Consider the following 55,327-nt stretch of genomic DNA (forward strand, 5'->3'; position numbering starts at 1 on the left):
CGGTGAACGGGCCGTCGTTCGTCAGCGACACCCGCATCCGCGCGCCGAACCGGCCCGTCGCCACCGTCGCCCCCAGCGCGCGCAGCTGCGCGACCACCTCGTCCACCAGCGGCTCCGCGACATCGCCGGGCGCGGCGGCGTTCCAGGTGGGGCGGCGGCCCTTACGGGCGTCGCCGTACAGCGTGAACTGGCTGATCACGAGCAGCGGGGCGTCGATGTCGCTGCACGACTTCTCGTCGTGCAGCATCCGGATCGACCAGAGCTTGCGGGCCAGCTGGGCCGCCTTCTCCTTGGTGTCCTCATGGGTCACCCCGACCAGGACGCAGAGCCCCTCGCCCTCGATCGCGCCCACCGTCTCGCCGTCCACGACGACGCTCGCGCCGTCCACTCTCTGCACCACCGCACGCATGCCGACCATCATGCCGGGTGCTGTGGGCGCGGCCGACGGGGGCCCGTTATTGTTCCTTAACACCCTATCTGGGGCCGTTCGGGGGCACTCAGTCACATAGTTGCCACTTGGGGTGGCACGATGCTGTCACACGCCGGTCGAGGGAACGGTCACACGCACATGAGCACACCGAGTACCGGGCGGCTGGGGATGCCCCGGACGCCCGCGCAGCGCGGCGACAGCCCGCCGGTTCCACCGGTACCACCAGCCCCGTCGGTCCCGGCCCCGTCGGTCCCGGTTGCGTCGGTCCCGTCTGCTGCCGCGCTGCCCGTGCAGCCCCCCGAGCCCCGGTTGGCCCTGCTGACCCTGCCCGAGCTGCGCGCCCTGCGCCGGGACGCCCAGCGCGACGAGGCCGACCTCAGCTATGTGCGGCGGCTGCTGCAGGGCCGGATCGACATCCTGCGCGCGGAACTGGCCCGGCGCGGCCGGACCGCCCTGCCGGCCCCGGCGGACGGCTCGGTGGTGGACCGGCTCCCGGAGATCCTCAAGGACACCCCGGCCCAGCACCGCTCCTCGGCCCGTCACGTCACGCTCGGCACCCCGCACAACGAGGAGTACCGGCGACTGGCCGCCGAGATGCTCGCCGAGGTCGAGCTGTCGGACCTCCAGGCGCGCACCGATCTCGAACTCGCCACCGCCATGGGCCGGCTCGTCGGCTACGAGCAGGAGGTCTCTGGGCGCCGTCAGCGCCTGCAGCGCACGACCGACGAGTGCAGCGGGGAGATCGCGCGCCGGTACCGGGTGGGCGAGGCGCAGGTGGACGACCTGCTGACGTGACGTGGCGGGGAAAATGACGCGACACCCGGCGTGCCGCGTCCTACCGTGACCCCATGATCGATGTCCGAGCTGTCGACGCCGTCCACGAGGCAGAGTTCGCGGACTGGCAGCGCGCGATGAGCACGGGGTTCCTGCTCGCTCCGGTCCTGTCCGCGAACCAACTGGCGGACCGGCGGCGGTACTTCGATCAGGACCGGCTGCTCGGTGCCTTCGACGGCGACCGCTGTGTGGCGACCTTCCGCTCCTTCGCTCAGGAAGTGACCGCGGTGGGCGGCGCACTCGTCCCCTCGAACGCGATCTCCAACGTCACCGTCAGCCCCACCCACCGCCGGCAGGGCCTGCTGACCCGGATGATGAGCCGTGACCTGACGGCGGCCCATGAGCGCGGTGACGTCCTCGCCACCCTGATCGCGGCGGAGTACCCGATCTACGGCCGCTACGGCTTCGGCCCGGCGGCCTCGATGACCGAGTGGACCGTCGACGTCCTGCGCGCCGGACTCGACCCCCACTGGTCGGGACCGGCGGACGGCGGCCGGATCGACCTGGTGGACGGCGCGGACGTCCGCAAGCTCGGCCCCGAACTGTTCGAACGGTACCGCCGCAGCCTGCCCGGCGCGGTCAGCCGCGACACGCTGTGGTGGCAGTTGAACACCGGCGTCCTGGACCTGGGGTACCGGCCGTGGACCGAGCCCTACCACGCCGTGTACCGCTCGGCCGCCGGTCAGGTCGAGGGCCTGGTGACGTACGACGCCGACGGCGCCTGGAGCGGCAAGCATCCGGACAGCACCGCCGTCGTCAGGAGCCTGATCGCCACGACGGTGGCGGCCCAGCGCGCCCTGTGGCACTTCCTGTGCTCGATCGACCGGGTCACGAAGGTCAGGAGCGGCCGACGCGGCCCGGACGACCTGCTTCCCCTGCTCCTGCCCGACCCGCGCGCCGCCCGGATCACCGGGCACGGCGACTGGCTCTGGGTGCGGATCCTGGACGTCGTACGGGCCCTGGAGGCACGGACGTACGGGGGCGAGGGGGTGCTGGTCCTGGAGGTCGTCGACGGGGCCGGGACGGCCGGTGGGCGGTACCGGCTGGAGGTGTCGCCCGAGGGGGCGTCCTGCGTGCCCACACGCGCCCAGAGCGCCGACCTGACGCTCGGTGCGGCCGAGCTGGCCACGGTGTGGCTCGGTGACGAGTCACTGCAGCGGCTCGCGGCCCTCGGAAGGGTCCAGGAAGAACGAGAGGGCGCCGCCCGGAAGGCCGACGCCCTGTTGCGCCCGTCCGGGCGGCCGTACTGCCCGGACATGTTCTGACGTTCCGACGCTCCTCTCCTGCGGCGGCGGTTGCCTGTTCGACCGGTGGTCCGGTTCATCCGTAGCGAGCTGTTCAGTTGTGGCTGTGCTGCGCGTGTTCAGTTGTGGCTGTGCGGGCTTGTTCAGTTGTGGCTGTGCGTTCCGGTGATCGTCCCCTGCCCGGGCTCCCGGCTCCCCTCCGGAAGGAAGCCCGATCGGCCAACCACTGGGAAGTTCGACCAGGTTCCGCAAGTTGGCTACCAACTTCACAGTGCTTATCTCCTCTTGGAAGCGGCTCATAACCATCTTTCCCTGAACTGCCCCAAGATGGCGGGAAGTTGTACTGTAGAGCTGTGGAACCGGAACACGCTTCCGTCAGTGGACCGAAGAGGTCCCATCGGCCACGTAGGTCACATCGCGAGGTGGCCGACGAACTGCGTGCCCGGATCCGGTCCGGTGAGCTGCCCCCGGGCCAGCGCATGCCGACGCAGGCCGAGCTGGCCGACGAGTTCGGTGTCGAACGGGGGGCCGTACGGCAGGCGCTGCGCATTCTGCAGTCGGAGCGGCTGCTCACCAACATTTCCAAGGGGGCCCCGGCCACGGTCGCCGCGGTTCCGGTGCCGCTGGGGCCCGCGGCCGGTCCCGCCGTGCCGCCGCAGCCGACCATGGTGACCCTCGCGCCGCGCATCGCGACCGCCTTCGCGGCCCGGCACGTCCAGATCGACGCGCTCTGTCTGACCTCGGTCTCACTCACGATGGCGATCGGCGAGCCGCTCCGGCAGATCCACGCGGGACAGCTGGAACCGGCCAAGATCGACGTCCGGGTGCTGCTGCCGTCCCGGAACATCGACCTCGCCTTCCCGGCGCCCGTGGACCCCGCCGACGGCGATCTGCTGCACCGGCGCTGGCTGGCCCAGCGCAACGCCCAGGGCCTGGTGCTGCGGCAGAACCTGCTGGCGCTGCGCACCACGCACGGTATCGACGTGGACGTCTCCTTCCGCGCGCTGCCCTTCACCCCGCCGGTCAAGCTGTACCTGCTCAACGCGGCCGAGGCGCTGTTCGCCTACTACACGCTCGGGCGGCGCGAGCGGGAGATCGAGCAGGAACACGTGCAGACGTACGACGCGGACGGCACGCGGTCGATGCTGTTCTCCTTCGCGCCCGGCGCGGGCCGGCGGGACGCCGCGTTCGTGGAGCAGTCCCATCTGTGGTTCGACGCGCTGTGGGACACGATCAGTTCTGAGCTGGTGCTGACGGCGTAGCGGGTGCCGGCGTCAGAGCGCCGGGCCCGCGAGGAGCACCGCGAGCAGCACGGCCCCGGCGGAGCTGACCGCCGGGCTCTTGGCCTTGCTGCCGACGGAGAGCAGCAGCAGGCCGACGATGCCGGCAGCGCCGTACTTCCACTGGACGAGTTGTTCGAAGCCGACGACGAGGGCGGCGGAGAGGAGCGCGAGGGCTGGCACGGTGGATCCCCCTTCCGGTCTGCCAACTGAAACAAGTTGGCAACCAACTATGCTGTAGTTGTCCCCACTTGGCAGCTATGGCCAAACAACTTCGGAACAACTCCCGCTACGTGGAGCTAGGTTGTAGCGTCTGGTCGTGACCCAGGAAAGCGTGGCGATGAACGTGTCGGAGAACCCCGCAGTGAACGGCGGCAGAAGGCTCACCTCCCAGGAGATCGCCGACACCCTGCGCGAGCGCATCCTTACCGGCGACCTCAAGGCGGGCGACCGGCTGCCCACCCAGGCCGAGCTGGCCGAGGAGTTCGGAGTGGAACGCGGCGCCGTACGCCAGGCCCTGCGGGTGCTTCAGGCGGACGGCCTGCTCAGCGGCGTCAGCAAGGGCAGCCCGCCGCGCGTCGCCGGACCGCAACCCGTCCGGGACCAGCCCCAGCCGACCATGGTGGCCCTCGCCCCCCGGCTGACCGCGGCGTTCTCCGCGCCGCACGTGCGCATCGACGCCGTCTGCCTGACCGCGCAGAGCCTGCTGCCCGCCCTCGGCGAACCGCTGCGCCTGATCCACGAGGGCCGCATCCGCCCCGAGCGGCTCGACGCCCGCATCCTGCTGCCCTCCCGGGACATCAACCTCGCCTTCCCGGTGCCGGTCGACCGGCAGGGCGACGACGACACCGTGCACGAGCGCTGGCTGGGCATGCGCAACGCCCAGGGGCAGGTGCTCCAGTACAACCTGCGGGCCCTGCGCACCACCCACGACATCGACGTGAAGGTCTCCTTCCGCGCGCTGCCCTTCACCCCGCCGGTCAAGCTGTACCTGCTCAACGGCGAGGAGGCGCTGTACGCGTACTACAGGATCATGCGGCGCGAGGAGCCCACCGACAACGGGACGCTGGAGATGTACGACACCCTGGGCTCCGAGTCACTGCTGTTCTGCTTCGAGAAGCGGGCCGGCCGGCGGGACGCGGCGTTCGTGGAGGAATCGCAGAGGTGGTTCGACGCCCTCTGGGAAACCATCACCACGGACCTGACACTCTCCTAGTGACCTCTGAGACGACGACACGGACTGAACCGCTGCTGAAACTGATCTCTTCCGCTCGGGTCGTGCTGTGGGACTTCGACGGGCCGATCTGCCGCCTGTTCGCGGGGCACAAGGCGGAACGGGTGGCGAGCGGGCTGGTGGACTGGCTGGCCGGACGCGGCCTGCACGGCCTGCTGACCGATACCGAGCGGGACTCACTGGACCCGCACGTGGTGCTGCGCGCGGTGGACCGCCGGCACCCCGGCAGTGACCTGGTCACGGAACTGGAGGAACGTCTCACCCAGGAGGAGCTGCGGGCCGCGGTGTCCGCGATGCCCACCGCCTACGCCGACCCCCTGATACGCACCTGGACCGCCGTCGGCTCCCGCCTGGCCATCACCACCAACAACTCCCCGCGGGTGGTCCGCGCCTACCTCGACGACCGCGGCCTCACCGCCTGCTTCACCCCCCACATCTACGGCCGCACCCCGGACCTGCACCTCCTCAAACCCGACCCGCACTGCCTCAACCGCGCCCTGAGCGCGATGGGCGCCGCCCCTTCGGCCGCCCTGATGATCGGCGACTCCGCCTCGGACCTCGCCGCCGCACAGCGCGCCGGCGTCCCGTTCCTCGGCTACGCGCGTAACGAAGCGAAGGCAGAGCTCTTGCGGGAGGCCGGAGCCGGGCTCGTGCTCGAGTCGCTGGAGCCGGTGCTGCGGGCACTGCGGGCACTGTGGGCACCGTGGGCACCGCAGGGCTGACCCTCGCCGGGCCCACGCCGTGCGCGACGTCTGCCGCTCCCGGACTCCTCTCCGGCCGTTCCCCCCGATGTCCGCGCCCTGACCGCTTGCGGCCCCACGCGGTCAGGGACGCCAGCAGACCCGCCCCCCATAACGCCAGTTGAGTCAGATCGTCGATCTGCAGGTCGACCCCGCACACATGGATCGTCACGGCTACCACCCCCCTCGGACATGCCTGGTGAAGTTGACTGCTTGTAGGTCCATGCCCGGTCAACTAGATCCATTAACAGGCAAGTTGACCTGACTGCTTGACTGACCGGCATGCGTTTGCGGTGCTCGGGAGCGAGGTACGTACGGCATGTGACCGACAAGCGGACGGACGAGGCCGGCGGGACGGAGTTCCGTCGGGTCGCGGAGGAGTTGCGGGCACGGATCACCGACGGGGGCTATCCGCTCGGCACCTTCCTGCCGTCGCAGACCACCCTGGCAGGGGAGTTCGGAGTCTCCCGGGACACCGTGCAGCGGGTGCTGCGCGAGCTGCGCGGCGAGGGATGGATCGAGTCCCGGCAAGGGCGGGCCTCACGGGTCGTCAAGGGGCAGCGCATCCACTCCTCCGCCCCCCGGGCCACCCGGTCACGGCATGCGATGACCCTGGGTCCTCTCATCGGTGAGGCGTTCGAGCAGAGCGACGTGTCCCTGGACGTCTACACGCTGACCTCCGAGAGCCTTGACTTCCACATCCACACCCAGGCGGAGCGCATCCGCAACGGAGCCATCACGCCCCGGCGCATCGCCCTGCGCGTGGTACTCCCCTCCGCGACCGAATCCCCGCCGTACCCGAGAGCCAAGGACCCCAGGGACGACGCCCGGCTTCTGGAGCGGCTGCGGGGCATCACCGAGCGGCACACCGCCTCGCTCCGCAAGGTCCTCGGGGAACTGCGTGCCGAGAAGCTGGTGCCGTCCGTGGAGTTCGAGTTCCGCCACGCCCCGCTCACCCCGGCCTTCAAGCTCTACGTCATCAACCGTGCCGAGGTGCTGCACGGCCCGTACATACCGGTCAATCGCCCGATGATGCTGGACACCGGCGAGGAGGTCGCGGGGCTGGATGTCCTGGGGCTCGGCGCCACCCTCACCCACCACGTCCGCGACAGCCGGCCGGACTCCCCGGGTTCGACCTTCGTGGCGAGCATGACGGAGTGGTTCGAGGCGGTGTGGGAACTGGTGACCGAAGAGGGTCGCGCCGCGCGCGGATGAGAGCCGCGCCGTGCGATAGCATCCGCCCAACCGACTGAGCGACCGCTCGGATCCGTGCGCAGGGGATGGCGAACCAGCCGGTCCCGGCCGACCGCCATACGAGTGGCCGACCACCCGTCGGGCGACTCCACCAGGGCCCTTTCCCCTTCGCTTCCCTTCCGTTCCCTTCGCTTCCTTTCGCTTCCTTTCGCTTCCCTTCCCTTCCCCTTCCACTTTTCGGCACGAGAACCCGGAGCGGCCAGTGGACGCACCACCCGTCCCCCGTGGCACGGCCGGGGGACGCGCCGGTCGGGCAGCCGGGCGTCAGGGCGTGCTCCGGGCGTTCGTGGAGCATGCCACCAGGACCGGGCAGGCGAGCCGGGGTTTCCACAACCAGAACTACGTCCTGCCGCTGACCGAGCCGGTGGCCCAGCTCCTCGGCCGCGATCCCGGAACCGTCGTGACCGTGCGGGTGCGGCGCCGAGGCGCACTGCCTGTGGTGATCCGTACCTGGCAGAACGAGGCCGAGATCCTGCGCGCCGTCAGGGGGGTCCTGCGCAACGTGCCCGAGTGTCTGGCCGAGGGGGACGGCTTCGCCGTCCACAGCTATGTGGAAGGCGTGCCGCTCTCCAGCGTCTGCGGCAACGGCAGACCGGTGGACGGCCTGCTGACCAGGGCGCTGGCCGGCCTGCTCGCCGAGAGCGCCCAGGTGCGCAGCAGCGCCGCGCTGCCGCCCCTGCCCGCCCTGTGGCCCCGGAACTTCACCGACAGCCAGGGCTTCCTCCAGGCCCTGGCCCGCATGGCGGACGTACAGATCCGGCAGCCCAACTGGGCCTGCTTCGGCGGACTGTTCACCGCTCTCGGTGTGCCGGAGGACGCCCTCGTCCGACTGGCCGAACGCGTCCCCACGATGTCCCGCCGGCCCTACAGCCTGCTCCACGCCGACCTGCACCGCGACAACCTGATCATGTCGTACGGCGGGGACCCGCCCCTGATCTGCGTCGACTGGGAGCTGGCCAGCTACGGCGACCCGCTGCACGACCTGGCCACCCACCTGGTCCGGATGCACTACCCGGACCACCAGTGGGACGAGGTCGTCGAGGCGTGGGTGTGCGCCATGCGCGAGGTCCGGCCGGAGGCCGTCAACGGCGTGGCGCGGGACCTGCGCCACTACGTCGCCTTCGAGCGGGCCCAGTCCGTGTATCCCGATGTGATGCGGGCGGCGCGGTCCCTGGAGGAGTCCTTCGACCGCACGAGCCTGGACGAGGCGACCGCCTGGGTGTGCCGCGCCCTGGAGGCGGGGGCGGAGCCGTTGCGGCTGGCGCAGGTGCCGGGCGAGCGGGAGATCGGGCGGATCCTCCTGCGCTGGGCGTCCGCACGTCCGGGCGGGCCGGTGTGGCACGGCGGCGCGGGGCGGCGCGGCCCGGCCGGCCGGGCGATCGACTGGAAGCCGGACCGGCGTGTGCGGGAACACCCCGACTTCCCGCACACCGCCGTCCATGACGCCTTGGTCCTCGAGGGCGCGGCACCGGCCGACCGGGTGTTCAAGGGCACCGCGCACCTCAACTCGGTGCTGTGGGTGCCCGGTACGCCCTTCCCGGTGGTGGTCCGCCGCAAGGTCGCGGGCGTCCGGCGCGAGCGCAGCTTCCTCAGCGAGCACGCCGTCCTCGGGGCGATCGAGCGGTCCGGAGTGCCGGTGGCCGCGCCCCGTGTGCTGGCGCTGGGCGAGAGCCACGCCAGGGACCTCGGCCACACCTACTCCGGCGACCGCTTCGCCATTCACACCTACGAGGGCCCGCGCGACCCCGGCAGCAAGCCCGACCACCCCGTCAACGGCCTCCTCCCGCACGAGGCGGACGGCCTGGTCGACCAGTTGGCCGCGCTCACCGAGGTCGACTACATCCAGATCGACCCGGTCGCGGACCGGCTCGGCTTCTACGGCTGGCTCAGCGAGCAGCTGGTGGCCCTGGTGGCCGCGCTGCCGAAGGAGTCCCAGCAGCTGGCCCGTTTCCTCGGCCTGCCGGACACCGTCCGGCTGCGTGAGATCCTCGCCCGGCACCGGGTCGCCCACCGCACCCCCGCCCTGCTGCACGGCGACCTCAACCCCTGGAACCTGGTACGCCGGGACGACGGCCGGGCGCTGACCCTGATCGACTGGGAGATGGCCCTGGTCGGCGACCCGCTCTACGACCTGGTCCGGCACATGCACCTCACCCCGACCCGGCCGGAGATCCGGGACCGCATGTTCCGCCGCTGGGAGAGCCGACTGCCCGCGGAGTACACCCGGGAGTGGGCGCGGGACTGGCGGGTGTACCGCAGCATCGAGATCGTGCGGTCGGCGTACATCGACCTCGACCGCCTGGTCACCGGGGTGAGCCTGGACGCACCCAACGTGCGCCGGGCACTGGACTCGTACGCCATGACCCTCGCGGCGGCCACCGGCTCCCTGGGCCTGACGGCGCCGCGCCGGGCCAACCCCTACCTGGCCCGCGCGCTGGCCTGGCTGATCCGTTCGGGCGGCGCTGTGTAGGCCGCCCCGCGGACGTGCATGCCGGTGGCGTTGAAGTCGACGCTCCCGCCCAGCCCGGTCCGGGAGAGCGGCACCGCGACATCGCCGGCCACGGGTCCATGATCTGCCGGCCCTGCCGGTCCGTTCCCGGGGCGACGTCGTGCGCTGTCCTGTCCCAGATAACTATGGGCGGGTGGGGCTCTGACCTGTGGTGCTTACGGTTGAGTGGGACGAACGAGTGTCAGCGCGCTGCGAGGTTTGCGAGCAGCTTGGCGGCGGGCTCCGGGTGGACGAGCCAGTGCAGGTGACTCCCCCCGAGTGTCTGGACGTCGAAGGGGTTGTCGGGTGTGAGCGCGTCGGCTTCGCGAATCATGCGGTCCTGCACGGCGAGCGGAAGGCTGGCATCGTCGGCCAGGCGCACATACGTCTTGGGAATCCGGCCCCAGGTCGTGGCCTGTGCCCGGTCGGCGGACGTACCGACGTCGAGGTTTTCATCGGGCTGGAAGGTGTTCAGGAAGGTCCGGAACTCGTCATCGGTGAGGTCGGCGGCGAGCGCCCGCTTGAACGCGGCGAGCGCTGCCGGGTCGGCGGTGCGGAAGTTGGTCCGGAGCAGACCGAGTTCGACGGGGTTCCCGACGAGTGCGGCAGCGAAGGCTCCCGCGTCGACGCCCGCCATCTCCGGCTGGGCGTAGTAGTCGCTCACGTCCAGATCGACGGGGCACCAGGCGGAGACGTAAGCGATCCGGTCGATCAGCTCGGGCCGGGCGTTGGCGACGGCGGTGGTCGTGATGCCGCCCCGGCTGTGGGCGACGAGAATGGTGGGCCCGTTCTGCTTGGCCCGTTCGAGGACTTCGATCACGCGGGCGGCGTTGTCGGCGAGCGTGACGCCCTTGATGCCCCCTGGTTCTGCGGCGAGTGCGTCGAGATCCTGAGGAGCCTGGTAGGCCGAGGGGAGGGTCGCCTCGAATCCGTGCCCCGGAAGGTCGACCGCGGCCGAGCGGTGCCCGAGTAAGGCGAGCTCGGCCTGCAGCGGTGCGAACGAGAACGAATTCGCGAAGGCCCCATGGACAAGAACGAATGTCGGCAGATTCTGCATGCCTCAGCCTCCAACAGAACGATCTTCGGGGCAAGATCGAGAGGTCGGCGATGGCCTGCGTGACAAGGAGGAGGTCGTCCTGATGGCCGCCTGTCTCCATGCGGCAGACGCAGACAGGCCGATCAGCGTGATGTGCTCGGGGAGTCCGGCTGCGATCAGCCAGGGTGCCGCTCTGTCCGGTCCTTCTGTCGGCCCTTTGACCCGGACCAGGCCGTGGAGGGGCTCGGCGCGATGGGTGAGCTGGTAGTGGCGGTGAGCGAGGCCGGACCAGAGCCGACCAGTGGCGTCCGCTCGCACGGCCGTGCCGGACACGCCCGACACACTTTTGCAAGCGGGTGCTTGCAATTGTTAGCGGAGTTGTAGCAAGGTGGAGTCATGGCATCGCTCAACGTCGGCAATCTCGGTGACTACCTGCGCGAACAGCGGCGCAATGCCCAACTGTCGCTCAGGCAGCTCGCCGACGCCGCCGGGGTGTCCAATCCCTACCTGAGCCAGATCGAGCGCGGGTTGCGCAAGCCCAGCGCGGAGGTGCTGCAGCAGGTCGCCAAGGCCCTGCGCATCTCCGCCGAGACGCTGTACGTCCGCGCAGGCATCCTCGACTCCGAACGGGACCGGGACGAGGTGGAGACCCGGGCGGTCATCCTCGCCGATCCCACGCTCAACGAGCGGCAGAAGCAGGTGCTGCTGCAGATCTACGAGTCCTTCCGGAAAGAGAACGGATTCGGGACCGGCGAGCCCGCGGCGGACGAGGACGGCGGCGGCGAGGGCGGCGAGGACAGTGATGCCGGTCCGCGGCGGACGACCGGATAGAGCCGGACCAGGGCTCCGGTCGCCGCACCGCGGACCACACCAACCTCAGCCGAACGCGAATCCGGGAGGACCATCACCATGGCCATCAGCGACGATCTGCGCAAGACCCTTAGCGACCCGACCCCGCTCTACTTCGCCGCCGGCACCGCCGACCTCGCCTTCCAGCAGGCCAAGAAGGTGCCCGTCCTGGTCGAGCAGCTGCGCACCGAGGCCCCGGCCCGGATCGAGGCCGTGCGCAACGCCGATCCGAAGGCCGTGCAGCAGAAGGCCGCCGCTCGCGCCAAGGAGGCGCAGGAGACCCTGCACACCAAGGTGAACCAGTTCATCGGCACGCTCGACGTCGACCTGAAGAAGCTCGGTGAGACCGCCCAGGACCTCGCGCTGCGCGGTGTCGGCGTGGCCGCCGAGTACGCCGTCAAGGCCCGCGAGACCTACGAGAAGGTCGCCGAGCACGGCGAGCAGGCCGTCCGGAACTGGCGCGGCGAGGCCGCCGAGGGGATCGAGGACCTCGCGGTCGCCGTCGAGGGCAAGCCCGAGCCGGCCGGGGCCAAGGAGGAGCCCGCCGAGGACAAGAAGCCGGTGGCGAAGAAGGCCCCGGCCCCGCGCAAGGCCACCACCGCGAAGAAGGTGATTCCGCCGGAGCAGTGACCGGCGAGCCGCCACGGGCCGGGCACCTCTGGGGTGTCCGGCCCGTTCTATGGGTACCGTGGCCGTATTGACGAGCCGACTCGGGTGGTGGTCGTTGTGCTGATGCAGGGGTTCCAGGGGTTCATGTGGCTGCTCTACCTCGCCATGCTGGCGATGGCGGTGGTCGCCTTCGTGATGGCCGCACTGTTCCGTGAGGATGCGTACCGCGCGGCCGACAAGCAGAACAAGGGCTTCTGGTTGATCATCCTCGGCATCGCGGTCGCGGTGAACCTCCTGGTGCCGATGCTCTTCCTGCAGATCGCGGGGCTCGTCGCGTCGATCGTCTTCTTCGTGGACGCACGCCCGGCCCTCCAGCAGGTGTCGGGCCGCCGCCGGGGCCGTGGCTCCAGCAGCGACGGCCCGTACGGCCCCTACAACGGCAGGCGCTGAACCGGCGCAGCGCTACGGCAGGCGGTCCAGCAGGACCACCGCCACGTCGTCCGTCAGCTCGCCGCCGTTGAGGCGGCGCACCTCGCGCACGGCTGCCCGCAGCAGCTCTTCGCCGTGCAGCCCCTCGGCCAGCTGGCGGCGGATCATCTCCACCATGCCTTCCTGGCCCAGGCGCTCCCCGCCCGAGCCGACCCGGCCCTCGATCAGGCCGTCGGTGTAGAGCATCAGGCTCCACTCGCCGCCCAGCTCCACCTCCATCCGGGGCCAGCGGGCGCCGGGCAGCAGGCCGAGGGCGGGGCCGTTCCTGTCGTACGGCAGCAGCCGGGCGGGGTGGCCGGGGCGGGCGACCAGCGGGGCCGGGTGGCCGGCCAGACACAGGCCCGCGCGGCGGCCGTCCGGGGCGATGTCCACCGTGCACAGCGTCGCGAAGATCTCCTCGTCCCCGCGCTCGTGCTCCAGCACCTGCTGGAGGGTGCCCAGCAGCTCGTCCCCGCACAACCCGGCCAGGGTCAGCGCCCGCCACGCGATGCGCAGCTCCACGCCGAGCGCGGCCTCGTCCGGGCCGTGGCCGCACACGTCCCCGATCATCACGTGCACGGTCCCGTCGGGGGTGCGCACGCAGTCGTAGAAGTCACCGCCGAGCAGGGCGCGCGAGCGTCCGGGGCGGTAGCGGGCGGCGAAGCGCAGCGAGGAGCCGTCCAGCAGGGGCGTGGGCAGCAGGCCCCGCTCCAGCCGGCGGTTCTCCTGCGCGCGCAGCCGGCCCTCGGCGAGCTTCCGCTCGGCCGTGTCGGAACGTTTCCGCTCGACCGCGTACAGGATGGCCCGGCTCAGCAGCCGGCCGTCCAGCTCGTCCCGGAAGAGATAGTCCTGGGCGCCGACGCGCACGGCCTCGGTGCCGCGCTCGGCGTCGCCGGAGGCGGTCAGCGCGAGCACGGCGTGCCGGGGCGCGAGCTCGAGCACGTGCTTGAGCACGGCCAGCTCGTCGTCCTCGGTGCTGCCTCCGGGCGCCGGAAGGGCGAGGTCCAGCAGGATGCAGTGGACGTCGTCGGTGAGCAGCCGCTCGGCCTCGGTGAGGTTGCGGGCGGTGCGCACGCGGACGGGCTTGCCACAGGAGTCCAGCAGTTCCGGCACGATCGGCGAGCCGGCCGGATCGTCCTCGATCAGCAGCAGGGTGAGCGTGGCGCCGTTCGCGCCGGTGGGCGTGGCGGTGCGGTGAGCCTCGTCCTTGAGGGGGCCGCCGGTTGCGGAGGCGGTCTGCGCCTGACCACTCTCCACGGCCGGGATCGCTCTCTGCCGCGGTACGGGTACGGGCATTGTCCTGTAATTCCTTCCCTCCCCCCGAGGGCACGGCGGGGCGAGGGACCTCGACCCACCGACCGGTGACCATAGCGGTAGTGCCCACCCGGACGGAATGGTGTGAGTCCCGCCGCTCGCTCGCGGGACGCTGTCATATGCCGCTTTTCGTACCGGAGTTGCGCGGGCTGTGGGGACCGCGGGGATGACGAAGCTCACGTACCGTCCGGGTTTGTGCGGGCGCCGGGCGTGCGATGCGTCACATGGTGCAGGTTTTGAGGAGAAACGACGCACGTCACCTGCGGTGCGGGTGGCGGGGCACGGCCAGTGGAGACGTGGACCACATGACCTGGCTCACGCGTCCGGTCGTACGACACCCAGGATCGGCATCGAGCCGGCGCCTGCGACCGTCACCGTCCGCCCCGGCCGCGGGGCGTGGATGATCGCGCCGTCGCCGACGTACATCGCGACATGACTGGCGTCGTCGAAGTAGATGATGAGGTCACCGGGCCGCATGTCCTTGATGCCGACGTGCTTGAGCTGTTTCCACTGCTCCTGGGAGGTGCGCGGGATGGGGTGGCCGGCCTTCGCCCAGGCCTGGGAGGTCAGGCCCGAGCAGTCGTACGACTTGGGGCCCTCGGCACCCCAGACGTACGGCTTGCCGAGCTGGGCGGTGGCGAACTCGACCGCTTTCCTGCCCGGCGTGGACGCCTTGCTCTTGATGTCCTTGAGGATGCCGGTGTCCAGCCAGGCGGTCTGCGCCTTGAGGGCGGCCTGCGCCTCCAGCTTGGCGAGCCGCTCCCTCTGCTTCTTCTCCAGCCTGGACTCGAGCTTCTCGGCGGCGGCGATCTGCTGTCTGATCTTCTTCTTGGCGGCGGCCTTCGCCTTGCGGCCGGCCTCCAGTTTCCGCCACTGCGCGGAGGCGTCGGCCGCGTACTGCCGCAAGTCCTTCTGCGTGCGGGTCATTTCGCTGATCAGGTTCCTGGTGGCCCGCTGGCCGTTGAGCACCGATCCGGCCCCGTCCAGGACCTGACCGGGATCGTCGCTGAGCAGGAACTGGGCCGTGGGCGGGAGGCCGCCGCTTCGGTACTGGGCGCGGGCCGCCGCGCCCGCCTGGTCCTTGAGCCGGTCCAGCTTCTGCTGTCCCTCGACGATCTTCTTGGCCAGCTCGACGATCTGGGCGGACTGCTTCTCCGCCTTCTCCTCGGCCGCGTTGTAGGCGTCGGTGGCCACGGCCGCATCGTGGTACAGCGTGTCGAGCTTCTCGCGGACCTGCTCAAGCTCCTTGTCGGCCGGGCGAGTCGGGGCGGCCGGGGAGGGGCTCGCGCTCGTTGTGGGTGTGGGTGCCGCCACGTTGGCGAAGGCTGTGCCGGGTGCCGCCAGCGCGGTCACCGTCACCGCACAGACCACGGTCATGGCGGCCGTGAGCAGGCCCCGTCTGCCTGTCCCCATAGCTGTCCCCCAGCTGATTTACCGTCAGTAACTTATGGTCGTCTGAGGGATCGTGCCACGGCCGCGCGCAAAACGACAGGGGCCATCCGTGGTGTGTGCGGTGATCTCCTCGTGGATGTGATGAACGGCTCCGGGAGATCGTGACACCTTCGGGCGGTCGTTCCGCATCCGGCGCGCTGTCCGTCACGGTGAACCGTAACCGCCTGGAAGAGGGGGACATGACGGGCTGAAAGGTCCTTCAAAGGTTCTTCGTCGTCCGCGCCCCACGGTCGCCGGCCGGCCGGCCACGCGGCCCGCTCGGGGGGAGGGGGAGGGGCGGGAGCCCCGATGAGGAGGAACCGGACACCGCTGACCGCTGCGGTGTCGGTGATGGCGTTCGTCCTGGCGGGCTGCGGTGGCGACGGCGACTCCACCTGCCGACGGTCGGCGGGGGCGGCGCGCTGCAAGAGAGGCGCGTGCGTGCGGGAGGAGGGGGTCGGCCTGCCCGGCCCCGACTCCGGAGGACAGGTGGACGTGTCCGGCCAGGGCCTGCGCGGCCTTGTCCCCTGCAAGGCCCGGCGTCCCGGCGCGGCAGTACGGCGCCGGCCGGGCGAGCCGGTTCCCGGCCGGGTCCGCGTCAGCCGGCGCGCGGCGCCAACGCCCCCCATGCCACGGTCACTTCGCCCTGCCGCCAGCGCGCCGCCGAGTCCGTCACCGGCCAGTCGGCCGTGAGGTCCCGCACCGCGCGGATCCAGCGCTGACGGGCGCCGTAGGAGGCGTAGGGCGCGGCGGCGGCCCAGGCGCGGTCGAAGTCGCGCAGGAAGGCGTGCACGGGCTCGCCCGGCACGTTCCGGTGGATGAGCGCCTTCGGCAGCCGCTCGGCGAGGTCGGAGGGCCGCTCCAGCGAGCCCAGCCGGGTCGCGAACGTGACCGTCCGCGGCCCCTCCGGCCCGAGCGCCACCCACACGTGCCGCCGCCCGATCTCGTCGCAGGTCCCCTCGACGAGCAGCCCCCCGCGCGAGGCGCCGTCCGCCGGGGCGAGCCGCGCGCACAGGCGTTCCCAGACCGCGGCGACCTGGTCCTCGTCGTACTGCCGCAGCACGTTGGCGGCCCGCACGAGCACCGGGCGTCCAGGGACGGGGATCTCGAACCCGCCGTGCCGGAAGGCGAGCCCCTCGCGCTCGTACGGCTTGGCCGCCGCGACCCGCTCCGGCTCGATCTCGACGCCGACCACGCGCGCGCGGGGGGCGGCGGTGCGCAGCCGGCCGAGCAGCTCGACGGCGGTCCAGGGTGCGGCACCGTAGCCCAGGTCGATCGCCACCGGGTCCTGGGCGCGCCGCAGTTCCGCGCCGTGGGTGGCCGCTATCCAACGGTCCATACGGCGCAGCCGGTTGGGGTTGGTGGTCCCGCGCGTCACCGTCCCCACGATCGGGGTCCCCCCGCTCGAGCGAAGGCGAGGGTGGGGGAGGGACGTCGTGCGGGCTGCCATACGTACGAGGGTATGGGTGCCGGGGTACCCCAAGCGACCTCGAACGCATGAGCGAGCAAGAGGGGGTGGGAGGGGTAATGATTCAGTAAAGAGCCCCACCGTGGACCCGCCCGGGAATGGTGTCCGCACCCGCCACTGTTGCACCCCCTTGGAGGGCGAGCCGGGGTCCTCCGGCAGGCATGCCGCAGCGAGGAGGAACGCCACGTGAGCAAGTACGCCAGCAGACTCGGGCGTCGCTCCCCGGCCCCGTCCCCGCTGCTCAGGCTGCACCGCAGGCCCCGCCGGGTCGCCATGCTCTCCGTGCACACCTCACCGCTCCACCAGCCCGGCACCGGCGACGCGGGCGGCATGAACGTCTACATCGTGGAACTGGCCCAGCGCCTCGCGGCCATCAACATCGAGGTCGAGATCTTCACCCGGGCCACCGCCGGCGGCCTGCCGCCCAGCGTCGAACTGACCCCCGGTGTCCTCGTCCGGCACGTCGACGCGGGCCCCTACGAGGGCTTGGCCAAGGAGGACCTGCCCGCGCAGCTGTGCGCCTTCACGCACGGCGTGATGCAGGCCTGGGCCGGTCACCGTCCCGGCTACTACGACCTCGTCCACTCCCACTACTGGCTCTCCGGCCACGTCGGCTGGCTCGCCGCCCAGCGCTGGGGCGTGCCCCTGGTGCACGCCATGCACACCATGGCCAAGGTCAAGAACGCCAACCTGGCCCACGGCGACGCCCCCGAGCCCGCCGCCCGGGTCATCGGCGAGACCCAGATCGTCGCCGCCGCCGACCGGCTCATCGCCAACACCGCCGAGGAGGCCGACGAACTCGTCCGGCACTACGCGGCCGACCGGGCCAAGGTCGCCGTCGTCCATCCCGGCGTCAACCTGGACCGCTTCCGCCCCGCCGACGGCCGCGCGGCGGCCCGCGCCCGCCTCGGTCTCCCGCAGGACGCCCTGGTGCCGCTCTTCGCGGGCCGTATACAGCCCCTGAAAGCACCGGACGTCCTGCTGCGGGCGGTGGCCGTCCTGCTGGACGAGCGCCCGGAGCTGCGTTCCCGGATCGTCGTACCGGTCGTCGGCGGGCCCAGCGGCAGCGGCCTCGCCAAGCCCGAGGGCCTGCAGAAGCTCGCCGCCCGGCTCGGCGTGGCCGACGTCGTACGTTTCCGCCCGCCGGTCGGCCAGGAACAGCTGGCGGACTGGTTCCGGGCGGCCTCCGTCCTCGTCATGCCCTCCTACAGCGAGTCCTTCGGCCTGGTCGCGATAGAGGCCCAGGCGGCCGGCACCCCCGTGCTCGCGGCCTCGGTCGGCGGACTCCCGGTGGCTGTGCGCGACGGCGTCACCGGCTTCCTCGTCCAGGGCCACGACCCCACCGCCTACGCCCGCGTTCTGAGCCGTTTCGCCGACGAGCCGGTCCTCTCGACGACCATGGGCGAGGCCGCCGCCGGGCACGCGCGCTCCTTCGGCTGGGACGCCGCGGCGACCGCCACCGCCGACGTGTACACGGCCGCGGCGCAGTCCCACCGCCGTCGCGTACGCTCCCACCATGGGTGATGTGGCAAAGGCCGGGCAGGTCCTCGAAGGTGCCCTCAAGGACGCCGAACTGGAGTGGGAGAGCCCCGAGCCCGGGAACTACGTGGTCAAGCTCCCCGGCACCCGCAAGCTCTCCACGACGGTCTCGTTCCTCGTCGGCCGCCACTCCCTCTCCGTCAACGCCTTCGTCATCCGCCATCCCGACGAGAACGAGTCGGGGGTCCACCGCTGGCTGCTGGAGCGCAACCTCAAGCTGTACGGCGTCAGTTACGCCGTCGACCACCTCGGCGACATCTACGTCACCGCCCGCCTTCCCCTGGCCTGCGTCACCCCCGAGGACATCGACCGCCTCCTCGGCCAGATCCTCGACGCGGCGGACGGTGCCTTCAACACCCTTCTGGAACTGGGCTTCGCCTCCTCCATCCGCAAGGAGTACGCCTGGCGGATCTCCCGCGGCGAGTCGACACGGAACCTGGAGGCGTTCATGCACCTGATCGAACGCCCGGCGGGCTGACACGCTGACCCCGGGGGTGTTGCAGCGGCCCGCCCGCCGTACGCGAGTCGCGATCCACACCGAACCGGGAGGCCCTCACCCGTTTCACGACCCCTCAGCCGAGACCTGGCTCACCCGTCCACAACCTCCCGGGACAGAACACCTAGGCGCTGCGCGTCTGCGCGCCCGTCTCGGCCGCCGGTGTCACCGGGCGGGCGTCTCTGCGCGTTTCCGGTTCCGGAAGACGTCGCATGAGCACCGCGTACCCGAACGCCGCCACCGTCCCCACGACCGCACACACCCCCCACAGCCACTGCGCCCCGAACCGGTCGATGACCGTGCCGGACATCAGCGGAGCGATCAGGGCGGCGACGGACCAGGACAGTGTGTACATGCCTTGGTAGCGCCCGCGCCCGTGCACCGGGGACAGACGGACGACGAGGCCGGTCTGGGTCGGGGCGTGCACGATCTCCGCGAGGGTCCACACGCACACCGTGAGCGCGAAGACACCGACCGACCCGGCGAAGGCGGTGAGCCCGAAGCCGTAGCCCGCGAGGAGCGAGGAGACGACCAGCAGGGCGCGCGGATCGCGGTGCTCGATGAAGCGGGTGACGGGGATCTGCAGGGCGACGATCAGGATGCCGTTGACAGCGATGGCGAAGCCGTAGTCGGCCGGTGAGAACCCGGCGCGGCCCATCGCCACCGGCAGCCCGACCGCGCCCTGCTGGAAGACGAGCGCGACGAGGAAGGACAGCCCGACGACGGCCATGTACCGCCGGTCGCGCAGCACGGTGCCGAGACCGGTGCCGTCCTCCGCCTGCTTGGCGCCGGCCGTGGGCCGGGACTCGGGCAGCTTGAGGAAGACGACGACCGCGCAGGCCAGGGTCATCCCGGCCTCGATCAGGAACCCGGCGAGATAGCTGAACTGGGCGATGAACCCGGCGGCGGCGGAGGAGACGGCGAAGCCGAGGTTGATGGCCCAGTAGTTGAGGGAGAAGGCCCGCACCCGGTCCTCCGGCCGCACGATGTCGGCCATCATCGCCTGCACGGCCGGCCGGGAGGCGTTGGAGGCCATGCCGACGAGGAAGGCGACACCGGCGATGGCGACGGGATCGGTCATGAACCCGAGCAGCGCGACGGCCCCGGCGGTGGCGGTCTGGGCGATGAGCAGCGTCGGCCGCCGCCCGAGCCGGTCGGCCATCACCCCGCCACCCAGGGAGGAGACGACCCCGCCGAGCCCGTGGAGCGAGGCGACGAGACCGGCGTACGAGGCCGAGTACCCGCGGCCGAGGGTGAGATAGAGCGCCATGAAGGTGGCGACGAAGGCACCGAGCCGGTTGACGAGCGTGCTGGTCCACAGCCACCAGAACTCGCGGGGAAGCCCGGAGACACTCTCCCGGGCAGCACGTCTCAGACTGGCTACGGACACGAAGGGACCCCCCGGACGTACGACGCGGTAAGCGGCTCAAGCTGCAAACGCAACTTACAACCGAGGGGAGAGGCGTGGCCACCCGATTAACACAGGCCGCCTGCTGTCCGGCTGCTGGGCAGGGCGTTCTGGGGGCTGAATGTGTGGATTACGCTCTGGGGCATGGCCGACGCACCGTACAAGCTGATCCTCCTCCGCCACGGCGAGAGCGAGTGGAACGCGAAGAACCTGTTCACCGGCTGGGTGGACGTCAACCTGAACGAGAAGGGCGAGAAGGAGGCAGTCCGCGGCGGTGAGCTTCTGAAGGACGCCGACCTCCTGCCCGACGTGCTCCACACGTCCCTCCAGAAGCGCGCGATCCGCACGGCGCAGCTGGCCCTGGAGGCCGCGGACCGCCACTGGATCCCCGTCCACCGCAGCTGGCGCCTGAACGAGCGCCACTACGGCGCCCTGCAGGGCAAGGACAAGGCGGCGACGCTGGCCGAGTTCGGCGAGGAGCAGTTCATGCTCTGGCGCCGCTCCTACGACACCCCGCCGCCCCCGCTCTCGGACGACTCCGAGTTCTCCCAGGCGAACGACCCCCGCTACGCCTCCATCCCGCCGGAGCTGCGCCCCGACACGGAGTGCCTCAAGGACGTCGTCGTCCGCATGCTCCCGTACTGGTACGACGGCATCGTCCCCGACCTCCTGGCCGGCCGCACGGTCCTGGTCGCCGCCCACGGCAACAGCCTGCGCGCCCTGGTCAAGCACCTGGACGGCATCTCGGACGCCGACATCGCGGGCCTGAACATCCCGACGGGCATCCCCCTGTACTACGAGCTCGACGCCGACTTCAAGCCGGTCACCCCCGGCGGCAAGTACCTCGACCCCGAGGCGGCAGCGGCAGCCATCGAGGCGGTCAAGAACCAGGGCAAGAAGAAGTAATCGCCCATTGATTAAGCCCCCTGCCCGCGGGTTCTCCGCTGGGAGGGGGCTTTTCTCTCGCCCTGGGCCGTCTCCGGGCCGTCAGCCGGTTGATCGGGCCGTGCTCAGTGCTTCAGGAAGTCCGGCTCCGGCTCTTCTCTCGCCTCTGCCCGGGCTCCCACATCGCGGAGGGCCGAGACGGCTGCCGCCGCGTCTTCCCGGGGCACGCTTGGCGAGAACGACGGCGGGACCCTGCGTCGCCAGAACCCTGCTACGCCACAGGCTCAGCCCCGTCAGCCGACGCACGACCTGGGCGACGTCCATCACGCGCACACCAGGGTCCGTGAGCACCACGTGATGAGGCACGTCGTCGCACACCAGCAAGAAGTACTCGTCTGCCATTGCTCGCCCCGCCCTTCATCGGTTCGGAGCGTACGAGGTACTCGGCGAGGGCCTTGATGTTCTCTCCCACGTCCAGGAGCACCGAGGCGTAGAAGTGTCTCGGCGGGAGGCCGGCGGTGCTGTTCGGGCATGCAGCGGACGGAGAGCTTTGGCTGGGAAGACGAGGGCGACGCCTGGTGATGAGGCGGTGGGGGTCTGAGCATGCCCCCTGCCTGCGTCTCTCCGCCGACAGGGGCATGTTGCTGTCCGGGGCCGCTAGGACCGTTCGGGGCGGGGGCTGCGGCCGGCCCCGCCGACGGATTCGTGAGTGCCGCCTCTTTGAGTGGCCGCGTGGTGGTTCAGCACCTTCATGATCTCCGAGGCCAGTACATTCGCCAGTGCAGGAGCGAGAGAATCCGCCAGCGCAGTGGCGAGGGTCTGCGCGAACAGCATCCTTTCCAGTTCCGAGGAACGGGAGGGCGGCTGGGACAGGGACGCTACGGCCGCTTCCATCAGGGCTCCCGCCAGTGGGTCCTTTCCCTGCCTGGCACCGGTGCCGGTATGCGGGAATCCGGCATCGCGCACCATTTCCTCGAAGATCTCGTCGATGAAGGCCTCCAAGGGATCCCGTTCCGATTGTCCGCCGGACTCAGCTGCCATTGTGTTTCCTCAGTCTTAGATTGCCCTACGGGACCTGCCCTCCGACGCTGACGACCGCAGGAATCGGAGGGCAGGGGTGACGCCATTTCCCACTAGCGGCGCATGAGCGCTGCCAGGAGGAGGGGATGCTGGATCAGCGAGTCGCCGCGCTCTTCACGGCGGCGGCGCATGAGCGCAGCCAGGAGCAGCGGGTGCTCGATGCCCGACTCCTCACCCTGCTCCTCACGGCGGCGGCGCATCAGCGCTGCCAGGAGGAGGGGGTGCTGGATGATCGATTCTTCGCCCTCTTCACGACGGCGCATCAGCGCTGCCAGGAGCAGCGGGTGTTCGATGATCGACTCCTCGCCCCGCTCCTCGCGGCGGCGGCGCATGAGTGCCGCCAGGAGCAGCGGGTTTTCGATGATCGGCTCCTCGCCGCGCTCTTCGCGGCGGCGGCGCATGAGTGCCGCCAGGAGGAGGGGGTGCTCGATGCCCGTCTCCTCGCCCCGCTCCTCGCGGCGCGCCAGCATCGTTGCCAGCAGGAGCGGACCGATGGCGGATTCCTCGCCGAACTCTTCCTGGCCTACGCCGGCCTTTTCTCGAGTGGGAGTCTCCGTCGCTGCCGTCATGATTCCCTCTTTCTTTCACGCACGACTCGGCGGAGTGCTCGGCCTGACAAGCTTTGCGCTCCGCCCTTCAACGTCATGGTTGATGCGTGCGACGCCGACCGCATTTCGATCATGTGCCGAATGGCCGGAGGCTCTCCACGAACTCGCGCACATCGAAAGCGCGGGTTATGGAGCCCGCCGCCGCCCCCGCGAGACGGCTCGGGGGCCGTCCGTCGGCGGTCAGTCCGAGTGCCCCGTGAGGCGCGCGGTGGGCCGCGTCTGGTCCACCGGGGTGATGGTCTGGCCGGGCGGATTCCGTCGGAGCTGTCGTACGAGGGGCAGTCGTGATCGTTTCGCCCTCGTCCGCGCAGGCACCAGGGACGACGGCGAGGCCGGCCGCGCAGGGCGGCGGTGAATGCAGGGCGGCGGTGAATGAGGGGGCCCGCTAGAGGCAGCCGCCCGATGACGGCATCGCCTCACCCGGCGTACCTGCGTGCTCAAGCATCACATCGATCTTCGCCGCGACCCTCCGGTCAGGCATGCAGAGGTACCTGGTGCACCTCGTCCGCGCGGTGGCCGGCGCGTTCGTGGATGCGCTGGACGGCCTCGGCGGAGGGGGCCTCGGAGAGGCAGTAGACGGTGCCGGACTCCGGGTCCGCCCAGGTGTGCTCGAAGTGCACACCCTCCTCGCGCTCAATGGCGAGGTCGGCCTGGTGGGCCTGTGTGAGCTGGTCGGACGTGATGCCGTTCATCCCGCGGTGGACGTCCATGAACTTGGGCATGGCCTCCCCGCCTCCTTCTTCGTTCCCTCCCCTGTCCTTCTCTGTGCTCCCCTGTCCTTCCCTGTCCTCCCCTGTCCTTCCATGCTGCGCCCGCCCTCCCCGGCGGGCATCCGGTACGACGAAGGGGCGGTGGGTGTCATACCCACCGCCCCTCGGTGTCGTTCAGTCGCGCGGCATCGTTCAGCCGCACTGGCAGGGGGCGCCCGACTGGCACCCGCAGCCGCATCCCGAGCTGCAGCCGCACGCGCCGACCAAGGGAAGGCTCCTGATCTCGGCGGGCTGCTCGGTCTCGCGTTCCTGCGTGGGATCGGGCGTGGTGCTCGGGGATTCGGCCATGGTCCCTCCTCGACGCTGGGGCATGAGTGCCCTCGCCCATTTCATGCCCGCCACGCTGGGCGCATCAACGGCGCACTGAGGCGGACCGGCCCCGCGGGACTACGCCCCCTCGCCCCCCGTCACCGGCTGGATGTCCTGCTGCAGCTCGTCCGCGTGCTCGCCGGTGACCAGGTAGACGACTCGCTTGGCGACGGCCACGGCGTGGTCCGCGTACCGCTCGTAGTAGCGGCCGAGCAGCGTGACGTCCACCGCGGTCTCGATGCCGTGCTTCCACCGGTCGTCGATCAGGTGCTGGAAGAGGGTGCGGTGCAGAAGGTCCATCTCGTCGTCGTCCTGCTCCAGCTGGAGCGCGAGGTCGACGTCCTTCGTGATGATCACCTCGGCCGCCTTCGCCATCAGGCGCTGCGCGAGCTGGCCCATCTCCAGGATCGTGGCGTGCAGGTCCTGCGGAACCGCGCGCGCCGGGAAGCGCAGCCGGGCCAGCTTCGCCACGTGCTGGGCGAGGTCGCCGGACCGCTCCAGGTCGGCGGACATGCGCAGCGACGTGACGACGATACGGAGGTCCGTCGCCACCGGCTGCTGACGAGCGAGCAGGGCTATCGCCCTCGCCTCCAGGTCGTGCTGGAGTTCGTCGACCTTCTGGTCGGCCTCGATCACGCTCTCGGCCAGCTTCAGGTCGGCGTCGAGCATGGCGGTCGTGGCGCGCCCGATCGCCGACCCGACCAGCCGGGCCATCTCCACCAGACCGTCGCCGATCGAGTCAAGTTCCTCGTGGTACGCGTCCCGCATCAGGGTTCCCTCTCCTACGTGTGCCTTCGGGGTTCCGGGGGCCGTGACAGCACGTGCCCGTGCGAAACCAACGGTGCGAACCCCACGCTCCCACGTTCTGCCCCGAACGCGTCCGTTTCTTCCACCCCAAATGAACCAATACTGGCTCCAAGGTGAACTCTGGGCGACGAGTGTTCGAGGGCCCACCTCCACGACTGTGGTCATGTCGTACGGCATGCCTAACCTGGAGGCATGGACGTGAACGCGGCGGTCGCCGCAGCGGCAGCGATCGCCGGAGTGCTCACCGGTGTCATCGCCATGCTGGCGTTCCGCTGGAGCGAACGCGACCAGAAGCGACCGACCAGGACCTCCTTGCACACTGATCCCGTACTCCCGCCCGGCGTGGACACCGTACTGTCCGTGCTCCGCTCCTCGGCCGTCGTCCTCGACGAGGCCGACGCCGTCGTCAAGGCCAGTTCCGCCGCCTACGCCCTCGGGCTGGTCCGCGGCGGCAAGCTCGCCGTGGAGCCGATGCTCCAGATGGCCCGGGACACCAGACGGGACGGGGAGATACGCCAGGTGGAGCTGGATCTGCCCCGGCGCGGAACCGGACGGGGCGAGGCCCTCGCCGTCTCCGCCCGCGTGGCTCCGCTCGGCTCCCGCCTGGTCCTGCTGCTGGTCGAGGACCTCACCGAAGCCCGCCGGATCGAGGCCGTACGGCGTGACTTCGTGGCCAACGTGAGCCACGAACTGAAGACCCCTGTCGGCGCGCTCTCCCTGCTCTCCGAGGCTGTCATGGACGCCTCCGACGACCCCGAGGCCGTACAGCGCTTCGCGGGCCGTATGCAGATCGAGGCGACCCGGTTGACCAACCTGGTCCAGGAACTCATCGACCTGTCGAGGGTGCAGAACGACGACCCCCTCGAGGACGCCGAGCCGGTCCGCGTGGACGAGCTGGTCGCCGAGGCCGTCGACCGCTGCCGCCACCAGGCCGGCGCGAAGCAGATCACCATGGCCGCCGGCGGCACCGCCGACCTGCATGTCTGGGGGAACCGGGGGCAGCTCGCCGCCGCCCTCGGCAACCTGGTCGAGAACGCGGTCAACTACTCGCCCGCCCGCACCCGTGTCGGCATCGCCGCCCGTCGGGTGTCCGCTCCCGGCGGCGACCTGATCGAGATCGCCGTGACCGACCAGGGCATCGGCATCTCCGACAAGGACAAGGAGCGCATCTTCGAGCGCTTCTACCGCGTCGACCCGGCCCGTTCCCGGGCCACCGGAGGCACCGGTCTGGGCCTCGCGATCGTCAAGCACGTGGCCGCCTCGCACGGCGGGGAGGTCACGGTGTGGAGCGCAGAGGGCCAGGGCTCCACCTTCACTCTCAGGCTGCCGGAGGCGGGTGCGGCCCGTGACCGCGCTCAGCAGCACCCCGACCTCGGTGACGAGGCCGACGGCTCCTCCGACTCATCCCCGTACGAACCGCTTCCTGCCCCGGAGGTCCTTCCGTGACCCGAGTGCTCGTCGTCGAGGACGAGGAGTCCTTCTCCGACGCCCTGTCGTACATGCTCCGTAAGGAGGGCTTCGAGGTCGCCGTGGCGGCGACCGGCCCCGACGGGCTCGACGAGTTCGAGCGCAACGGCGCCGACCTCGTCCTCCTCGACCTGATGCTGCCGGGTCTGCCCGGTACGGAGGTGTGCCGCCAGCTGCGGGGCCGCTCCAACGTCCCCGTGATCATGGTGACCGCCAAGGACAGCGAGATCGACAAGGTCGTGGGCCTCGAGATAGGGGCCGACGACTACGTCACCAAGCCCTTCTCCTCGCGGGAGCTGGTCGCCCGCATCCGCGCGGTGCTGCGCCGCCGCGGCGAGCCCGAGGAGGTCACCCCGGCCGCGCTGGAGGCGGGCCCGGTCCGCATGGACGTCGACCGCCACGTGGTCACCGTCGGCGGCTCCAAGGTCGACCTCCCGCTGAAGGAGTTCGACCTTCTGGAGATGCTGCTGCGCAACGCCGGCCGTGTCCTGACCCGCATGCAGCTCATCGACCGCGTCTGGGGTGCCGACTACGTGGGCGACACCAAGACCCTCGACGTCCACGTCAAGCGCCTCCGCGCCAAGATCGAGCCGGACCCGGGCGCGCCGCGGTACCTGGTGACGGTTCGCGGGCTGGGTTACAAGTTCGAGCCGTAGGCCGTGAGCTGCCGGCCGCCGGCCCGCCGTGGCGGTGAGCCGCGTTATGAGCCGTGAGCCGTGAGCCGTACGACTCTGATGTGCGCCTGCGACGAAGGGCGGTACCCCAACGGGGTACCGCCCTTCGTGCGTGGGAGTCCGCGGTCGCTCAGTGACCCGCCGCCGACTGGGACGCCGAGTCGCTCGGGGCCGCGCCGGTGGTCGCCGTCTCGCTCGCGGTGGCCGAGGGGCTGGCCTTGCCCGGCTTGCCGGCGCTGGACGCGGTCGCGCCCGGGGCCGGGGAGGCCGAGGCGGTGGCCGGGGCGGACGGGATGTTGTTCGGGCCCCACTTGCTGAAGTAGCTGGTGGCGGGCACGACGAAGGCGCTCAGGCTTACCGCGCCGGACTTGCTGAGGGTGAAGGTGACCTTCTGGACGTTGCCGTCCTGGACCGCTTCGCGCCCGCTGGCCAGCACCGCGGAGGCGTTGCCCTGGCCGCCGATGAGCAGGGAGCCGTGCGCCGGAACGGTCAGGCTCTGGCCCTTGGCGTCCTTCAGCTCGGCGCTGGTGGAACCGACGGTGATCGACTGGAGGGTCTCGTCGGTGGTGCCGGTGTTGAAGATCGTCGCGGAGACCACGGCCGGGCCGGTCGACTTCAGGTCCGGCTGGGTGATGACCAGGGCGTTCTGGATCTTGATCTTCCCGACGCTGACCGCCGCGTTGTCCGGCTTGATCTGCAGGGTCTGCGAGTTGTTGCCGGCGCCGCAGGCGGCGAGCGAGGCGATCGAGAAGACGATGGCGGAGGCGGCGAGGGCGCCGCGTCGAAGGCTGCTGCTCACGGCGGCGGCAACTCCTTGAACGCAGGGGCGGCTCCTTATAAAGCCGCTCTAAGTGTCTGTCAGCGGGCTTAGGTTACCGAGCCGTTCCCGCGGGGCCGCACCCGACCCTCCCCCAAGCGCCCTGCTTGCCTCCGGCTGGGGTACCCCAGCCGTCACAACTGACCCGTCAGTCACTTTGGCACGGCAGTCATGCGGCTTTCACATAGCGCACGGACAACACTGCTGTCGGCGTCCCCGCAACACGTCTCGCAAATTTCAGGTGAAGGAATACGCGATCACCTCGGATATTGATCGCCGGCCGTCCTTGGGGGCGTCTGTGATCAATTCCGGATTCGTCTCGTACCCGACCCACGTCACCGAACGGAGTAGCGGAAGTCGCACGCTTGGAAGCGGACAAAACGGGATGTTCGCCCACTTGGAGACGGCGTCGCGAGTGTGTAACGTACGCGTTTCACCCCGCCCGAAGAGCCCCTCCGACCTGCGAATTCCCGCCTCCGCAGGGTCCCCGCAGCACGTCCGTGTCGCTGTTGTCAAGCCCGGAGATATGCCCTGACCTGCGAAAACGCCATTCAGAAGACGCCGTATCCGTGTTACCCTGGATAGCCACGGAAGGGGTACCTGTCACATGACGTTCAAGGTTGGCGACACCGTGGTCTATCCCCATCACGGGGCCGCGCTGATCGAGGCCATCGAAACTCGCCAGATCAAAGGCGTGGACAAGACCTACTTGGTGCTGAAGGTCGCCCAGGGTGACCTGACGGTGCGTGTGCCAGCGGACAATGCGGAGTTCGTCGGCGTGCGTGATGTGGTCGGTCAGGACGGGCTGGACCGGGTCTTCGAGGTGCTGCGCGCGCCGTACGCCGAGGAGCCCACGAACTGGTCTCGTCGTTACAAGGCAAACCTGGAGAAGCTCGCTTCCGGCGATGTCATCAAGGTCGCCGAAGTCGTGCGCGACCTCTGGCGTCGCGAGCGCGAGCGCGGTCTCTCCGCGGGCGAGAAGCGCATGCTCGCCAAGGCCCGCCAGATCCTGGTGAGCGAGCTGGCTCTCGCGGAGAACACGAACGAGGACAAGGCCGAGGCCCTGCTCGACGAGGTGCTCGCCTCCTGACGCGTCGTCGCTGACGCGCGCCCAGCAAAGTGAAATGCCGCGGTGCCCGATGACACGGACGTGTCGCCGGGCGCTGCGGCATCTTCATCCCCGCATCCCCATATCCCCCCGGAGATCCCTCGCCGTCGAGACGGACGACCACTCCCGGCCGGCCACCCAGGCGGGCGGTCACCTGCCGTACAACCTCGAGGGAACGAATCCCCCCGATACTTGACGTGCCGGGCCCGGGCGGATGGCTCGACCAGGGTCACGGAAGGGTCCGGTCAAGGCGTCGCGCCCGCGCTCCTCCAGGCCATACCCACCTAGGTCGAGCACACAAACCTGACAGGAACCGATGTCTGACGTTTCGCGCCCCACGCTCGCGCCGGCTCGTACGGCAGCGGGCGTCGCCGCCGTGATTCCCGCCGCCGGCCGGGGAGTGCGCCTCGGTCCGGGCGCCCCCAAAGCGCTGCGTCCGCTGAGCGGCACGCCCATGCTCATCCACGCGGTCCGTGCGCTGGCCGCGTCCCGCCATGTCTCCCTGGTGATCGTCGTGGCCCCGCCCGACGGCGCCGCCGAGGTCAAGTCCCTGCTCGACCTGCACGCCCTGCCCGAGCGCACCGACTTCCTGGTCGTGCCCGGCGGGGACAGCCGCCAGGAGTCGGTCAGGCTCGGCCTGGACGCCCTTCCGCCCGAGTACGGCATCGTCCTCGTCCACGACGCGGCCCGCCCGCTCGTCCCCGTGGACACCGTCGACGCCGTCATCGAGGCCGTACGCGACGGCGCCCCCGCCGTCGTGCCCGCGCTGCCGCTCGCCGACACCGTCAAGGAGGTCGAGCCGGCGACCGAGCCCGGAGCGCCCGAGCCGGTCGTCGCCACGCCCGAGCGGGCCCGGCTGCGCGCGGTGCAGACGCCGCAGGGCTTCGACCGGGAGACCCTGGTCCGCGCCCACGCCACCGTCACCGAGGCCGTCACCGACGACGCCGGCATGGTCGAGCAGCTCGGCCTGACCGTCGTGGCCGTACCCGGACACGAGGAGGCCTTCAAGGTCACCCGGCCCCTCGACCTGGTCCTGGCCGAGGCGGTCCTCGCGCGCAGGAGGCTGAACGATGGCTTCTGAGCAGCGCCCGGTACTGCCCCAGGTCGGCATCGGCACCGATATCCACGCCTTCGAGGAGGGCCGCGAGCTGTGGTGCGCCGGCCTGAAGTGGGAAGGCGAGGGGCCGGGCCTGGCCGGGCACTCCGACGCGGACGTCGTCGCCCACGCGGCCTGCAACGCGCTGTTCTCCGCGGCCGGGCTCGGCGACCTCGGGCAGCACTTCGGCACCGGGCGCCCCGAGTGGTCGGGCGCCTCCGGCGTCACGCTGCTCACCGAGGCCGCCCGGATCGTCCGCGACGCGGGCTTCACCATCGGCAACATCGCCGTCCAGGTCATCGGCCCCCGCCCGAAGATCGGCAAGCGGCGCGACGAGGCCCAGAAGATCCTCTCCGAGGCAGCCGGCGCCCCCGTCTCCGTCTCCGGCGCAACGACGGACGGCCTGGGCTTCCCCGGCCGCGAGGAGGGCCTGATGGCGGTGGCGACGGCGCTCGTGGTGCGCGCGGACTGACGCGCCGGACGAGGCACGCAGGCGGTTCCGGTAGAGGCGGTTTTGCTGCAGGCGGTTCCGGACGCGGGCGGGTCACCGGGTCTGGGGCGTGCCGGTGGTGTCGGCCCCGGCTGCTCGCCCGGGTCGGCGCGTCGCCGACGCTGTCGGGCGACGGGGCCTGCAGGGACGGCGGCCGGCACGCACCCACCACCGGCACGCCTCACCCCGGCGGCGTGGCGGCGCCTGCCGACCGAGCACCGTCATATGCGCCGGCCGGCAGGCGGCACGGCACCCACCTCACTTCCAGCGGCCGGGCCGCGCCCGCACCCCGAAGGACCCGCTCCGCCGCAGTCGGCAGGCGCCGTGCACCGGCGGTCCGGCAAGCCCGGCACCCTGGCGCGCAGCCCCCGCCCCGGCTCCCCGCAGCCCCTGCTGGCCCCGGTTCGTCCGGGAGCCCCGGGTGATCGCCGTGCGGGTTGACCGTGGGCGTGCGAGGGTACCCGGAGAGTCACCATCGACGAGGTCTTCCGGAGGTACCCATGGCTGCCGCCCTGTCCGACCGGCTCAAGTCGTTGCTCGACGGTCCCGTCTTCATCGTGGTCGGCACGGTCCAGCCCGACGGCAGCCCGCAGCTGTCTCCGGTGTGGGTGAAGAGGGACGGGGACCAGATCCTGTTCTCCACGACCGTCGACCGGCGCAAGAAGAAGAACATCGACCGTGACCCCCGGGTGAGCGTCGTCGTCCAGGACCCTGAGATGCCCTACGTCTACGGCGAGATCCGGGGCACCGCGGAGTTCAGCACGGAGGGCGCCAGGGAACTGATCGACGAGTTGTCGATGAAGTACACCGGCAAGAACTACGCGGAGTTCAATCCGGACTCCGTCAACGACGCCGCCCGGGTCGTCGTCAGGATCACCCCCCAGAAGGTCGTGGGCATGTTCTGAGCCAAGCGGCACGAGGCACCGCCCGGCGCCCACTACCCTGGAGTGGTGACTATTCGCCTGTACGACACCAGCGCCCGGCAGATCCGTGACTTCGCCCCGCTCAAGCCGGGCTGTGTCTCGATCTACCTGTGTGGTGCCACGGTGCAGGCGCCCCCGCACATCGGGCACGTCCGTTCGTACCTGAACTTCGACATCATGCGCCGCTGGTTCCAGTACCGCGGTTACGAGGTCACGTTCGTCCGCAACGTCACCGACATCGACGACAAGATCATCGCCAAGGCGGCCGAGCAGGGCCGCCCCTGGTGGGCGATCGGGTACGAGAACGAGCGCGCCTTCAACGACGGCTACCACGCCCTCGGCTGCCTGCCGCCGACGTACGAGCCCCGCGCCACCGGCCATGTCACCGAGATGGTCGAGATGATGCAGGGTCTGATCGAGCGCGGGCACGCCTACGCGGCCGACGGCAACGTCTACTTCGACGTGCGGTCCTTCCCGCAGTACCTGGAGCTGTCCCGGCAGGAGCTGGACAACCTGCTCCAGCCGTCCGGCGAGGGTGAGACCGGCAAGCGGGACCCGCGCGACTTCGCCATGTGGAAGGCCGCCAAGCCGGGCGAGCCGACCTGGCCGACCCCGTGGGGACCGGGGCGCCCCGGCTGGCACCTGGAGTGCTCGGCGATGGCGCACAAGTACCTGGGCTCCGCCTTCGACATCCACGGCGGCGGCATCGACCTGATCTTCCCCCACCACGAGAACGAGATCGCCCAGGCCAAGGCCTACGGCGACGAGTTCGCCCGGTACTGGCTGCACAACGCCTGGGTCACCATCGCCGGCGACAAGATGTCCAAGTCGCTCGGCAACAGCGTCCTGGTCTCGGAGATGACCAAGCAGTGGCGGCCCATCGTCCTGCGCTACTACCTCGGCACCCCGCACTACCGCTCGATGATCGAGTACAGCGAGGAGTCCCTGCGTGAGGCCGAGGCCGCGTTCGCGCGGATCGAGGGCTTCATGCAGCGCGTCACCGAGCTGGCCGGGAAGGCCGTGGATCCGGCCGCCGAGGTCCCGGCCGCCTTCGCCGAGGCGATGGACGACGACTTCGGCGTCCCGCAGGCCCTCGCCGTCGTGCACACCACCGTCCGCCAGGGCAACAGCGCACTGGCCGCCGACGACAAGGACGCCGCGGTCGCCCGGTTCGCCGAGGTGCGCGCCATGCTCGGCATCCTCGGTCTCGACCCGTTCGACGCCCACTGGGCGGGGGCGGCCGACCAGGGCGAGGATCTGCACGGGGTGGTCGACAGCCTGGTACGGCTCGTCCTGGACCAGCGCGAGTCCGCCCGAGGCCGCAAGGACTGGGCCACCGCGGACGCCATCCGCGACCAGCTCAACCAGTCCGGCCTGGTCATCGAGGACGGCCCGCAGGGCCCGCGCTGGACCCTCGGCGCGCGCTAGCACCCCGCATGATCGACTGTGCCGCCCGGCCTTCCGGGCGGCACACTGCATACGACGCACAGACGTACGTGCGAAATCTCGCACGATCTCTCACGGAGACGGATAACTCATGGCCGCGAACAACCGCCGCATGTCCGGCAAGAAGGGCGCGCAGGTCGGCAGCGGCGGCAAGCGGCGCCGGGGCCTGGAGGGCAAGGGGCCGACCCCGCCCGCCGAGATGCGCAAGGGCCACGCCAAGCAGCGCGCCGCCGCGGCCAAGGCCCGCCGCACGCAGGGCCGCCCGCAGCAGCGCCGGGGCGCCGGCAGGTCGGCGTCCGAGCTGGTCGTCGGCCGCAACCCGGTCATCGAGGCGCTGCGCGAGGGCGTGCCGGCCTCGACCCTCTACGTGCAGCAGTTCATCGACAACGACGAGCGCGTCCGCGAGGCCCTCCAGCTCGCCACCGAACGCGGTGGCATCAACCTGATGGAGGCCCCGCGTCCCGAGCTGGACCGCATGACGAACGGCCTCAACCACCAGGGCCTCGTCCTCCAGGTCCCGCCGTACGAGTACGCGCACCCCGAGGACCTCGCCGACGCCGCCTACGACGAGGGCGCCGAGCCGCTGATCGTCGCGCTCGACGGCGTCACCGACCCGCGCAACCTCGGCGCGGTCGTCCGCTCGGTCTCCGCCTTCGGCGGCCACGGCGTCGTCGTCCCCGAGCGCCGTTCGGCCGGCATGACCGCCGGTGCCTGGAAGACGTCCGCCGGTACGGCCGCCCGTACCCCGGTCGCCCGCGCCACCAACCTGACCCGGGCGCTGGAGGCGTACAAGAAGGCCGGGATGACGGTCGTCGGCCTGGCCGCCGACGGAGATGTGGAACTCGGCGACCTGGAGGCCCTCGAGGGGCCGGTCGTCATCGTGGTCGGCAGCGAGGGCAAGGGCCTGTCCCGCCTGGTCAGCGAGACGTGCGACGCCCGGGTGCGCATTGCGATGCCCGGTGGCGCGGAGTCGCTGAACGCGGGTGTGGCGGCGGGGATCGTGCTGTACGAGGCGGCACGCCGACGCGCCTGAACAGGCGTCCGAGACCCCACCCGTAAGGGGTGATTCTGGCGTCCACCCGGTGTTCGGGACGAGCTTGACGGAGTCCGGACACATCCGGCCGGTCAAAGCAGTGTCCTAACTCCTCGTCACTCGGTTAGATGAGTGTGGACACCAGAACACCCCGCACACCCACGGGGGACCGCTCGTCGGGATTCCAGTCCGGGTTCGACGACGCTCCCGCGCTGAGCATGGTGAAGGTGCCGAGCGATCCGGCGCAGGTCATCGTCAATCACGCCAGCTTCCGCGTGCAGCTGGGCGCCTCGGCCAAGCGCGGCCAATACCCGCGGATCGCCCGGCATGCGAGCGCCGGCCAGGACACCGCGCACATTCCCGCGGTGGGCGGCGCGGGCCGGGCGGGCCGCCGTCGCCCCGTCGTCTGGAGCGGCCGGTCCGCCCCCGACGACACCGGCGCCCACCGGCTGCTCCAGGCCGTGCGGGGCAGCAGCGTCCGCCACCCCGACGACCCCGCCGCCGAGGCCGGTGCCACCCAGGTCATCCCGCGCGTCGGCACCGGCTACGCCGACGCCTACGACGACCTCGACCAGACCGTCCAGACCTCGGTGGTCGGTCACCAGCGCACCGCCTCCGACGACGGCACCCGCCTCCTGCCGCACATGCGCACGGCCGGCAGCGCCTATGACGACCCCCCGTACGGAGAGTCGTCCTACGGCGAGTCGTCCTACGGCGAGTCCCCATACGAGGAGTCCCCATACGGGGACTCCCGATACGGCGGCGAGTCCCTGTACGGGGAGTCCCGATACGGCGGCGAGTCCCTGTACGGCAAGTCCCCCTACAGCGCCTTCCCCTACGGCGAGTCCCTCTACAGCACCTCCCCGTACGGCGAGTCCCCCTACTCCGACGACGAGTCCGGCCCTTACGACGACCACCCGGTGGACCCCGACGACACCGGCGCCGCCAAGCGTCAGGGCGACGACCCGGCCCGGCACGCCTACTACCCCGGCCGCCGTATGAACCTGGGCGTCGTCCTCCTCCCGCTGCGCATCTTCCTCGGCTTCATCTCCATCTACGCCGGCATGGGCAAGCTGTGCGACCCCGTCTACTTCGACGGCGGCAAACGCGGCTCCATGGTCAAGTGGCTCAACACGCTGCACCCGTGGGACGTCGCCGAGCCGTTGCACCGGTTCGCCCTGCACCACCCGGTCGGTTCCGGCCTGGTGATCGCCTTCCTCCAGGTGGTCGTGGGCGTCCTCACGATCCTCGGCTGCTGGCAGCGCGTGGTGGCCGTCGTCGGGGCCCTGCTCTCCGCCGCCCTCATCGTCACCGTCAGCTGGAAGGCGGTCCCCGCGTACGACACCCCCGACATCATCTACCTCGCCGCCTGGTCCCCGCTGATCATCGCGGGCGCCCCCGTCTACTCGGTGGACGGCCGCCTCGCGGGCACCGCCTGGCGGCGGCTCGGCCCCCGCGCCGACATCTGGGGGCTGCGCCGCTACGTCCTGCGCCGTGGCGCCCTGATCACGGCCGTCACGGTGGGCCTCACCCTCCTCGTCGGCTCCCTGCTCGGCGGTGCCGTCCGCGACTCCAGCCGTGTGGTCGTGCCCGGCCCCGGTGAGGCCCCGCGCAACAACCTGCCGGGCTCCGCGCTCCCGCAGGAGCCCGGCAAGCGGCACCGCAGCACGCCACCGGCCCCCGCCTCACCCACGGACGGCGCGACGACGGCCGGCGCGAGTCCCTCCGGTGCGTCGACGACCCCGGACGCGACCCGGACCTCCGGCGCCACGACCACCATTCCCAGCCAGACCCAGGGCACCACGGGCCAGGCCCCGCCCCGCCACTCCTCCCCGGCGGGCGGCGCCCCCAGCACGACGGCGGGCCCGACGGGCGGCACCACCGGCAGCCCCACGGGCGGCAGCACGAGAAGCACCGGCGGCAGCTCCTCGACGGGGCAGCCGGGTCTGGTCGGCGGCCTCCTCGGCTGACGTCCGGAAACCGAAAGAGCCGCCCCGTACCGGAAAGGCACGGGGCGGCTCTTCGACGGCTACCGCCCCAGAGTCGAGAGCTCCTTGGCCGCCTCCGTCAGGTCCTTCGCCGTATCGATGGCCCGCCAGTAGGCGCCCTGCGGAAGGGGGAACCCCGCAAGCTTCCGCTCCCGGGCCAGTCGGGGGAACGTGGTCCGCTCGTGGTCCCCCCGCTCGGGCAGCATCCCGGCGAACTCGGGCGAGAACACGTACACGCCGGCGTTGATCTCAAAGGTCGACGGCGGAGCCTCGATGAAGTCGGTGATGTGGCCGAACCCGTCGGTCTTCACCGCACCCCACGGAATCCGCGGACGCGCCAACGCCAGGGTCGCCACGGCGTCCCGCTCGGTGTGGAAGTCGGCCATGTCCCGCAGGGAGAAACGGGTCCAGATGTCGCCGTTGGTGGCGTACCAGGGCTGGTCCGGGTGGGGGAGACGCGCGGCGGCGTACTTGAGGCCGCCGCCGCGGCCGAGAGGCTCGGTCTCCACGACGGTGGTGACGGACACGGGCAGGTCGGCCGAGTCCAGCCACTTCTGCAGGACCTCGGCGAGGTGGCCGCAGGAGACCACCACGTCCGTCACGCCTTCCTCGGCGAGCCAGACCAACTGGTGACCGATGATCGGCGTGCCCGTGCCGGGAATCTCGACCATCGGCTTGGGCCGGTCGTCGGTGTAGGGACGCAGCCGTGAGCCCTGGCCACCGGCCAGGATGACGGCTTGAGTGGGGCGGGAGGCGGCGTTCGGATGGGTCATGTCCCGCACTGTACGTGGCGCCCCGGCCGGGGCCGGCGCCGCTAGGCGGTCCTTGAAGTGCGGTCACCCACTTCCCGACCGCCGCTTGCCCGGTACCGGCCCGGTACCGGGCGGGACAGCGGCGTACCGCGGCTCAGCTGCGCGCGGCCAGCACGCCCGAGGCGAAGGCCGTGTCGCACACCGGGCGGGCGTACGACTGCGCGCGGGAGGCGCCGTAGATGCGTACCGCGGTACGGCCCAGGGCGCGGGCGATGGAGGAACAGTGCCGGGCCAGCGCGGGGTGGCCGTTGACCGCCTGCTGGAGGTGGGTGAGGACCACGCCCGGGTTCTTGTCCTGCAGTTCGGCCATCAGCTCGTCGCGGAGCACGTCCTGCGGGGCGCGGGCGGCCGTCCTGGAGGGCACCTCCGCCGCGGAGACGTCCGTGGCGGTGAGCACCGAACTGGAGGGGCTTCCCGTCCAGTCGACCCGGGTGACCGCGAGGGTTCCGGAGAGCACCAGGACGACGGGCAGGACGAGGGCGAGAGTGCGGCCGATCCGGCGGGCAGGGCCGCCCCGGTGGCCGCGTCGCGTCTGAGGGGTGGTGGAGTGCTTCACGCGTGTGAGGGTAGCGCCCCGTAATGACGCGAAGACATTCAGTCACTCTAATGGGCGATGAGATCACGCCTCGTTCTGGGTATAGGTTGACGCTCTCCGCCTGACCGGCGGCAGCGCAGAGGGCCCCGCAGGTGTCTGCGGGGCCCTCTGCGTCGTATGCGTCAGTCCGAGAGGCGCTCGCCCGTGGAGGTCGAGAACACGTGGATCTCACCCGGCCGCGGTACGACGTGCAGGGTGGAGCCCTTCTCCGGCACCTGGCGCCCGTTCACGCGAACCACCAGGTCCTTCATCTCGCCGCCGACCTCGGCGGTGCCGTAGACGTAACCGTCGGCACCCAGCTCCTCGACGACGTTCACCGAGACCGCGAGGCCCGCCGGGGCGTCCGAGGCGTCCTTGGTGAGGGAGGCCGCGGTGGAGCCGTTCAGCTCGACCACGTCGAAGTGCTCGGGGCGGACGCCGACGGTCACCGTGCGGTCGCCCTTGTCGGCGGCGGCCGTCAGGGCCTCGCGGCTGACCGGCACGACGCTGTTGCCGAACTTCACGCCGCCGTCGGCGATCGGGACCTCGACCAGGTTCATGGCCGGGGAACCGATGAAGCCGGCGACGAAGAGGTTCGCGGGCCTGTCGTACATGTTCCGCGGCGAGTCGACCTGCTGCAGCAGGCCGTCCTTCAGTACGGCCACGCGGTCGCCCATCGTCATGGCCTCGACCTGGTCGTGGGTGACGTAGACGGTGGTGATGCCGAGGCGGCGCTGGAGCGAGGCGATCTGCGTACGGGTGGAGACGCGGAGCTTGGCGTCCAGGTTGGACAGCGGCTCGTCCATGAGGAACACCTGCGGCTCACGCACGATCGCGCGGCCCATGGCGACACGCTGGCGCTGACCGCCGGAGAGCGCCTTCGGCTTGCGGTCCAGGTACTCGGTGAGGTCGAGGATCTTCGCGGCCTCCTCGACCTTCTGCCGGATCTCCGCCTTGTTGACGCCGGCGATCTTGAGCGCGAAGCCCATGTTGTCGGCGACCGTCATGTGCGGGTAGAGGGCGTAGTTCTGGAACACCATGGCGATGTCCCGGTCCTTGGGCGGCAGGTGTGTGACGTCGCGGTCGCCGATGCGGATGGCGCCGCCGTTGACGTCCTCCAGACCCGCGAGCATCCGCAGGGAGGTGGACTTTCCGCAGCCCGACGGGCCGACCAGGACGAGGAACTCGCCGTCCTCGATCGCGATGTCGAGCGCGTCGACGGCGGGCTTGGTGGCACCCGGGTAGATCCGGGTCGCCTTGTCGAACGTGACAGTGGCCATGGTGAATGGGCCCCCTTCTACCGGCAGGAACGTGCCGGACGATCCGTTGTAGGAAGGTGGTCGGTGTAGTCCACGCGAGTGAACCGGATCAGGACGGTACCTGCCGTTCACCACATCTGTCAGCACCCGGGCGACTGTGAACTTCGCGGGAATTCCCGGCCGGGCCGGGGCGGGACGTGGGTACACTGCACAGACACACACCCCGGGGTGTGTGCACGCCTCCTTAGCTCAGCTGGTCAGAGCACCGCTCTTGTAAAGCGAAGGTCGTCGGTTCGAATCCGACAGGGGGCTCCGCCTCCAGCAAGGGAAATCGCCCCCACGATCTTGGACCGTGGGGGCGTTGTGCGAAACGCGAGAACCGTCCGATCGCCTCTGGGGCCCGGTGGGCTGCGGCGTGGTGGGTACACGAAGTAGGGAAGTGTCCCTGTACGACGTACGACCCATGTTCGGGGAGGTGAACCCCGATGACGTTGCCTGTCAGGCGCCGCCCCGGCAGCCTGCTGGAGAGGGCGATGCCGTTCGGATGGGGTGAACCCGTCGCCGCTCAGTTCGAAGACTTGTTCGAGCGTATGAATCGGCTGATGGAAGGTGCCGCCTCTGTTCCGGCCGCGATGGCCTGGGCGCCCGCCGCCGACATGCGGGAGACCGACGACTCGTATGTGATCGAGGCGGAACTGCCGGGTATCAAGCGCGACGACATCGACCTCGAGATGAGCGAGCGCGAGCTGCGCATCACTGGTGAGTTCAAGGAGCGGGAGCGTGAGGGCGTCCTGCGTCACAGCACCCGCCGCAGCGGCCGTTTCGAGTACCAGGCGCTCCTGCCCGCCGACGTGAAGTCGGAGGACGTCAGCGCGACGCTCTGCGACGGACTGCTGACCGTCACGGTGCCGAAGGCGCAGGCCACCAAGCCGCGCCACATCGAGATCACCGAGTCCTGACGCAAGGAGGAGACGCGCGGGACGGCCGGCCCGCGCGGACCGGCCGTCCCGCGGGGGACCCGAGAGGCCGTACGCGGGCTCGGCGACAGCTGTGCGGGGGCGTCATGAGAGTCGAACTGCTCCAGCAGGCCGCCGACGTGCTGTTCGGCGTGCCGGACGAGACGCACGAGGAGATCATCGCGCTCATCGACGCGGTCTCCCACGACACCACGACCCAGGAAGCGGACCTGTCCGCGGTCTTCGGCCAGTGGTGCTGGCTGGTGTACACCGTGCACGGCGACGTGGTCGAGGTGCTGGACGTCGGCTGCGTGAGGTGACCGGAGCCATGGCGCGGACGGCCGTCGACGGTGACGACCTCGTCGTAGTCCTGACCTGGCGGGAGAGACTGGCCGCGCGGCGCCGCGAGGTACGGGTGCCCCTGGCGGCGGTGTCGCGGGTGACCGTGGAGCCGGACTGGTGGCGCGCCCTGCGCGGAGACCCGGCGCGGGGGGTGTGGATCCCCGGGAGCCGGTGCATCGGCACGCGCGTCCACCTCGGAGGTCCGGATTTCGTCGTCCTGCGGCCGGGCCGGCCCGCCGTCTGCGTCGAACTGCGGCCCTCCGCGCCGTTCCGTCTGCTCGCCGTCTGCGCGCCGAGCCGTACGGAGGCGGAGGCGAGGGCACGCTCGCTGGTCCGGGCGGCACCGCGGCTCGACACGTCCACGCCGTGCCGGCAGCCGCTCCCGGTTCGGGAAGAGGTGTCCGCACGGGCGCCGGGAGAACTGCCCGGCGACGACTCCCGTCGGCCGGCCCTCCCGGAATGTCGATCGCGCGTCCGACGGCACCGGCGTGCGTGAATCGGCTCATGCGAATCAACCGGGGCCTGAACGCCGTGTGGGCGTTCGTGCGCAGTGCTCCCGGCACGTACGTGTGGCTGGGGATCCTGTTCGTCACGACCGTCGCCCTGCACCACATGTCGCCGGAGTTCGAGCAGGACTTCCTGCGGCAGCGTTCCACGAACATCCATGAGCTGTCGCACAACCCGGTGCAGGTGCTGGTGGCGAGCGCGATGTGGATCGACAGTGGGCACTGGTTCCCGTACGCCTTCCTGTACACGGTCTTCCACGCGCAGGCCGAACGCTGGCTGGGTACGGCCCGCTGGCTGGCGGTGTGCACACTGGCGCACGTGCTGGCCTCGCTGATCAGCGAGGGCATCCTGCTGAAGGCGATCCGGGACGGGATCGCCCCGTACTCCGCGGTCAACACCATGGACATCGGGGTGAGTTACGCGCTGAACGGGGTGATCGGGGTGCTCGCCTACCGGCTCGCGCCGCCGTGGCGGTACGCGTATGTCCTGGTGGTGCTGGTGGTCTTCGGGCTGCCGCTGACCGGGGGGCCGACCTTCACCGATTTCGGGCATTTCGTCTCCCTGCTGATCGGACTGGCGTGCTGTCCGCTGGTCAGGGGCTGCGGAAAAGCATGGAATCCGAAGGAGACACTGGCCGCTCCCAGGGATTAACGTCCCGCGCATGAGCAGCTCGGCAAGCAGTGCCGTCAACGGCGGCATCTCCTTCTGGTTCGCGGACGACGGCCTCCCGGCGATGCGGGAGCCGCTGCCCGGGGACGCCACGGCGGACGTGGTGATCGTCGGCGGCGGGTACACGGGCCTGTGGACGGCGTACTACCTGAAGAAGGCCTCCCCCTTCCTGCGGATCACCGTCCTGGAGCAGAAGTTCTGCGGTTACGGCGCCTCCGGACGCAACGGCGGCTGGTTGTACAACGGCATCGCGGGCCGCGACCGGTACGCGAAGCTGCACGGCCACGAGGCCGCTGTACGCCTGCAGAAGGCGATGAACGACACCGTGGACGAGGTCGTCCGGGTCGCCGGGGAAGAGGGCGTCGACGCCGATGTGCACAAGGGCGGTGTTCTCGAAGTCGCCACCACTCCGGCCCAGTTGGCGCGGTTGAGGGCATTCCACGAGCGCGAGCTGTCGTACGGCGAGAAGGACCGCGAGCTGTACGGCGCCCGGCAGACCGCCGAGCGGATCCGGATCGCCGACGCGGTCGGCTCGGCCTGGACCCCGCACGGGGCCCGGCTGCACCCGGTGAAGCTGGTGAAGGGGCTCGCGGCGGTCGTGGAGGCCCTCGGCGTCACCATCCACGAGGCGACACCGGTCACGGAGATCCGTCCCAAGCACGCGGTCACCCCGTACGGCACGGTCCGCGCACCCTACGTCCTGCGCTGCACCGAGGGCTTCACGGCGTCCCTGAAGGGGCAGCGGCGGACCTGGCTGCCGATGAACTCCTCCATGATCGCCACCGAGCCGCTGTCGGACGGGCAGTGGGCGGCGATCGGCTGGGAAGGCCGGGAGACGCTCGGGGACATGGCGCACGCCTACATGTACGCGCAGCGCACGGCAGACGGCCGGATCGCGCTCGGCGGGCGCGGGGTGCCGTACCGCTTCGGCTCGCGGACGGACAACGACGGCCGTACGCAGGAGGTGACCATCGAGGCCCTGCGCGAGATCCTGGTCCGCTTCTTCCCCGCCCTGGCGGGTGTGCGGGTGGAGCACGCCTGGTCGGGTGTGCTGGGGGTGCCGCGCGACTGGTGCGCCACGGTCACCCTGGACCGGTCCACGGGCCTGGGCTGGGCGGGCGGCTACGTCGGCTCGGGCGTCGCCACCACCAACCTGGCCGCGCGCACGCTGCGCGACCTGGTCCAGCAGGACTCGGGGCAGGCCGGCCGCACCGAGCTGACCGAGCTGCCCTGGGTGAACCACAGGGTCCGCAAGTGGGAGCCGGAGCCCTTCCGCTGGCTCGGCGTACAGGGCATGTACGCCACCTACCGCGCCGCCGACCAGCGTGAACGCCTGCGGCCCGGTATCGGGTCGTCGCGGCTGGCGAAGGTGGCGGACCGGGTGGCCGGGCGGCACTAGGGCCGCCGGACAGGTCCCGGAAAGCCCCCGCTGAGGCGCCCGCCGCACCGGGCGCCTCTGGGGGGTGTGCCGAGCCGCGGGGCGCGGCCGGGCGGCTTGCCGGGCGGGTCAGCCGACCGGTTCCGCGACCGGTGCGCCGGCCGCTGCCTGGTTCTTGGCGGCCTTGGCCGTGATCAGCAGGCCCGCGATCAGGCCGGCCAGCAGGGTCAGACCGGCCGCCCACGCGATGGCCACGGTGTAGCCGTGGACCACGCCCGCCGGGATCACGACGGCCTTCTGGGCGGGGCTGTGCAGGTGTGCGGTGATGTAGCTGGTGCTGCTCGTGGTGGCGATGGTGTTGAGCAGCGCCGTACCGATCGAACCACCCACCTGCTGTGCGGTGTTGACCGCGGCCGAGGCGGCGCCCGCGTCGCGCGGTGGGATGCCGAAGGTCGCGGTGGCGAAGATCGTCATGAAGGTCATGCCGGCGCCGACGCCCATGAGCAGCAGCGAGGGCAGGACGGCGGTGCCGTAGGAGGAGTGCACGGTCATCCGGGTCAGCAGCAGCAGGCCGCCCGAGGCGAGGATCGTGCCGGGCACCATCACCAGGCGCGGCGGCACGCGTTGGAGCAGGCGCGCCCCGATCTGCGTGGAGCCGACGAGGATCGCGGCGGTCAGCGGCAGGTAGGCCAGGCCCGCCTTGACCGGCGAGTAGCCGAGGATGATCTGCAGGTAGTAGGTCATGAACAGGAACAGGCCGAAGATGCCGATCGTCGCGAACAGCATCGTCATGAGGGAGCCCGCGCGGTCACGGTCGCCGAGGATGTGCAGCGGCAGCAGTGGCTGGGGCGTCCGCTTCTGCCACGCGATGAAGAGGGCCAGCAGCAGTGCCCCGCCCCCGAACAGGCCGAGGGTCACCGGGTCGCTCCAGCCGCGCGAGTCGGCCTGGCTGAAGCCGTAGACGACGGCGACGAGACCGCCGCAGCCGAGCAGCACGCCGGGCACGTCCAGCCGGGCCCCCGCCGGGACGGGACGCTCGCGGAGCACGGCGAAGGCGCCGATGACCGCGATGACGGCGACGGGCACGTTGACGTACAGGCACCAGCGCCAGTTCAGGTACTGGGTGAGCGTGCCGCCGACGACGAACCCGATGGCGGTGCCGCTGCCACCGATGGCGCCGTACACGCCGAACGCCTTGCCGCGCTCGCGCGGGTCGGAGAACGTCGTGGTCAGCAGGCTGAGTGCGGCGGGCGCGAGGACGGCGGCGAAGGCACCCTGCAGGGCGCGGGCACCGAAGAGCATGCCGGAGGTGGTCGCCGCGCCGCCGATCGCGGAGGCGGCGGCGAAGCCGATCAGCCCGATGACGAAGGTGCGTTTGCGGCCGACGAGGTCGGCGATCCGGCCGCCGAGCAGCAGGAGCCCGCCGAAGGCGAGGGTGTAGGCGGTGATCACCCACTGCCGGTTGCCGTCGGACATGTGCAGAGCGCGCTGTGCGGAGGGGAGCGCGATGTTCACGATCGTCGCGTCCAGCACCACCATGAGCTGGGCGAGGGCGATGACGACCAGACCCCACCAGCGGCGGGGGTCGGCTCCGTCGGTTGTGTCGGGTGCAGTCGCGCCGGGTGTTGTCGCGCCGGGAACGGCTGCACTGGGTTCACCTGTTCGGCCGATAGTCACGGGGTCAGAAGACCATGGATCCCCGTGCATCGCAGGTATTTTATCGGGATTTTGGTGCGTGATATTGCCATTTTCCGTTGTGCCGTGGTTGGTTCGGGAACCCTGCTTGATCGTTCTTTTCATGGTTCCAGCACCACCTTTCCGATCGTGCCGCGGTTCTGGAGCGCCCGGTGGGCGGCGGCGGCTTCGGCGAGCGGGAAACGGGTGACGGCCGGGCGCAGCCGGCCCTGGGCGGCCTCGTCGAGGGCCCGCAGTTCGAGGGCGCGCAGGCCTCCTGCCTTCTGCAGCATGGCCGAGCCGAGGACGGACTCGGAGAGGCCCTCGACGAGGTGTCCCCGCCCGTGCCCGACGCCCTCCGCCGACCAGCCGAAGACGAGGTGCCGCCCGTCCGGTCCGAGCAGCCCGACGGCCTCCCGCGCGACCTTGCCGCCGACGCCGTCGTAGACGACGGTGGCGGGCCGTCCGCCGAGGTGGGCGCGGACCTTCGCGGGCCAGTCGGGGCCGGTGTAGTCGACGGCGAGATCGGCGCCCTGGGCCCGGACGTGGGCGGTCTTGCGTGCCCCGCCCGCGAGCCCGATCACGACGGCTCCGGCGTTCCTCGCGTACTGCACGAGCAGCGTGCCGATGCCGCCCGCCGCCGCCGGTACGACGACCACGGAGTCCGGTCCCAACTCGGTGAACTGCGCGATCCCCAGCGCGGTGCGGCCCGTGCCGATCATCGCGACGGCGGCGGCGAAGTCCACGTTCTGCGGGATGTCGTGCAGGCGTTCGGCGGCGGTGACGGCCAGTTCGGCGTAGCCCCCGGGCACGGGGCCCAGATGAGCGACCACCCGCCTGCCCAGCCACAGCGGGTCGACGCCGTCACCGAGCGCGTCGACGACGCCCGCGACCTCCCGGCCGGGCACGGTCGGCAGGGAGGGCAGTTCCGGCAGCGGCCCGCGGTGGCCCTCCCGCAGGGCCGTGTCGAGAAGGTGCACGCCGGCCGCGTGGACCGCGATACGCGCCTGTCCCGGGCCCGGCGCGGGATCCGGGACCTCTTCGAGGACGAGGTTCTCGGCCGGGCCGAAGGTGTGCAGACGTATGGCGCGCATGAGGCTCCCTCTCAGGGGGCTGGGCGGACTCCGCCCACTGTTCAACCTCGACCAAGCTTGAGGTCAAGTCGGAATCGGGCCGAGGCGCACTGTCAGTGGCGGGGTGGAGCATGAGGGGCATGACGAGGAGAGCGACGGGTGGGGCAAGGATGAAGGGCGCGCGCCGGCCGGAGGTGCGGCTGCCTGCGCTGGAGCCGTGGACCGGCGGGGAGCTGGCGCCGGACGGGGACTACGACGGGCTGGACTTCCGGGAGTCGGACCTGGCCGGGCAGGACGGGGCGGGCGCCCGGTTTCTGGACTGCGCGCTCAGCGGGTGCGCGGTGGACGGGACGGGCTTGCGCCACGCCCGCTTCCTCGACACCGTCCTCACCGGCCTGCGCGGGGTCGGCACCGATCTCGCCGAGGCCGGATTCCGCGACGTCGAGCTGACCGACGCCCGCCTGGGCGGCACCCAGATGCACGGCGCCGTCCTGGAGCGGGTCGTCGTCCGCGGCGGCAAGCTCGACTGCCTCAACCTGCGCGGGGCCCGCCTCAAGGACGTCGTCTTCGAGTCCTGCGTGCTGGTCGAGCCGGACTTCGCGGGTGCCCGCCTGGAGCGGGTCGAGTTCGTGGACTGCACGCTGAAGGAGGCCGACTTCAGCGGGGTGACGCTGACGGAGGTGGACCTGCGCGGGGCCGCTTCGCTGGGGATCGCGCGGGGGCTGGACCGGCTGTCCGGGGCGGTGATCAGTACGGCGCAACTGCTGGACCTGGCGCCGCTGCTGGCCGGGGAGCTGGGGATCCGCGTGGAGGGGTGAGCTACGGCACCCGGGGGAAACGCGCCTGGAGTGTCCAGATCGCCGGGTTCTCCGCCAGGTCCTCGTGGAGGTCGGTCAGGTCGGCGATCAGGTCGTGCAGGAAGTCGCGGGCCTCACGGCGGAGTTCGGCGTGGGAGAAGCTGAGCGGCGCCTCCTCGGCCGGCGACCAGTCGGACGTGATGTCGACCCAGCCGAAGCGCCGCTCGAACAGCATGCGGTCCGTGGACTCGGTGAAGTCCAGCTCCGCCCGCTGCGGCCGGGCCGCGCGGGAGCCCAGCGGGTCCTTGTCCAGCTGTTCCGCGATGTCGCACAGCGCCCACGCGAAGTCCAGCACCGGCACCCATCCCCAGGCTGTGGACAGCTCCCGGTCCGTCTTCGTGTCCGCGAGGTACACGTCACCGCAGAACAGGTCGTGCCGCAGCGCATGGACGTCCGCGCGGCGGTAGTCGGTCTGCGGCGGATCCGGGAAGCGGTTGGAGAGGGCGTAGCCGATGTCGAGCACGCAAGAGATGGTGTCATGCCTGACGGGGCGGGCGCCGCCCGTAAGATCACTGACATGTCCAGATCCGCGCGCCTTGTCCCGGCCGTCGCAGGCGTGCTCGCTCTCCTCCTCTCCGGTACCGCGTGCGACAGCGGCGTGGGCGGCACCCCGGGCGCAGCCGGTGTGCGCGACCCGTACTTCCCGAAGGCGGGCAACGGCGGATACGACGTCGGCCACTACGACCTCGCGCTCGACTACACCCCCGGCACCGGCCGCCTCACCGGCAGGGCCGTGATCACCGCGCGTGCCACGGAGGACCTGTCCGCCTTCGACCTGGACCTCGTCGGACTGCACGTCGACTCGGTCGTCGTCGAGGGCAGGCGTGCCCTCTTCAGCCGCACGGGACAGGAACTCGTCGTCCGCCCCCATGACGGCCTGCGCGAGGGTGAGACCTTCAGCACGACCGTCCGCTACTCGGGCGTCCCGCGCACCCTCACCGACCCCGACGGTTCGAAGGAGGGCTGGCTGCGCACCGCCGACGGTGCGGCCGGGCTCGGCGAGCCGGTCGGCTCGATGGCCTGGTTCCCCGGCAACAACCACCCCTCCGACAAGGCGACGTACGACATCACGGTCACCGTGCCGAAGGGCCTCCAGGCCGTGTCCAACGGCGACTTGACGAGCCGGACCGACAAGGGCGGCCATGCCGTCTACGCCTGGCACACCGGCCGGCCCATGGCGAGCTACCTGGCCATGGTCGCCGTCGGCCACTTCGACATCACCCGCACCACCGGCCCGCACGGCCTGCCGGTCCTGACCGCCGTCGACCCCGCCCAGGCCGCGGCGAGCAGACGGGTCCTCGCGAAGATACCCGCGATCATCGCGTGGGAGGAGTACAACTTCGGGCCGTACCCCTTCTCCTCCACCGGCGCGGTCGTCGACCGCCCCAAGGACTCGGGCTACGCCCTGGAGACGCAGAACCGGCCCTACTTCCCCGGCGCCCCCACCGTCGACGTCCTCGTGCACGAACTGGCCCACGAGTGGTACGGCGACGCGGTCACCCCGAAGTCCTGGCGGGACATGTGGCTCAACGAGGGTTTCGCCACCTACGCGCAGTGGCTGTACGACGAGGACCACGGCGGCGACAGCGCCCAGAAGACCTTCACGGACCTCTACCACCGGGACGACGAGGCCCTGTGGGCGTTCCCGCCCGCGAAGCCGTCGAGCGCGGCGCACATCTCCGACAGGCCCGTCTACGAGCGCGGCGCGATGGTCCTGCACAAGATCCGGCAGAAGGTCGGCGACGACACCTTCTACGACATCATCCAGGGCTGGGTCGCCTCGCACCGCTACGGCACCGCGAGCACCGCCGACTTCACCACGTACGTCGAGAAGAAGGCCCCGGACGAGGACTTCGGCGGGATCTGGAAGGACTGGCTGTACGGAGACGGAAAGCCGGGCCGTCCGTGACGAGTCGACGGAGGGCCCGGCCGTGTGAACCGAGGTCAGCCGCGGCTGGCTGCCGCTAGGCGCTGATGGCCGGCACTAGTTGACGTTGACGGCCTTCCACGCCGCCGCCACCGTGTTGTACTCCACGCTGCCGGAGCCGTACAGGTCGCGGGCGGCGTTCAGCGTGGCGGTGCGGGCGCCCGCGTAGTCCGTGGTGGAGGTCATGTACGTGGTCAGGGCCTTGTACCAGATCTGGTCGGCCTTGTCCCGGCCGATGCCGGTGACCGTGGAGCCGTCGTAGGTCGGCGAGTTGTAGGAGACACCGTTGACGGTCTTCGCGCCGCTGCCCTCGGACAGCAGGTAGAAGAAGTGGTTGGCGACGCCGGACGAGTAGTGCACGTCGAGGCGGCCGACCCTGCTGGACCAGTAGTCGGCGGAGCCGCCGTCCTTGCTGGGCTTGTCCATGTAGCGCAGCGGGGTGCCGTTGCCGTTGATGTCGATCTTCTCGCCGATGAGGTAGTCACCGGGGTCCGAGGCGTTGTTCGCGAAGAACTCCACCGAGGTGCCGAAGATGTCGGAGGTGGCCTCGTTCAGACCGCCGGACTCGGCACGGTAGTTCAGCTTGGCGGTGGCCGCGGTCAGGCCGTGGCTCATCTCGTGACCGGCGACGTCGAGCGAGGTCAGCGGGTCGTTGTTGTTCGAGCCGTCGCCGTACGTCATGCAGAAGCAGCTGTCGCTCCAGAAGGCGTTGACGTAGGCGTTGCCGTAGTGGACGCGCGAGTAGGCGGCCTTGCCGTCGCCCGCGATGCCGTTGCGGTTGAAGGCGGACTTGTAGAAGTCCCAGGTGACGGCGGCGCCGTACGCGGCGTCGGCGGCTGCGGTCTGACGGTTGGTGTTCGTACCGTCGCCCCAGACGTCGTCGGCGTCGTGGAAGAGCGTGCCGGTGCCGGAGGTGCCGCCGTTGAGGTCGTACGTCTTGTGACCGCCGCGCACGCCGTCGATCAGGTCCCAGCCGCCGGTGGCGGAGGCGGTGGTGCTGAGGCTGACGGTGCCGCTGTAGCGGCTGTTGCCGGTGCCGGTGTCCGTGTCGATGGCCTGGTAGGAGTAGATCTCCTTGCCCGTGGTGGCGTCGGTGATGACGTGCAGCTCGCTCGGAGTGCCGTCCTTCTGGACGCCCTTGACGACGGACTCGTAGGCGAGGACCGGCTTGGCGTCGGCCGCCCAGACGACCTTGCGGGAGGTCGAGGTGGTGGCCTTGGTGCCGGCGGCGGCCTTCAGGGCGCTCTTCTTGGCCTCGGCGGCGGGGACGGCCGCGGTGGTGGTGGGCACGGATATGCGGGCCTTGGCAGCCTTGTTGACGCCCTTGAGGTCACCGTTCTTCGCCACGTGGGTGACGAGGTCGCCGCCGAGGACGGGCAGACCGGCGTAGGTGCGCTCGTAGCGGGTGTGGACGGTGCCGTCGAGGTCCTTGATGACGTCCCGGACGACCAGCTTCTCCTTGCTGCCCAGACCGAGCTGGCGGGCGGCCGAACCGGCGTGCTCCTGCGCCGTCTTGATGGCCGCGACGCGGGCGGAGGCGCTGAGCGGGGCGGCCTGGGCGCCGGAGACGTGCTCGGGCGCGGCGGTGGCGGCGCCGTTCTGGAGGGCGAGGACGACCATTGCGGCCGAGCCGATCAGGGCGGCGGCGCGGACGGTGGCCTTACGGGTGGCGTGGGGCTGACTCACTCGGTCTCCTTAGAGCTGGTCTCCGTGGGGTCGGAGACACAGGTGGGGCACAGGTCATGCACAGAGGTGCGGCGAGTGAGGAGAGAGTGACATCTTGGCCCGCGTTTTGACAGAGGCCGGACAACACTTTACGTGTTCGTATCCGAAAGACGTACGATCGAAACCGCTATACGGACGGCCAAATCATGATCAACTGGCAGGTGAACAGCAGGAGTTGAAACAGGGGCTCCCCCGCCGCCGGTGCGGCAGGGGAGCCCCTGTGTGTACGGCTCGGCGAGGGTGTGTCAGACGTTCACGCCGAAGTCCTGGGCGATGCCCACCAGGCCCGAGGCGTAACCCTGGCCCACCGCGCGGAACTTCCACTCCGCGCCGTTGCGGTACAGCTCGCCGAAGATCATGGCCGTCTCGGTGGCCGCGTCCTCGGAGAGGTCGTACCGGGCGATCTCGGCGCCGCCGGCCTGGTTGATGACGCGGATGTAGGCGTTGCGCACCTGGCCGAAGTTCTGGCCGCGGTTCTCGGCGTCGTAGATGGAGACCGGGAAGACGACCTTGTCGACGTCGGCCGGGAGGGCGCTCAGGTTGACGTTGATCGCCTCGTCGTCGCCGGCGCCCTCGCCCGTGCGGTTGTCGCCGGTGTGGACGATGGAGTTGTCCGGGGTCTGCTTGTTGTTGAAGAAGACGAAGTGGCTGTCCGAGTAGACCTTGCCCTGGGTGTTGACCGCGATGGCGGAGGCGTCCAGGTCGAAGTCCGTGCCGGTGGTGGTGCGGACGTCCCAGCCGAGGCCCACGGTGACGGCGGTCAGGCCCGGAGCCTCCTTGGTGAGCGAGACGTTGCCACCCTTGGACAGGCTTACAGCCATGATTGGGAGTCCTTTCCCTTGGTTTCCGTGCACTCTTAGCCGACGCACTCTGTCACTGTGTGCCGACGAAACTAGCGTCACCGGGGACAACGTCGTGAGGGGTCTCCATGGTTCCGCATCGCTTTACCTTTTTTACCCGGTCTGCGAAATCCGGGTGACGCGGGGCGCACCGGGCCGGGAACATGGAGGCATGGCTGGTCCCTATGTCATCCGTGGCTCCGTCTCGCTTCCCGAGGCCGAGCTGACGTGGCGTTTCTCCAGGTCGTCCGGGCCCGGTGGGCAGCACGTCAACACGAGCGACTCGCAGGTCGAGCTGCGCTTCGACCTGGCCGGCACCGAGGCGCTGCCGCCGGTGTGGAAGGAGCGGGCGCTGCAGCGGCTGGCCGGGCGCCTCGTGGACGGGGTCGTGGTCGTACGGTCCTCCGAGCACCGCTCCCAGTGGCGCAACCGCGAGTCCGCCGCCGTGCGGCTCGCGTCCCTCCTTGCGGAGGCCACCGCGCCGCCGCCCAGGCCGCGCAAGCCGACCCGTATCCCACGCGGCATCAACGAACGCCGCCTGCAGGAGAAGAAGCAGCGCGCGCAGACCAAGCGGGGCCGCTCCGGACGCGACTGGACGTGACGAGACGCCGGCGGCGAACGGTGCGCTCTACGCCCCCGCGCTGTCCGGTGCTCCAGTCTCTTCGGTGCCTTCGGTGCCTTCGGTGCCTTCGGCGCCTGCCAGGGTCAGCACGCCGACCGCCTGCCCGCCGCTCGTCTCCCCGTTCTTCCGAAAGCCCAGCCGGAGGTAGAACCCCTCGGGGCCGTCCGGTCCGGGATGCCAGGTCACGTACATCTCCTTGCCGCCCCTGCGGCGGATCTCCGCGGCGACGGAGTCGACGGCGAAGCGGCCGTAGCCCTTGCCCTGCTGCCCGGCGGCGATGTTCAGGCGCCACAGGCCGGAGCGGTGCACACTGCCGTCGAGGTGCCAGTCGATGTCGAGGAAGGCCATCAGGAAACCGACCGGTCGTCCCGCGTCGGTGATCAGCCGGGGCCAGGCGACACCGGGGTGGACATACGCCTCGGCCAGGGAGTTCACCACGGGCTCCACCGCGTGCTCCTGGTCCGGACGGACGCGAACGCCCAGCGCGGCGTCGAGGTTGTGGGGCGTTATCTCTTCCAGCTGCGGCGAGCCGGGCGAGTCGGCGGTCATCCGCGCAGCGTAGGCCGGGCCTGCCCGGCGCCGCGACGGGATTTCGGGCGGTACCCGGTCAGCCCAGCTGCCGGTACCGGCCCCGGAAGTACAGCAGCGGTCCGCCCTCCGCGCTCGGCACGCGCGCGGTCAGCACCCGGCCGATCACCAGCGTGTGGTCGCCGGCCGTCACCCGCTGCTCGGTCCGGCACTCCAGGGTGGCCAGCGCGCCGCCCACCAGCGGGGCGCCGGTGGCCTCGCCGCGGACGCAGGAGAGGTCCTGGAAGAGGAGACGGTCGCTGATACGGCCCTTCATCGCGAAACGGCCCGCGACGTGCCGCTGGCTCTCGGCGAGGACGGAGACCGCCCACAGGGGCTGCTCGGTGAGCAGGTCGTCCATCCGCGACCCCTCGCGCAGGCTGACCAGCACCAGCGGCGGGTCCAGGGAGACGGACACGAAGGCCGTGGCGGTCATGCCCACGTCCTCGACGTCCGGCGCCCCGGGGTCGTCCGGGTCCAGCGGCGGTTCCTGCGCGGTCACCAGGACCACGCCCGCGGCCAGCCGGGACATCGCTGCCCGGAACTCGTCGTTGCTCACCCCCTCAGCATGCCCGGAGGAGGGTGCGGCGGTCGGGGAAGGGGTCATCAGCACGCCGGAAACGCTATTCTCCGCCCGGCACGCCACGCATCGGGCCTCCGCCCGAAGTGAGTCCTAGGACCAGCGACGGGCGTGTTCGTACATCATGTGCATCCGTCCGCGACGCCTGCGTTCAGCAAACGGACAGCGAAAATCGCAAAAATGCGGAAACCTTACTCTATTGCCCATCTTTATGTGTGACTTGAGTCACAAGGGGCGGGAATTGTTGACCCTGTGTACCGAGTGAGCAGCGCGCTGTGATTCAGTGGCTCGGAACCCTTGATTCGCTGCGAGGTCTCGGGGGGAGGGCGAGCATGGAGACCGAGTCTGAGCCGTACGTCCGTCTTGCATCCCTCCGGCAGCTGCACCAGGCCATGGCCGAAATGAACACGGCACGCAGCCTGGCGGACACGCTGCAGACCGTCGCCGACGGCGTGGTGCACGCCCTCGGATACGAGATGGCGTGCGTGAACCTCGTACGCGCCGACGGCGACCTCGTCGTCGCCGCGCTCGCCGGGAACTCCGCCGCCGAGGCCCTGATCACCGGCCGGGTCGGCTCCCGCGACTCCTGGGAGCGACGGCTGACCATGGGCGAGCAGTGGGGCGACCTGGTCTTCATACCCCACAGCGAGGGCTGGGTCCTCGACGACGACGACGTCCCGCAATGGTTCACGGACGGACCCGAGCCCCGCTTCGAGGACGAGTGGCACCCCTCCGACCGGCTCTTCGCCCCCATGTACACCCCGGGCGCCCAGGGCGGCTCCTACGGCGAGCTGCTGGGGGTCCTGTCCGTCGACCGGCCGCGCAACGGCCGCAGGCCCGGCGCCTGGGGCCGCGAGGCCCTCCAGATGTACGCCTTCCAGGCCGCGATCGCGATCAGCAACGCCCGCCTGCGGTCCAACATGCAGCGCGCCCTGGTCCGCCTGGAGCGCGAGCAGCAGGCCCTGCGCGCCAGCGAGGAGAGCTTCCGGCAGGCCTTCGAGTACGCCCCCTCCGGCATGGCGATCGCCGAGATGGGCGGCGACCAGCACGGCCGGATACTGCGCAGCAACGACGCCCTGTGCCGCCTGCTGGGCCGCCCCGCCTCCGCGATGCGCCGCTACTCCTTCTCCGACCTCGTCCACCCCGAGGACATCGGCACGCTGCTGCGGACCTCGGCGGAGGGCGGGCGCGCGGAACTGCGCCTCGGCCGCCGGGACGGCACGTACGTGTGGGTGTCGCTGCGCAACTCCGTCGTCGCCGACGCGGCCGACGGCCCCCGCTTCCTCCTGACCCACGTCGAGGACATAGAGGAACGCAAACGCCGCGAGCTGCAGCTCGCGCACCGTGCCTCGCACGACTCCCTGACCGGCCTGCCGAACTCCGCCGAGCTGCGTTCACGCCTGTCCGCCCGACTGTGCAGGCGGCCCACCCACGCCCTGGAGTCCCTGGACGCGGCCTACGGCCACCCCTCCCACGACCTGTCCACCGGGCACGGCTTCGACTTCGGGCCCGGCGTGGAGGCGTACGACGCTTTCGACCACCACGTGCACACCAGCGCCCCCGAGGACGGCCACGACGACGGCACCAAGGGCCTGGCGGTCCTCTTCTGCGACCTCGACGGCTTCAAGTCGATCAACGACCGTTTCGGCCACAACGCGGGCGACGCCGTCCTCATCGAGGTGGCCCGGCGGCTGTCCCGGGGCGTGCGCGACGGGGACACCGTCGCCCGGCTCGGCGGCGACGAGTTCGTGATCCTCGCCGACGGCCTCGGCAAGGCCGACGCCCAGGACCTCGCCGTGCGCCTGCGCAACGAGATCATCCAGCCGATCCGGGCCGAGGGCCGGGCCGTCCGGGTGGGTGCGAGTTTCGGCATCGGATGGGCACACTGCGGCATGACGGCGGACGAAGTGCTGAAGTCAGCCGACGAGCGGATGTACGTCGAGAAACGATCTCGTCCCAAACAGCACCGGCGCGCCGGATGAACCGCAGGTCAGCGCATTGGTGCAGTGCGGCTCACCCGTTTGGGGCACCGGGACCGGGTAGGCTCGGCATTCCAGCCTTGTACCGCACCCGCCCGCACCTGTTGAGGAGTACCTAGGGATGACGCCCGGCGACAACGGCCCGAGCACGCCCGAGGACGACGACCCGTTCGGCTACCTCTACGCCGACGGTCAGGCCCGAGGAGCCCAGCCGCCGTCCGGCGGTTACGGCTACCCGAACTCGGTCAGCAGGGTGCGTGCGGTGGGCGAGCGGCAGTACGGCCAGCAGCAGGCCGCTCCGTACGGCCAGTCGTCCGTACCCACACAGGGTGCCTACGGCCAGCCGAACGCCTACTACCAGGCCCCGGAGACCCTGCCCGGCGGCGCCCCGCCCGGCAGCCGGCCCGCGCCGCCCGTTCCCGCCCGCCGTGGCCCGAACACCAAGGGCCTGCTGATCGGCGCGATCGCGGTGGTCGCGGCGGTCGTCATCGGCATCGGCGCCGCGATGATCAGCGGCGACTCGGGCGACAAGACGGGCAACGACGCCAACGCCAACCCGGCCCAGTCCCAGGCCGTCTCCCCGACCCCGTCGAGCAGCGCCTCGGCGGCCCCGGGCGAGCTCCCGAAGGCCGACGCCCAGGCCCTCCAGCTGGCGGGCGGCGCGACCAAGGCCTCGGACGTCACCGGCGCCAAGGCGGCGGGCGGTGTCTACGTGGGCGGCCTCAACACGGTCGGCTCCTCGGTGACCTGGACGATCAACGACCTTCCCGAGGCCGGCCCGTACACCCTGTTCATGCAGTACAGCGTGGCCGGCGAGAACCAGTCGATGACGGTGACCGTCAACGGCAAGGAATTCGGCAGCAAGGTCAACTTCAAGAACTACCGGAGCGCGGCTGACGGCGACTTCGCCAACGGATGGACCCACTCTTTCGTGTGGCCCACCCTCCAGAAGGGTTCCAACACGATTTCCATCTCCTGCCAGGCCGGCGACAAGTGCAACGTCCTGCTGGATCAGGTGTACCTGAAGAAGGGTCAGGTCACCGGCTGAGGGCGATCCCGCGTCTCTGTTCGGCGCGGCCGGAGGATACAGGGCGGTGGCCCTCACCCGCGTTGCTTGACAGTTGAGGCCGGACGAGGCCGGGTGAGCGGACTCGCCCGGCCTCCGGCGTTTTCCGGGCGAGTGTCATGCCGACGCGCTCATGGCGACCCGAGGCAGCAGCTCCTCGTAGGCCGCGGGATCGAACTCGCCCGCCGTCCGCGCCAGTACGGTCGCCGCGGACAGGGCGACCGCGCGCGTCAGGCGGTCGGGCCAGGAGAGCCGGTCGACCAGGCCCGACAGCAGGGCCGCCACCGCCGAGTCGCCC

Annotated in this window: 55 protein-coding genes, 1 tRNA gene and 2 pseudogenes (2 of these 58 cut by a window edge); 33 read left to right on the forward strand and 25 right to left on the reverse strand. The window is 70.8% G+C overall.

Translation table 11 applies throughout. From position 1 onward, the window contains the following. Positions 1–409: the 5' portion of a D-aminoacyl-tRNA deacylase gene (gene dtd, locus K7G59_RS13635; RefSeq protein WP_225833917.1), read on the reverse strand. 17 nt of this gene lie to the left of the window's left edge; 409 of the gene's 426 nt are visible here — the first part of the coding sequence; the start codon lies at positions 407–409; its stop codon lies off the left edge, out of view. Positions 410–568: 159 nt separating this feature from the next. On the opposite strand from dtd, the gene K7G59_RS13640 reads away from it, so the two are divergent. The 3 genes from K7G59_RS13640 (at position 569) to K7G59_RS13650 (ending at position 3,770) form a co-directional block, all read left to right on the forward strand. Further along, positions 569–1,225 (forward strand): aerial mycelium formation protein, encoded by a 657-nt coding sequence (locus K7G59_RS13640; protein ID WP_225833918.1) that lies wholly within the window; start codon positions 569–571, stop codon positions 1,223–1,225. A 53-nt stretch (positions 1,226–1,278) separates the two neighbouring features. Beyond that, positions 1,279–2,529, forward strand: coding sequence for a GNAT family N-acetyltransferase (locus tag K7G59_RS13645; RefSeq protein ID WP_225833919.1), 1,251 nt, complete (start codon positions 1,279–1,281; stop codon positions 2,527–2,529). A 332-nt stretch (positions 2,530–2,861) separates the two neighbouring features. Beyond that, complete coding sequence (locus K7G59_RS13650; protein ID WP_225833920.1) at positions 2,862–3,770, forward strand: winged helix-turn-helix domain-containing protein; 909 nt, start codon at positions 2,862–2,864, stop codon at positions 3,768–3,770. Between the two features lie 12 nt (positions 3,771–3,782). Here the strand turns inward: K7G59_RS13650 and K7G59_RS13655 are convergent, their stop codons facing one another. Then, entirely contained in the window at positions 3,783–3,971 is a 189-nt protein-coding gene (locus tag K7G59_RS13655) for a hypothetical protein (RefSeq protein WP_225833921.1), read from the reverse strand. Positions 3,972–4,128: 157 nt separating this feature from the next. Between K7G59_RS13655 and K7G59_RS13660 the strand changes: the two genes are divergently transcribed. From K7G59_RS13660 to K7G59_RS13675, 4 genes are all read left to right on the forward strand, one after another. Further along, the gene (locus K7G59_RS13660; RefSeq protein WP_225834232.1) at positions 4,129–5,004 is read left to right on the forward strand and encodes a GntR family transcriptional regulator; all 876 of its coding nucleotides are present in this window, start codon (positions 4,129–4,131) and stop codon (positions 5,002–5,004) included. Further along, complete coding sequence (locus K7G59_RS13665) at positions 5,004–5,744, forward strand: HAD family hydrolase (RefSeq protein WP_225833922.1); 741 nt, start codon at positions 5,004–5,006, stop codon at positions 5,742–5,744. Before K7G59_RS13660 ends, K7G59_RS13665 begins: the two co-directional genes overlap by 1 nt. A 339-nt stretch (positions 5,745–6,083) precedes the next feature. After that, complete coding sequence (locus K7G59_RS13670; RefSeq protein WP_225833923.1) at positions 6,084–6,977, forward strand: winged helix-turn-helix domain-containing protein; 894 nt, start codon at positions 6,084–6,086, stop codon at positions 6,975–6,977. Between the two features lie 241 nt (positions 6,978–7,218). Next, a complete protein-coding gene (locus K7G59_RS13675; RefSeq protein ID WP_374114225.1) occupies positions 7,219–9,486 on the forward strand; it encodes a phosphotransferase in 2,268 nt (755 codons plus the stop codon). A gap of 220 nt (positions 9,487–9,706) precedes the next feature. Here the strand turns inward: K7G59_RS13675 and K7G59_RS13680 are convergent, their stop codons facing one another. Beyond that, on the reverse strand, positions 9,707–10,561 hold the full coding sequence (locus K7G59_RS13680) for an alpha/beta fold hydrolase (protein WP_225833926.1): 855 nt from the start codon (positions 10,559–10,561) through the stop codon (positions 9,707–9,709). 375 nt (positions 10,562–10,936) lie between these two features. On the opposite strand from K7G59_RS13680, the gene K7G59_RS13685 reads away from it, so the two are divergent. From K7G59_RS13685 to K7G59_RS13695, 3 genes are all read left to right on the forward strand, one after another. Then, positions 10,937–11,371: a helix-turn-helix domain-containing protein gene (locus K7G59_RS13685; RefSeq protein ID WP_225833928.1), complete on the forward strand. Its 435-nt coding sequence runs from the start codon at positions 10,937–10,939 to the stop codon at positions 11,369–11,371. A gap of 78 nt (positions 11,372–11,449) precedes the next feature. Beyond that, positions 11,450–12,019 carry a hypothetical protein gene (locus K7G59_RS13690; protein WP_225833930.1) on the forward strand — a complete coding sequence of 190 codons (570 nt, stop codon included), beginning with the start codon at positions 11,450–11,452 and terminating at the stop codon, positions 12,017–12,019. 102 nt (positions 12,020–12,121) lie between these two features. Continuing rightward, positions 12,122–12,448 carry a DUF2516 family protein gene (locus tag K7G59_RS13695; RefSeq protein WP_263976295.1) on the forward strand — a complete coding sequence of 109 codons (327 nt, stop codon included), beginning with the start codon at positions 12,122–12,124 and terminating at the stop codon, positions 12,446–12,448. A 12-nt stretch (positions 12,449–12,460) separates the two neighbouring features. On the opposite strand, the gene K7G59_RS13700 is transcribed toward K7G59_RS13695, so the two are convergent. From K7G59_RS13700 to K7G59_RS13710, 3 genes are all read right to left on the reverse strand, one after another. After that, positions 12,461–13,762 (reverse strand): PP2C family protein-serine/threonine phosphatase, encoded by a 1,302-nt coding sequence (locus K7G59_RS13700; protein WP_225833932.1) that lies wholly within the window; start codon positions 13,760–13,762, stop codon positions 12,461–12,463. A gap of 333 nt (positions 13,763–14,095) precedes the next feature. Next, entirely contained in the window at positions 14,096–15,193 is a 1,098-nt protein-coding gene (locus tag K7G59_RS13705; RefSeq protein WP_225833934.1) for a C40 family peptidase, read from the reverse strand. Between the two features lie 616 nt (positions 15,194–15,809). Next, a complete protein-coding gene (locus K7G59_RS13710) occupies positions 15,810–16,598 on the reverse strand; it encodes a class I SAM-dependent methyltransferase (RefSeq protein ID WP_225833936.1) in 789 nt (262 codons plus the stop codon). A 267-nt stretch (positions 16,599–16,865) separates the two neighbouring features. Here K7G59_RS13710 and mshA point away from each other — a divergent pair, with 267 nt between their 5' ends. Both mshA and K7G59_RS13720 read left to right on the forward strand, forming a co-directional pair. Further along, positions 16,866–18,203, forward strand: a complete 1,338-nt coding sequence (gene mshA / locus K7G59_RS13715) for a D-inositol-3-phosphate glycosyltransferase (protein ID WP_225833937.1) — start codon at positions 16,866–16,868, stop codon at positions 18,201–18,203. Continuing rightward, entirely contained in the window at positions 18,196–18,696 is a 501-nt protein-coding gene (locus K7G59_RS13720) for a YbjN domain-containing protein (RefSeq protein ID WP_225833938.1), read from the forward strand. The genes mshA and K7G59_RS13720 overlap by 8 nt, the downstream gene beginning before the upstream one ends. 142 nt (positions 18,697–18,838) lie before the next feature. Here K7G59_RS13720 and K7G59_RS13725 read toward each other — a convergent pair whose 3' ends face one another. Beyond that, positions 18,839–20,104 carry an MFS transporter gene (locus tag K7G59_RS13725; protein WP_225833939.1) on the reverse strand — a complete coding sequence of 422 codons (1,266 nt, stop codon included), beginning with the start codon at positions 20,102–20,104 and terminating at the stop codon, positions 18,839–18,841. Between the two features lie 162 nt (positions 20,105–20,266). Between K7G59_RS13725 and K7G59_RS13730 the strand changes: the two genes are divergently transcribed. After that, positions 20,267–21,028 (forward strand): phosphoglyceromutase, encoded by a 762-nt coding sequence (locus tag K7G59_RS13730; protein ID WP_225833940.1) that lies wholly within the window; start codon positions 20,267–20,269, stop codon positions 21,026–21,028. Between the two features lie 104 nt (positions 21,029–21,132). Here K7G59_RS13730 and K7G59_RS13735 read toward each other — a convergent pair. From K7G59_RS13735 to phoU, 6 genes and pseudogenes are all read right to left on the reverse strand, one after another. Beyond that, positions 21,133–21,409: pseudogene (locus K7G59_RS13735) on the reverse strand (ribosomal protein L7/L12). A 19-nt stretch (positions 21,410–21,428) separates the two neighbouring features. Beyond that, positions 21,429–21,509, reverse strand: a pseudogene (locus tag K7G59_RS13740) (integrase); the annotation flags it as partial. A 155-nt stretch (positions 21,510–21,664) separates the two neighbouring features. After that, the gene (locus K7G59_RS13745; protein ID WP_225833941.1) at positions 21,665–22,048 is read right to left on the reverse strand and encodes a hypothetical protein; all 384 of its coding nucleotides are present in this window, start codon (positions 22,046–22,048) and stop codon (positions 21,665–21,667) included. Positions 22,049–22,140: 92 nt separating this feature from the next. Further along, positions 22,141–22,656, reverse strand: a complete 516-nt coding sequence (locus K7G59_RS13750; protein ID WP_225833942.1) for a hypothetical protein — start codon at positions 22,654–22,656, stop codon at positions 22,141–22,143. Positions 22,657–23,168: 512 nt separating this feature from the next. Next, a complete protein-coding gene (locus tag K7G59_RS13755) occupies positions 23,169–23,417 on the reverse strand; it encodes an SCO4226 family nickel-binding protein (RefSeq protein ID WP_225833943.1) in 249 nt (82 codons plus the stop codon). 435 nt (positions 23,418–23,852) lie between these two features. Further along, positions 23,853–24,542: a phosphate signaling complex protein PhoU gene (phoU, locus tag K7G59_RS13760; protein WP_225833945.1), complete on the reverse strand. Its 690-nt coding sequence runs from the start codon at positions 24,540–24,542 to the stop codon at positions 23,853–23,855. 231 nt (positions 24,543–24,773) lie between these two features. Here phoU and K7G59_RS13765 point away from each other — a divergent pair, with 231 nt between their 5' ends. Together K7G59_RS13765 and K7G59_RS13770 are read left to right on the forward strand one after the other, a co-directional pair. Continuing rightward, entirely contained in the window at positions 24,774–26,027 is a 1,254-nt protein-coding gene (locus K7G59_RS13765; protein ID WP_225833948.1) for a cell wall metabolism sensor histidine kinase WalK, read from the forward strand. After that, positions 26,024–26,704 carry a response regulator transcription factor gene (locus K7G59_RS13770; protein WP_014673455.1) on the forward strand — a complete coding sequence of 227 codons (681 nt, stop codon included), beginning with the start codon at positions 26,024–26,026 and terminating at the stop codon, positions 26,702–26,704. The genes K7G59_RS13765 and K7G59_RS13770 overlap by 4 nt, the downstream gene beginning before the upstream one ends. A gap of 148 nt (positions 26,705–26,852) precedes the next feature. On the opposite strand, the gene K7G59_RS13775 is transcribed toward K7G59_RS13770, so the two are convergent. Then, a complete protein-coding gene (locus K7G59_RS13775) occupies positions 26,853–27,521 on the reverse strand; it encodes a copper chaperone PCu(A)C (RefSeq protein ID WP_225833950.1) in 669 nt (222 codons plus the stop codon). Positions 27,522–28,146: 625 nt separating this feature from the next. On the opposite strand from K7G59_RS13775, the gene K7G59_RS13780 reads away from it, so the two are divergent. The 7 genes from K7G59_RS13780 (at position 28,147) to K7G59_RS13810 (ending at position 35,605) form a co-directional block, all read left to right on the forward strand. After that, on the forward strand, positions 28,147–28,629 hold the full coding sequence (locus tag K7G59_RS13780) for a CarD family transcriptional regulator (RefSeq protein ID WP_003953493.1): 483 nt from the start codon (positions 28,147–28,149) through the stop codon (positions 28,627–28,629). A gap of 334 nt (positions 28,630–28,963) precedes the next feature. Further along, positions 28,964–29,728 (forward strand): 2-C-methyl-D-erythritol 4-phosphate cytidylyltransferase, encoded by a 765-nt coding sequence (ispD, locus tag K7G59_RS13785; RefSeq protein ID WP_225833952.1) that lies wholly within the window; start codon positions 28,964–28,966, stop codon positions 29,726–29,728. After that, positions 29,718–30,215, forward strand: a complete 498-nt coding sequence (gene ispF / locus K7G59_RS13790) for a 2-C-methyl-D-erythritol 2,4-cyclodiphosphate synthase (RefSeq protein WP_225833954.1) — start codon at positions 29,718–29,720, stop codon at positions 30,213–30,215. The genes ispD and ispF overlap by 11 nt, the downstream gene beginning before the upstream one ends. A gap of 518 nt (positions 30,216–30,733) precedes the next feature. Beyond that, positions 30,734–31,138: a PPOX class F420-dependent oxidoreductase gene (locus K7G59_RS13795; protein WP_225833956.1), complete on the forward strand. Its 405-nt coding sequence runs from the start codon at positions 30,734–30,736 to the stop codon at positions 31,136–31,138. A 45-nt stretch (positions 31,139–31,183) separates the two neighbouring features. Beyond that, the gene (gene cysS / locus K7G59_RS13800; RefSeq protein ID WP_225833957.1) at positions 31,184–32,584 is read left to right on the forward strand and encodes a cysteine--tRNA ligase; all 1,401 of its coding nucleotides are present in this window, start codon (positions 31,184–31,186) and stop codon (positions 32,582–32,584) included. Between the two features lie 109 nt (positions 32,585–32,693). Next, positions 32,694–33,635: a 23S rRNA (guanosine(2251)-2'-O)-methyltransferase RlmB gene (rlmB, locus tag K7G59_RS13805; RefSeq protein WP_225833959.1), complete on the forward strand. Its 942-nt coding sequence runs from the start codon at positions 32,694–32,696 to the stop codon at positions 33,633–33,635. A 128-nt stretch (positions 33,636–33,763) separates the two neighbouring features. Beyond that, a complete protein-coding gene (locus tag K7G59_RS13810; RefSeq protein ID WP_225833961.1) occupies positions 33,764–35,605 on the forward strand; it encodes a DoxX family protein in 1,842 nt (613 codons plus the stop codon). Between the two features lie 59 nt (positions 35,606–35,664). Here the strand turns inward: K7G59_RS13810 and K7G59_RS13815 are convergent, their stop codons facing one another. The 3 genes from K7G59_RS13815 to K7G59_RS13825 all read right to left on the reverse strand — a co-directional run bounded on the left by K7G59_RS13815 (position 35,665) and on the right by K7G59_RS13825 (position 38,289). After that, positions 35,665–36,396 (reverse strand): nucleotidyltransferase family protein, encoded by a 732-nt coding sequence (locus tag K7G59_RS13815; RefSeq protein ID WP_225833963.1) that lies wholly within the window; start codon positions 36,394–36,396, stop codon positions 35,665–35,667. Between the two features lie 133 nt (positions 36,397–36,529). Continuing rightward, on the reverse strand, positions 36,530–36,991 hold the full coding sequence (locus tag K7G59_RS13820; protein ID WP_225833965.1) for a hypothetical protein: 462 nt from the start codon (positions 36,989–36,991) through the stop codon (positions 36,530–36,532). A gap of 161 nt (positions 36,992–37,152) precedes the next feature. Then, entirely contained in the window at positions 37,153–38,289 is a 1,137-nt protein-coding gene (locus tag K7G59_RS13825; RefSeq protein ID WP_225833967.1) for an ABC transporter ATP-binding protein, read from the reverse strand. 217 nt (positions 38,290–38,506) lie between these two features. On the opposite strand from K7G59_RS13825, the gene K7G59_RS13830 reads away from it, so the two are divergent. The 6 genes from K7G59_RS13830 (at position 38,507) to K7G59_RS13855 (ending at position 42,141) form a co-directional block, all read left to right on the forward strand. Beyond that, a tRNA-Thr gene (locus K7G59_RS13830) sits at positions 38,507–38,580 on the forward strand. A gap of 173 nt (positions 38,581–38,753) precedes the next feature. Then, entirely contained in the window at positions 38,754–39,227 is a 474-nt protein-coding gene (locus K7G59_RS13835; RefSeq protein WP_225833969.1) for an Hsp20/alpha crystallin family protein, read from the forward strand. Positions 39,228–39,331: 104 nt separating this feature from the next. Then, entirely contained in the window at positions 39,332–39,544 is a 213-nt protein-coding gene (locus tag K7G59_RS13840; protein ID WP_225833971.1) for a hypothetical protein, read from the forward strand. Positions 39,545–39,552: 8 nt separating this feature from the next. Continuing rightward, positions 39,553–40,062 (forward strand): hypothetical protein, encoded by a 510-nt coding sequence (locus K7G59_RS13845; protein ID WP_225833973.1) that lies wholly within the window; start codon positions 39,553–39,555, stop codon positions 40,060–40,062. Between the two features lie 8 nt (positions 40,063–40,070). Next, positions 40,071–40,724 carry a rhomboid-like protein gene (locus K7G59_RS13850; protein WP_225833974.1) on the forward strand — a complete coding sequence of 218 codons (654 nt, stop codon included), beginning with the start codon at positions 40,071–40,073 and terminating at the stop codon, positions 40,722–40,724. A 10-nt stretch (positions 40,725–40,734) separates the two neighbouring features. Continuing rightward, entirely contained in the window at positions 40,735–42,141 is a 1,407-nt protein-coding gene (locus tag K7G59_RS13855; protein ID WP_225833976.1) for an FAD-binding oxidoreductase, read from the forward strand. A 108-nt stretch (positions 42,142–42,249) separates the two neighbouring features. On the opposite strand, the gene K7G59_RS13860 is transcribed toward K7G59_RS13855, so the two are convergent. Together K7G59_RS13860 and K7G59_RS13865 are read right to left on the reverse strand one after the other, a co-directional pair. Next, positions 42,250–43,797, reverse strand: coding sequence for an MFS transporter (locus K7G59_RS13860; protein WP_225833977.1), 1,548 nt, complete (start codon positions 43,795–43,797; stop codon positions 42,250–42,252). A gap of 119 nt (positions 43,798–43,916) precedes the next feature. Further along, positions 43,917–44,888: a zinc-binding dehydrogenase gene (locus tag K7G59_RS13865; protein ID WP_225833979.1), complete on the reverse strand. Its 972-nt coding sequence runs from the start codon at positions 44,886–44,888 to the stop codon at positions 43,917–43,919. Positions 44,889–45,037: 149 nt separating this feature from the next. On the opposite strand from K7G59_RS13865, the gene K7G59_RS13870 reads away from it, so the two are divergent. Next, positions 45,038–45,685, forward strand: coding sequence for a pentapeptide repeat-containing protein (locus tag K7G59_RS13870; protein ID WP_225833981.1), 648 nt, complete (start codon positions 45,038–45,040; stop codon positions 45,683–45,685). 1 nt (position 45,686) lies between these two features. Here the strand turns inward: K7G59_RS13870 and K7G59_RS13875 are convergent, their stop codons facing one another. After that, the gene (locus tag K7G59_RS13875; protein ID WP_225833982.1) at positions 45,687–46,187 is read right to left on the reverse strand and encodes a hypothetical protein; all 501 of its coding nucleotides are present in this window, start codon (positions 46,185–46,187) and stop codon (positions 45,687–45,689) included. Between the two features lie 54 nt (positions 46,188–46,241). On the opposite strand from K7G59_RS13875, the gene K7G59_RS13880 reads away from it, so the two are divergent. Then, the gene (locus tag K7G59_RS13880) at positions 46,242–47,633 is read left to right on the forward strand and encodes a M1 family metallopeptidase (RefSeq protein WP_225833984.1); all 1,392 of its coding nucleotides are present in this window, start codon (positions 46,242–46,244) and stop codon (positions 47,631–47,633) included. 75 nt (positions 47,634–47,708) lie between these two features. On the opposite strand, the gene K7G59_RS13885 is transcribed toward K7G59_RS13880, so the two are convergent. Together K7G59_RS13885 and K7G59_RS13890 are read right to left on the reverse strand one after the other, a co-directional pair. Continuing rightward, positions 47,709–49,271 (reverse strand): M4 family metallopeptidase, encoded by a 1,563-nt coding sequence (locus K7G59_RS13885; RefSeq protein WP_225834236.1) that lies wholly within the window; start codon positions 49,269–49,271, stop codon positions 47,709–47,711. 350 nt (positions 49,272–49,621) lie between these two features. After that, positions 49,622–50,197: a TerD family protein gene (locus K7G59_RS13890; RefSeq protein ID WP_225833986.1), complete on the reverse strand. Its 576-nt coding sequence runs from the start codon at positions 50,195–50,197 to the stop codon at positions 49,622–49,624. Between the two features lie 190 nt (positions 50,198–50,387). Here K7G59_RS13890 and arfB point away from each other — a divergent pair, with 190 nt between their 5' ends. Beyond that, positions 50,388–50,816, forward strand: coding sequence for an alternative ribosome rescue aminoacyl-tRNA hydrolase ArfB (gene arfB / locus K7G59_RS13895; protein WP_225833987.1), 429 nt, complete (start codon positions 50,388–50,390; stop codon positions 50,814–50,816). Positions 50,817–50,843: 27 nt separating this feature from the next. Here the strand turns inward: arfB and K7G59_RS13900 are convergent, their stop codons facing one another. After that, positions 50,844–51,386, reverse strand: a complete 543-nt coding sequence (locus K7G59_RS13900) for a GNAT family N-acetyltransferase (protein WP_225833989.1) — start codon at positions 51,384–51,386, stop codon at positions 50,844–50,846. Between the two features lie 58 nt (positions 51,387–51,444). After that, entirely contained in the window at positions 51,445–52,011 is a 567-nt protein-coding gene (locus K7G59_RS13905; protein ID WP_225834238.1) for a flavin reductase family protein, read from the reverse strand. 305 nt (positions 52,012–52,316) lie between these two features. On the opposite strand from K7G59_RS13905, the gene cdgB reads away from it, so the two are divergent. Continuing rightward, positions 52,317–53,966, forward strand: coding sequence for a diguanylate cyclase CdgB (gene cdgB, locus K7G59_RS13910; protein ID WP_225833991.1), 1,650 nt, complete (start codon positions 52,317–52,319; stop codon positions 53,964–53,966). 118 nt (positions 53,967–54,084) lie between these two features. Beyond that, a complete protein-coding gene (locus K7G59_RS13915; protein WP_225833992.1) occupies positions 54,085–55,011 on the forward strand; it encodes a carbohydrate-binding protein in 927 nt (308 codons plus the stop codon). Between the two features lie 135 nt (positions 55,012–55,146). Here K7G59_RS13915 and K7G59_RS13920 read toward each other — a convergent pair whose 3' ends face one another. Further along, positions 55,147–55,327, reverse strand: the end of a protein-coding gene (locus K7G59_RS13920) for a 1-phosphofructokinase family hexose kinase (RefSeq protein ID WP_225833994.1). Its footprint extends 740 nt past the window's final position; 181 of the gene's 921 nt are visible here — the last part of the coding sequence; the start codon falls outside the window, past its right edge; the stop codon is at positions 55,147–55,149.

The sequence above is a fragment of the Streptomyces sp. NK08204 genome, assembly GCF_020400585.1.
GTDB lineage: Bacteria > Actinomycetota > Actinomycetes > Streptomycetales > Streptomycetaceae > Streptomyces.

Bases quoted from the DNA above. Each gene is read 5' to 3' on its own strand.
- K7G59_RS13855 (WP_225833976.1), top strand. From the start codon at position 40,735: ATGAGCAGCTCGGCAAGCAGTGCCGTCAACGGCGGCATCTCCTTCTGG.
- arfB (WP_225833987.1), top strand. From the start codon at position 50,388: ATGGCTGGTCCCTATGTCATCCGTGGCTCCGTCTCGCTTCCCGAGGCC.
- rlmB (WP_225833959.1), top strand. From the start codon at position 32,694: ATGGCCGCGAACAACCGCCGCATGTCCGGCAAGAAGGGCGCGCAGGTC.
- K7G59_RS13915 (WP_225833992.1), top strand. From the start codon at position 54,085: ATGACGCCCGGCGACAACGGCCCGAGCACGCCCGAGGACGACGACCCG.
- K7G59_RS13835 (WP_225833969.1), top strand. From the start codon at position 38,754: ATGACGTTGCCTGTCAGGCGCCGCCCCGGCAGCCTGCTGGAGAGGGCG.
- K7G59_RS13645 (WP_225833919.1), top strand. From the start codon at position 1,279: ATGATCGATGTCCGAGCTGTCGACGCCGTCCACGAGGCAGAGTTCGCG.
- K7G59_RS13795 (WP_225833956.1), top strand. From the start codon at position 30,734: ATGGCTGCCGCCCTGTCCGACCGGCTCAAGTCGTTGCTCGACGGTCCC.
- K7G59_RS13745 (WP_225833941.1), bottom strand. From the start codon at position 22,048: ATGGCAGCTGAGTCCGGCGGACAATCGGAACGGGATCCCTTGGAGGCC.
- K7G59_RS13640 (WP_225833918.1), top strand. From the start codon at position 569: ATGAGCACACCGAGTACCGGGCGGCTGGGGATGCCCCGGACGCCCGCG.
- K7G59_RS13755 (WP_225833943.1), bottom strand. From the start codon at position 23,417: ATGCCCAAGTTCATGGACGTCCACCGCGGGATGAACGGCATCACGTCC.
- K7G59_RS13705 (WP_225833934.1), bottom strand. From the start codon at position 15,193: ATGGGGACAGGCAGACGGGGCCTGCTCACGGCCGCCATGACCGTGGTC.
- phoU (WP_225833945.1), bottom strand. From the start codon at position 24,542: ATGCGGGACGCGTACCACGAGGAACTTGACTCGATCGGCGACGGTCTG.
- K7G59_RS13680 (WP_225833926.1), bottom strand. From the start codon at position 10,561: ATGCAGAATCTGCCGACATTCGTTCTTGTCCATGGGGCCTTCGCGAAT.
- K7G59_RS13695 (WP_263976295.1), top strand. From the start codon at position 12,122: ATGCAGGGGTTCCAGGGGTTCATGTGGCTGCTCTACCTCGCCATGCTG.
- K7G59_RS13870 (WP_225833981.1), top strand. From the start codon at position 45,038: ATGAAGGGCGCGCGCCGGCCGGAGGTGCGGCTGCCTGCGCTGGAGCCG.
- K7G59_RS13685 (WP_225833928.1), top strand. From the start codon at position 10,937: ATGGCATCGCTCAACGTCGGCAATCTCGGTGACTACCTGCGCGAACAG.
- K7G59_RS13825 (WP_225833967.1), bottom strand. From the start codon at position 38,289: ATGGCCACTGTCACGTTCGACAAGGCGACCCGGATCTACCCGGGTGCC.
- K7G59_RS13865 (WP_225833979.1), bottom strand. From the start codon at position 44,888: ATGCGCGCCATACGTCTGCACACCTTCGGCCCGGCCGAGAACCTCGTC.
- ispD (WP_225833952.1), top strand. From the start codon at position 28,964: ATGTCTGACGTTTCGCGCCCCACGCTCGCGCCGGCTCGTACGGCAGCG.
- K7G59_RS13750 (WP_225833942.1), bottom strand. From the start codon at position 22,656: ATGACGGCAGCGACGGAGACTCCCACTCGAGAAAAGGCCGGCGTAGGC.
- K7G59_RS13890 (WP_225833986.1), bottom strand. From the start codon at position 50,197: ATGGCTGTAAGCCTGTCCAAGGGTGGCAACGTCTCGCTCACCAAGGAG.
- K7G59_RS13840 (WP_225833971.1), top strand. From the start codon at position 39,332: ATGAGAGTCGAACTGCTCCAGCAGGCCGCCGACGTGCTGTTCGGCGTG.
- K7G59_RS13815 (WP_225833963.1), bottom strand. From the start codon at position 36,396: ATGACCCATCCGAACGCCGCCTCCCGCCCCACTCAAGCCGTCATCCTG.
- K7G59_RS13885 (WP_225834236.1), bottom strand. From the start codon at position 49,271: ATGGTCGTCCTCGCCCTCCAGAACGGCGCCGCCACCGCCGCGCCCGAG.
- K7G59_RS13730 (WP_225833940.1), top strand. From the start codon at position 20,267: ATGGCCGACGCACCGTACAAGCTGATCCTCCTCCGCCACGGCGAGAGC.
- K7G59_RS13720 (WP_225833938.1), top strand. From the start codon at position 18,196: ATGGGTGATGTGGCAAAGGCCGGGCAGGTCCTCGAAGGTGCCCTCAAG.
- K7G59_RS13880 (WP_225833984.1), top strand. From the start codon at position 46,242: ATGTCCAGATCCGCGCGCCTTGTCCCGGCCGTCGCAGGCGTGCTCGCT.
- K7G59_RS13810 (WP_225833961.1), top strand. From the start codon at position 33,764: ATGAGTGTGGACACCAGAACACCCCGCACACCCACGGGGGACCGCTCG.
- K7G59_RS13690 (WP_225833930.1), top strand. From the start codon at position 11,450: ATGGCCATCAGCGACGATCTGCGCAAGACCCTTAGCGACCCGACCCCG.
- ispF (WP_225833954.1), top strand. From the start codon at position 29,718: ATGGCTTCTGAGCAGCGCCCGGTACTGCCCCAGGTCGGCATCGGCACC.
- K7G59_RS13850 (WP_225833974.1), top strand. From the start codon at position 40,071: ATGCGAATCAACCGGGGCCTGAACGCCGTGTGGGCGTTCGTGCGCAGT.
- K7G59_RS13905 (WP_225834238.1), bottom strand. From the start codon at position 52,011: ATGACCCCTTCCCCGACCGCCGCACCCTCCTCCGGGCATGCTGAGGGG.
- K7G59_RS13900 (WP_225833989.1), bottom strand. From the start codon at position 51,386: ATGACCGCCGACTCGCCCGGCTCGCCGCAGCTGGAAGAGATAACGCCC.
- cdgB (WP_225833991.1), top strand. From the start codon at position 52,317: ATGGAGACCGAGTCTGAGCCGTACGTCCGTCTTGCATCCCTCCGGCAG.
- K7G59_RS13780 (WP_003953493.1), top strand. From the start codon at position 28,147: ATGACGTTCAAGGTTGGCGACACCGTGGTCTATCCCCATCACGGGGCC.
- K7G59_RS13765 (WP_225833948.1), top strand. From the start codon at position 24,774: ATGGACGTGAACGCGGCGGTCGCCGCAGCGGCAGCGATCGCCGGAGTG.
- K7G59_RS13660 (WP_225834232.1), top strand. From the start codon at position 4,129: ATGAACGTGTCGGAGAACCCCGCAGTGAACGGCGGCAGAAGGCTCACC.
- K7G59_RS13700 (WP_225833932.1), bottom strand. From the start codon at position 13,762: ATGCCCGTACCCGTACCGCGGCAGAGAGCGATCCCGGCCGTGGAGAGT.
- K7G59_RS13845 (WP_225833973.1), top strand. From the start codon at position 39,553: ATGGCGCGGACGGCCGTCGACGGTGACGACCTCGTCGTAGTCCTGACC.